General features: G+C 54.6%; 53 protein-coding genes and 1 tRNA gene. 32 read left to right on the forward strand and 22 right to left on the reverse strand.

From position 1 onward, the window contains the following. From TA5113_RS16720 to TA5113_RS15050, 4 genes are all read left to right on the forward strand, one after another. Positions 1–479 (forward strand): enolase C-terminal domain-like protein (locus tag TA5113_RS16720; protein ID WP_370736450.1); only part of this gene is annotated, 479 nt, incomplete at its 5' end. 65 nt (positions 480–544) lie between these two features. Then, positions 545–997 carry an MEKHLA domain-containing protein gene (locus TA5113_RS15040; protein WP_058316043.1) on the forward strand — a complete coding sequence of 151 codons (453 nt, stop codon included), beginning with the start codon at positions 545–547 and terminating at the stop codon, positions 995–997. A 31-nt stretch (positions 998–1028) separates the two neighbouring features. Beyond that, entirely contained in the window at positions 1029–1622 is a 594-nt protein-coding gene (locus TA5113_RS15045; protein WP_058316042.1) for a GNAT family N-acetyltransferase, read from the forward strand. 4 nt (positions 1623–1626) lie between these two features. Continuing rightward, the gene (locus TA5113_RS15050) at positions 1627–2061 is read left to right on the forward strand and encodes a cupin domain-containing protein (RefSeq protein WP_058316041.1); all 435 of its coding nucleotides are present in this window, start codon (positions 1627–1629) and stop codon (positions 2059–2061) included. A 59-nt stretch (positions 2062–2120) separates the two neighbouring features. On the opposite strand, the gene TA5113_RS15055 is transcribed toward TA5113_RS15050, so the two are convergent. After that, a complete protein-coding gene (locus TA5113_RS15055) occupies positions 2121–3236 on the reverse strand; it encodes an anhydro-N-acetylmuramic acid kinase (protein ID WP_058316164.1) in 1116 nt (371 codons plus the stop codon). 61 nt (positions 3237–3297) lie between these two features. Here TA5113_RS15055 and tyrS point away from each other — a divergent pair, with 61 nt between their 5' ends. Then, the gene (tyrS, locus tag TA5113_RS15060; RefSeq protein ID WP_058316040.1) at positions 3298–4548 is read left to right on the forward strand and encodes a tyrosine--tRNA ligase; all 1251 of its coding nucleotides are present in this window, start codon (positions 3298–3300) and stop codon (positions 4546–4548) included. Between the two features lie 150 nt (positions 4549–4698). Next, positions 4699–5454 carry an SDR family NAD(P)-dependent oxidoreductase gene (locus tag TA5113_RS15065; RefSeq protein ID WP_058316039.1) on the forward strand — a complete coding sequence of 252 codons (756 nt, stop codon included), beginning with the start codon at positions 4699–4701 and terminating at the stop codon, positions 5452–5454. A gap of 15 nt (positions 5455–5469) precedes the next feature. Here the strand turns inward: TA5113_RS15065 and TA5113_RS15070 are convergent, their stop codons facing one another. The 3 genes from TA5113_RS15070 to TA5113_RS15080 form a co-directional block, all read right to left on the reverse strand. Next, the gene (locus TA5113_RS15070) at positions 5470–7281 is read right to left on the reverse strand and encodes an ABC-F family ATP-binding cassette domain-containing protein (protein WP_058316038.1); all 1812 of its coding nucleotides are present in this window, start codon (positions 7279–7281) and stop codon (positions 5470–5472) included. A gap of 47 nt (positions 7282–7328) precedes the next feature. Beyond that, positions 7329–8060 carry a GNAT family N-acetyltransferase gene (locus tag TA5113_RS15075; protein ID WP_058316037.1) on the reverse strand — a complete coding sequence of 244 codons (732 nt, stop codon included), beginning with the start codon at positions 8058–8060 and terminating at the stop codon, positions 7329–7331. Between the two features lie 67 nt (positions 8061–8127). Beyond that, positions 8128–8580: an outer membrane protein assembly factor BamE gene (locus TA5113_RS15080; RefSeq protein ID WP_058316163.1), complete on the reverse strand. Its 453-nt coding sequence runs from the start codon at positions 8578–8580 to the stop codon at positions 8128–8130. 138 nt (positions 8581–8718) lie between these two features. On the opposite strand from TA5113_RS15080, the gene TA5113_RS15085 reads away from it, so the two are divergent. From TA5113_RS15085 to TA5113_RS15120, 8 genes are all read left to right on the forward strand, one after another. Continuing rightward, positions 8719–9273 carry a YceD family protein gene (locus tag TA5113_RS15085; protein WP_058316162.1) on the forward strand — a complete coding sequence of 185 codons (555 nt, stop codon included), beginning with the start codon at positions 8719–8721 and terminating at the stop codon, positions 9271–9273. A 139-nt stretch (positions 9274–9412) separates the two neighbouring features. Beyond that, positions 9413–9619 (forward strand): 50S ribosomal protein L32, encoded by a 207-nt coding sequence (gene rpmF / locus TA5113_RS15090; protein WP_058316036.1) that lies wholly within the window; start codon positions 9413–9415, stop codon positions 9617–9619. Positions 9620–9640: 21 nt separating this feature from the next. Beyond that, positions 9641–10789: a phosphate acyltransferase PlsX gene (gene plsX / locus TA5113_RS15095; RefSeq protein WP_058316035.1), complete on the forward strand. Its 1149-nt coding sequence runs from the start codon at positions 9641–9643 to the stop codon at positions 10787–10789. After that, a complete protein-coding gene (locus TA5113_RS15100; protein ID WP_058316034.1) occupies positions 10786–11760 on the forward strand; it encodes a beta-ketoacyl-ACP synthase III in 975 nt (324 codons plus the stop codon). The genes plsX and TA5113_RS15100 overlap by 4 nt, the downstream gene beginning before the upstream one ends. Before the next feature lie 113 nt (positions 11761–11873). Beyond that, positions 11874–12176, forward strand: coding sequence for an integration host factor subunit alpha (gene ihfA / locus TA5113_RS15105; RefSeq protein WP_058316033.1), 303 nt, complete (start codon positions 11874–11876; stop codon positions 12174–12176). 9 nt (positions 12177–12185) lie between these two features. Then, the gene (locus tag TA5113_RS16725) at positions 12186–12878 is read left to right on the forward strand and encodes a MerR family transcriptional regulator (protein WP_082625938.1); all 693 of its coding nucleotides are present in this window, start codon (positions 12186–12188) and stop codon (positions 12876–12878) included. 62 nt (positions 12879–12940) lie between these two features. After that, a tRNA-Pro gene (locus TA5113_RS15115) sits at positions 12941–13017 on the forward strand. 90 nt (positions 13018–13107) lie between these two features. Then, a complete protein-coding gene (locus tag TA5113_RS15120) occupies positions 13108–14184 on the forward strand; it encodes a 2'-deoxycytidine 5'-triphosphate deaminase (RefSeq protein ID WP_058316032.1) in 1077 nt (358 codons plus the stop codon). Here TA5113_RS15120 and TA5113_RS15125 read toward each other — a convergent pair whose 3' ends face one another. Next, positions 14185–14712 carry an Lrp/AsnC family transcriptional regulator gene (locus tag TA5113_RS15125; RefSeq protein WP_058316031.1) on the reverse strand — a complete coding sequence of 176 codons (528 nt, stop codon included), beginning with the start codon at positions 14710–14712 and terminating at the stop codon, positions 14185–14187. A gap of 79 nt (positions 14713–14791) precedes the next feature. On the opposite strand from TA5113_RS15125, the gene TA5113_RS15130 reads away from it, so the two are divergent. Beyond that, positions 14792–15937, forward strand: coding sequence for an MFS transporter (locus TA5113_RS15130; protein ID WP_058316030.1), 1146 nt, complete (start codon positions 14792–14794; stop codon positions 15935–15937). Between the two features lies 1 nt (position 15938). On the opposite strand, the gene TA5113_RS15135 is transcribed toward TA5113_RS15130, so the two are convergent. The 8 genes from TA5113_RS15135 to TA5113_RS15170 all read right to left on the reverse strand — a co-directional run bounded on the left by TA5113_RS15135 (position 15939) and on the right by TA5113_RS15170 (position 23395). Further along, complete coding sequence (locus tag TA5113_RS15135; RefSeq protein WP_058316802.1) at positions 15939–16136, reverse strand: hypothetical protein; 198 nt, start codon at positions 16134–16136, stop codon at positions 15939–15941. A gap of 87 nt (positions 16137–16223) precedes the next feature. After that, positions 16224–16892, reverse strand: coding sequence for an SMC-Scp complex subunit ScpB (gene scpB, locus TA5113_RS15140; RefSeq protein WP_058316161.1), 669 nt, complete (start codon positions 16890–16892; stop codon positions 16224–16226). A 16-nt stretch (positions 16893–16908) separates the two neighbouring features. Continuing rightward, complete coding sequence (locus TA5113_RS15145) at positions 16909–17706, reverse strand: segregation and condensation protein A (protein ID WP_058316028.1); 798 nt, start codon at positions 17704–17706, stop codon at positions 16909–16911. 3 nt (positions 17707–17709) lie between these two features. Next, complete coding sequence (locus TA5113_RS15150) at positions 17710–18702, reverse strand: glycoside hydrolase family 3 N-terminal domain-containing protein (protein ID WP_058316027.1); 993 nt, start codon at positions 18700–18702, stop codon at positions 17710–17712. Between the two features lie 7 nt (positions 18703–18709). Continuing rightward, positions 18710–19618, reverse strand: a complete 909-nt coding sequence (locus tag TA5113_RS15155) for an SPOR domain-containing protein (protein WP_082625937.1) — start codon at positions 19616–19618, stop codon at positions 18710–18712. 133 nt (positions 19619–19751) lie between these two features. Then, on the reverse strand, positions 19752–21497 hold the full coding sequence (gene argS, locus TA5113_RS15160) for an arginine--tRNA ligase (RefSeq protein ID WP_058316026.1): 1746 nt from the start codon (positions 21495–21497) through the stop codon (positions 19752–19754). Between the two features lie 74 nt (positions 21498–21571). After that, a complete protein-coding gene (locus tag TA5113_RS15165) occupies positions 21572–22174 on the reverse strand; it encodes an SDR family oxidoreductase (protein ID WP_058316025.1) in 603 nt (200 codons plus the stop codon). Positions 22175–22243: 69 nt separating this feature from the next. Then, entirely contained in the window at positions 22244–23395 is a 1152-nt protein-coding gene (locus TA5113_RS15170; RefSeq protein ID WP_058316024.1) for a deoxyguanosinetriphosphate triphosphohydrolase, read from the reverse strand. A gap of 141 nt (positions 23396–23536) precedes the next feature. On the opposite strand from TA5113_RS15170, the gene TA5113_RS15175 reads away from it, so the two are divergent. Continuing rightward, the gene (locus TA5113_RS15175) at positions 23537–23860 is read left to right on the forward strand and encodes a HesB/IscA family protein (protein WP_058316023.1); all 324 of its coding nucleotides are present in this window, start codon (positions 23537–23539) and stop codon (positions 23858–23860) included. 184 nt (positions 23861–24044) lie between these two features. Further along, positions 24045–26606: a GcvT family protein gene (locus TA5113_RS15180; protein ID WP_058316022.1), complete on the forward strand. Its 2562-nt coding sequence runs from the start codon at positions 24045–24047 to the stop codon at positions 26604–26606. On the opposite strand, the gene TA5113_RS15185 is transcribed toward TA5113_RS15180, so the two are convergent. After that, positions 26603–27034 (reverse strand): SRPBCC family protein, encoded by a 432-nt coding sequence (locus TA5113_RS15185; RefSeq protein ID WP_058316803.1) that lies wholly within the window; start codon positions 27032–27034, stop codon positions 26603–26605. The genes TA5113_RS15180 and TA5113_RS15185 overlap by 4 nt on opposite strands. Positions 27035–27089: 55 nt before the next feature. On the opposite strand from TA5113_RS15185, the gene xth reads away from it, so the two are divergent. Then, a complete protein-coding gene (gene xth / locus TA5113_RS15190) occupies positions 27090–27869 on the forward strand; it encodes an exodeoxyribonuclease III (protein WP_058316020.1) in 780 nt (259 codons plus the stop codon). 52 nt (positions 27870–27921) lie between these two features. Here the strand turns inward: xth and TA5113_RS15195 are convergent, their stop codons facing one another. Together TA5113_RS15195 and dksA are read right to left on the reverse strand one after the other, a co-directional pair. Beyond that, positions 27922–29097: an FAD-dependent monooxygenase gene (locus TA5113_RS15195; protein WP_058316019.1), complete on the reverse strand. Its 1176-nt coding sequence runs from the start codon at positions 29095–29097 to the stop codon at positions 27922–27924. A gap of 87 nt (positions 29098–29184) precedes the next feature. Then, entirely contained in the window at positions 29185–29607 is a 423-nt protein-coding gene (gene dksA / locus TA5113_RS15200) for an RNA polymerase-binding protein DksA (protein WP_058316159.1), read from the reverse strand. A 213-nt stretch (positions 29608–29820) separates the two neighbouring features. Here dksA and TA5113_RS15205 point away from each other — a divergent pair, with 213 nt between their 5' ends. Genes TA5113_RS15205 through TA5113_RS15220 form a run of 5 tightly spaced genes read left to right on the forward strand, consistent with a single transcriptional unit; the run spans position 29821 to position 34130 of the window. Next, positions 29821–30660, forward strand: coding sequence for an AAA family ATPase (locus tag TA5113_RS15205; RefSeq protein WP_058316018.1), 840 nt, complete (start codon positions 29821–29823; stop codon positions 30658–30660). Beyond that, positions 30657–32036 (forward strand): DUF2927 domain-containing protein, encoded by a 1380-nt coding sequence (locus TA5113_RS15210; protein ID WP_058316017.1) that lies wholly within the window; start codon positions 30657–30659, stop codon positions 32034–32036. Before TA5113_RS15205 ends, TA5113_RS15210 begins: the two co-directional genes overlap by 4 nt. A gap of 20 nt (positions 32037–32056) precedes the next feature. Next, a complete protein-coding gene (locus tag TA5113_RS17040; RefSeq protein WP_165589431.1) occupies positions 32057–32221 on the forward strand; it encodes a hypothetical protein in 165 nt (54 codons plus the stop codon). A gap of 5 nt (positions 32222–32226) precedes the next feature. Beyond that, positions 32227–33411 carry a vWA domain-containing protein gene (locus tag TA5113_RS15215; protein WP_058316016.1) on the forward strand — a complete coding sequence of 395 codons (1185 nt, stop codon included), beginning with the start codon at positions 32227–32229 and terminating at the stop codon, positions 33409–33411. Between the two features lie 32 nt (positions 33412–33443). Continuing rightward, the gene (locus TA5113_RS15220) at positions 33444–34130 is read left to right on the forward strand and encodes a M48 family metallopeptidase (RefSeq protein WP_058316015.1); all 687 of its coding nucleotides are present in this window, start codon (positions 33444–33446) and stop codon (positions 34128–34130) included. A 54-nt stretch (positions 34131–34184) separates the two neighbouring features. Here TA5113_RS15220 and TA5113_RS15225 read toward each other — a convergent pair whose 3' ends face one another. The 4 genes from TA5113_RS15225 to glnE are packed head-to-tail and all read right to left on the reverse strand — an operon-like array spanning position 34185 to position 39048. Beyond that, a complete protein-coding gene (locus TA5113_RS15225; RefSeq protein WP_058316014.1) occupies positions 34185–34724 on the reverse strand; it encodes an RSP_2648 family PIN domain-containing protein in 540 nt (179 codons plus the stop codon). Next, on the reverse strand, positions 34721–35911 hold the full coding sequence (locus tag TA5113_RS15230; protein ID WP_058316013.1) for an RSP_2647 family RNA methyltransferase: 1191 nt from the start codon (positions 35909–35911) through the stop codon (positions 34721–34723). The genes TA5113_RS15225 and TA5113_RS15230 overlap by 4 nt, the downstream gene beginning before the upstream one ends. 52 nt (positions 35912–35963) lie before the next feature. Further along, positions 35964–36251 (reverse strand): hypothetical protein, encoded by a 288-nt coding sequence (locus TA5113_RS15235; protein ID WP_058316012.1) that lies wholly within the window; start codon positions 36249–36251, stop codon positions 35964–35966. A 10-nt stretch (positions 36252–36261) separates the two neighbouring features. Next, positions 36262–39048 carry a bifunctional [glutamate--ammonia ligase]-adenylyl-L-tyrosine phosphorylase/[glutamate--ammonia-ligase] adenylyltransferase gene (gene glnE / locus TA5113_RS15240; protein WP_058316011.1) on the reverse strand — a complete coding sequence of 929 codons (2787 nt, stop codon included), beginning with the start codon at positions 39046–39048 and terminating at the stop codon, positions 36262–36264. Between the two features lie 167 nt (positions 39049–39215). Between glnE and TA5113_RS15245 the strand changes: the two genes are divergently transcribed. Then, positions 39216–39401, forward strand: coding sequence for a hypothetical protein (locus tag TA5113_RS15245; RefSeq protein ID WP_058316010.1), 186 nt, complete (start codon positions 39216–39218; stop codon positions 39399–39401). 71 nt (positions 39402–39472) lie between these two features. Here the strand turns inward: TA5113_RS15245 and lon are convergent, their stop codons facing one another. Together lon and tgt are read right to left on the reverse strand one after the other, a co-directional pair. Continuing rightward, positions 39473–41875, reverse strand: a complete 2403-nt coding sequence (lon, locus tag TA5113_RS15250; protein ID WP_058316009.1) for an endopeptidase La — start codon at positions 41873–41875, stop codon at positions 39473–39475. 254 nt (positions 41876–42129) lie between these two features. After that, positions 42130–43257, reverse strand: a complete 1128-nt coding sequence (gene tgt, locus TA5113_RS15255; RefSeq protein WP_058316158.1) for a tRNA guanosine(34) transglycosylase Tgt — start codon at positions 43255–43257, stop codon at positions 42130–42132. A 107-nt stretch (positions 43258–43364) separates the two neighbouring features. On the opposite strand from tgt, the gene TA5113_RS15260 reads away from it, so the two are divergent. From TA5113_RS15260 to tpiA, 8 genes are all read left to right on the forward strand, one after another. Continuing rightward, the gene (locus TA5113_RS15260; protein WP_058316008.1) at positions 43365–44243 is read left to right on the forward strand and encodes an SPFH domain-containing protein; all 879 of its coding nucleotides are present in this window, start codon (positions 43365–43367) and stop codon (positions 44241–44243) included. Beyond that, a complete protein-coding gene (locus tag TA5113_RS15265; protein WP_058316007.1) occupies positions 44243–44518 on the forward strand; it encodes an NfeD family protein in 276 nt (91 codons plus the stop codon). Before TA5113_RS15260 ends, TA5113_RS15265 begins: the two co-directional genes overlap by 1 nt. Positions 44519–44665: 147 nt before the next feature. Continuing rightward, the gene (locus TA5113_RS15270) at positions 44666–45028 is read left to right on the forward strand and encodes an SUF system Fe-S cluster assembly protein (protein WP_058316006.1); all 363 of its coding nucleotides are present in this window, start codon (positions 44666–44668) and stop codon (positions 45026–45028) included. A 106-nt stretch (positions 45029–45134) separates the two neighbouring features. Continuing rightward, positions 45135–46343 (forward strand): glycerophosphodiester phosphodiesterase family protein, encoded by a 1209-nt coding sequence (locus tag TA5113_RS15275; RefSeq protein ID WP_058316157.1) that lies wholly within the window; start codon positions 45135–45137, stop codon positions 46341–46343. Between the two features lie 148 nt (positions 46344–46491). Continuing rightward, the gene (locus tag TA5113_RS15280; protein WP_058316005.1) at positions 46492–47139 is read left to right on the forward strand and encodes a hypothetical protein; all 648 of its coding nucleotides are present in this window, start codon (positions 46492–46494) and stop codon (positions 47137–47139) included. After that, positions 47136–47891, forward strand: coding sequence for a DUF3307 domain-containing protein (locus TA5113_RS15285; protein WP_058316004.1), 756 nt, complete (start codon positions 47136–47138; stop codon positions 47889–47891). Before TA5113_RS15280 ends, TA5113_RS15285 begins: the two co-directional genes overlap by 4 nt. Positions 47892–47913: 22 nt before the next feature. After that, positions 47914–48264 (forward strand): HesB/IscA family protein, encoded by a 351-nt coding sequence (locus TA5113_RS15290; RefSeq protein ID WP_058316003.1) that lies wholly within the window; start codon positions 47914–47916, stop codon positions 48262–48264. Positions 48265–48385: 121 nt separating this feature from the next. Then, a partial coding sequence (gene tpiA, locus TA5113_RS15295; RefSeq protein WP_058316804.1) for a triose-phosphate isomerase occupies positions 48386–49007 on the forward strand: 622 nt, incomplete at its 3' end.

Below are 49007 nucleotides of genomic sequence, written 5' to 3' on the forward strand. Positions count from 1 at the left end.
AGGAAAACGTCGCTTACTTGGCGAAACTGGTGGAAGACTACCCGATCATTTCTATCGAAGATGGCTGTGACGAAGATGACTGGGACGGCTGGAAGCTGCTGACAGACACCATCGGCGACAAAGTACAGCTGGTTGGCGACGACCTCTTCGTGACCAACCCAGCGCGTCTGGCCTCTGGTATCGAAAAAGGTTCCGCAAACTCTATGCTGGTGAAAGTGAACCAGATCGGTTCCCTGTCTGAGACCCTGAAAGCCGTTGATATGGCCCACCGCGCGGGTTTCACCAACGTGATGTCCCACCGTTCTGGTGAGACAGAGGATGCAACCATCGCGGACCTCGCCGTGGCGACCAACTGTGGTCAGATCAAAACAGGTTCCCTGTCCCGCTCTGACCGTCTGGCGAAATATAACCAGTTGATCCGCATTGAAGAGATGCTGGGCGAAACCGCGGAATATGCAGGTCGCTCCATCCTGAAATAAGCGCTTCAGAAGAATTACCGAAAGCCCCGCTTCTCGCGGGGCTTTTTTCGTTTTATGGAAGGTCTATGCAAGAACCTTCCGTAGACAACCATTTCCAAGCGCAGCATGCTGAATTACTGCTGTCTTCTTTTCTCGGGTTTACCGGAATGCCACTGGTGCAAGAAGAGACTGCCGAAGCGGTCTACCAAGCGCCCTTTCCCATCCTATCGCACACGACCGACAACGATCCGATCTTGAATTACGGGAACCTTACGGCACAAAACCTGTTTGAAATGCCTTGGGCCAAATTCACGCAAATGCCGTCGCGCCTGACGGCAGAGCCCGGCCTGCGCGAGGAAAGGGCGTCGATGTTTGATTGCATGCGCAAAATCGGCTGGATTAACGACTACGAAGGCATTCGGATCAGCGCGTCTGGCAAACGGTTCCGCATGCGGGCTGGCATCATCTGGACAATCACGGACGCGAATGGCAATCGGGTTGGTGAAGCGGCAACATTCAAAGACATCACGCCACTCTGAAACGCTCTAAAACCATGGGTCGAGGTCACACATGCTAGAATCCGGATTTCACGCCATTCCCAAGGGCCATTTGGCGACCGTGGTCACGCATCTGCAAATGACCGCGCACCCTGCCCTTTCTGAAGTTGCCGCGCCAGCAGACCTGACTTTGGTTGAACACCAACGCTTTGCGTTAGAACCCTACCGCAAGCTCTTTCGGGCCGTTGGTGAAGACTATCTCTGGTTCTCCCGGTTGAACATGCCCGATGACGCATTGACGGCCATTCTGACAGATCCCAATTACAAGGTGTTCTCTCTCCAAAAAGACGGGGTCGACCTGGCGCTGCTGGAACTGGACTTCCGCCAACCAGACGAATGTGAACTTGCCTTCTTTGGACTGCACGCGGACCTCATCGGACAAGGTGCCGGGCGGTATCTGATGACGCGGGCCTGCGAAATAGCATGGTCACGCCCAATCAATCGTTTTCACGTGCACACCTGCACGCTGGATAGCGCACAAGCCTTGAACTTTTATATTCGCAGCGGGTTTGCGCCTCACAAGCAAGAGGTCGAGATCGCCCCCGACCCGCGCCTGACCGGCCAAATCCGTCCAGACGCAGCCCCTCAAATCCCTCTTATCGATTAGCCCCATGACCCAACTCACCGCAGAAGATATCATCGCAAAGTTTGACCTCACCCCGCACCCCGAGGGCGGCCATTACAAACAAACATGGATTGCCAAAGAAAACGGATCACGGCCCGCAGGCACTGCTATCTATTTTCTGCTACAAGAAGGCGAGACATCTCACTGGCACAAAGTCGATGCCACAGAGATCTGGCATTTTTATGCAGGTGCACCGCTCAAGCTCCACCTCAGTGAAACCGATACGGGGCCCGCAGAAACCCGCCTCCTCAGTCCTGACCTTTCCAAAGGCCACCAGCCACAAATCATTGTGCCCGAAGATCATTGGCAGGCGGCGGAGACCACCGGAGCATTTACACTTGTGGGCTGTACCGTTTCACCCGCTTTTCAGTTCAGTGGTTTCACACTCGCTGAACCGGGATTTGACATCCCAAAAGCCTAGTTTTCTTTTTGGTTTAAATATCCTGGGGTGAAAGCGCACAGCGCTGAGGGGCAAGGCCCCTAATCAGCGGACCCCGGATAACTCACCACCCCGCCGCCAACCAAAGCGCCCACGCCTGTTGTGCTTGGCCCGGAGGTCGGCAGGCCCAAGGCCACTCGCGCGGCAAGAAACGCAAAGGCTTGTGCTTCCAGCATATCACCGTCTAAGCCGACGGCTTCCACGGGTACCACAGGACAGGTCAGCGCAGCGCTCAGCATCTCCATCAACACCGGGTTTTTGCGCCCTCCACCCGTCACCAAAACCTGTACTGGCAGGCTTGGACAATGCTCAATGCCCTGCACCACCGCCGCCGCCGCCATGCCGGTCAGTGTTGCGGCCGCATCTGCGTCTGACAGCTCGTTGACCAAAGTTATCATCTCGGAAAAATCATTCCGATCCAGAGACTTCGGCGGCATACGCGCAAAGTAGCTCTCAGCCAAGAACAACTCCAGTGCCCCCGTCTCGACCGTGCCTTGTCGTGCCAATGCGCCGTCTTTGTCGTAAGACACGCCACAGCGCGCCCGCAAAAGATCATCAATCGGAGCGTTTGCAGGCCCCGTGTCAAAGGCCAATAAAGCCCCCTCTTCTTCCGGCGCGGATTTGCCTGGGTCGACCCAAGTCAAATTGCCCACACCACCTAGGTTCAAAAAGACGACCGGCGCCTCCGCCGCAATCCATTTGGCGCAGGCAAAATGAAAGAACGGCGCCAAGGGCGCACCCTCACCGCCCATCTGCACATCTGCGGACCGGAAATCCCAAGCCACTGGCACGTTAAGCGCCTCTGCGAGTTTCTGGCCATTGCCAACCTGCAAAGTGCCCCGCCCGCGAGGCTCATGAGCCAGGGTCTGACCGTGAAAGCCAACCAAGTCGCAATCCGTAAAATCTCGCAAAGCCTGTGTATGCGCTACCTGAACGGAAACCGATGCGCGGTCCACATCGGGACCATCCCACTGCCCCAGCGCTTGCAAAAGAACCCGCCGTTCGGCTACGCCATAAGGGCGATAGTCGCTCTCACCAAACCCAAAAATCTGCCGCCCATCAGTCTCAAGAACCGCCACATCAACCCCGTCTAAAGACGTGCCAGACATGGTGCCCGCCACGCGGATTGGGCCTTTGCTCAATTTGGCCTTCAACATGGCCTTTTCCTTTGCCGTTTGCCTGCTTATACAGCTTTCAACATCATATGAGACGGATACCATGACCTACCACCCCAAATCTGAGTTTATGCAGGTGATGATCGAACGCGGCTTCCTGGCGGACTGCACCGATTATCAAGGCCTTGATGACGCTTTGATCGCAGGTGTGGTGCCGACATATATCGGTTACGACGCAACTGCTAAGTCATTGCATGTTGGCCATTTGTTAAACATCATGATGCTGCGTTGGCTTCAAAAGACAGGCCACAAGCCGATTACTTTGATGGGCGGCGGCACAACCAAAGTGGGCGACCCTTCGTTTAAAGCGGACGAACGCCCCTTGTTGTCACAAGATGTGATTGATCAAAACATTTCAGGGATGCAGCAAGTATTTGCAAAATATCTGAAATATGGCGATGGGCCAACAGACGCGATCATGTTGAACAACGCCGAATGGCTGGACGGATTGAACTACCTTGAGTTTCTGCGCGACATCGGTCGCCACTTCTCGGTCAACCGGATGCTGTCTTTTGAAAGCGTGAAATCCCGTCTGGATCGTGAACAATCTCTGAGCTTCCTAGAGTTCAACTACATGATTTTGCAGGCTTACGATTTCCTTGAACTCAATCGGCGTTATGGCTGTTTGTTGCAAATGGGCGGCAGCGATCAGTGGGGCAATATCGTCAACGGAATCGACCTTACGCGTCGGGTAATTGACAATCAGATTTTCGGGCTCACGTCTCCTTTGTTGGCGACATCTGACGGCAAAAAGATGGGCAAATCTGAAGGCGGCGCTGTTTGGCTGAATGCGGAAATGCTGTCACCTTATGAATTCTGGCAATTCTGGCGCAACACGACCGATGCCGACGTTGGCCGTTTCCTCAAACTCTACACCGAGCTACCGGTTGAGGAATGTGATCGTCTGGGTGCCCTCGCGGGTTCTGAAATCAACGACGCCAAGATTGTTTTGGCAAATGAAGTGACCACTCTTTGTCACGGCGCCGAAGCCGCAGCAGCAGCCGAGGCGACTGCACGTGAAGTCTTTGAAAAAGGCGGTGTTGGAGCTGACCTACCAACACTTTCTTTGAGTAAAGAAGAGATTGGTGACGGAATTTCCGTGGTGCAGTTGATTGTGAAATCTGGCCTTGCGAAATCCGGCAAAGAAGCCAAGCGCTTGATTGCTGAAAACGGCGCGAAACTGGATGATCAGCCATTGACCGAAGTGAAGATCTTTGACGCCGCCGCTCTGGCTTCACCCATCAAACTAAGCGCTGGCAAAAAACGCCACGCTTTGGTTCAGTTGGCTGATTAAACACATCTAATAAGTTCGTTTGAGAGCGCCCATTGGGCGCTCTTTTCGTTTTGGGCAGTTAGGACGTGCCGTCATTATAGACACATGCGGTTCATTTCTCATATTTGAACATGTGTTCATAAAATCCGCCTAAACTAGGAATGCCAAACCATGCAGATCTCTGACACCAAAGCCGTCATCACCGGAGCCGCCTCTGGCCTCGGCGAAGCCACCGCACGCCACTTTGCGTCTCTTGGTGCACAGGTCACGCTCTTGGACCGCGATACCGAGCGCGGCAAGGTGGTTGCAGAGGGTATCAACGGCACCTTTGTTGAAACAGACGTCACGGATGAAGCGTCGGTGAAAGCAGCAATCGAAGCGGCGAAGAATGCTATGGGCGGTATCAACGCGGCGGTGAATTGCGCGGGGATCGCGCCTGCCTCAAAAACTGTCGGCCGTGATGGTGCGCATCCTCTGGGCCTTTTCCAAAAAACCATTGATATCAATCTTGTAGGTTCATTTAACGTGGCGCGATTGGCGGCTGAAGCCATGACGGAAAACGCGCCAGAAGCCGACGGTGCGCGCGGCGTGATCATCAACACCGCCTCAATCGCTGCCATGGACGGCCAAAAGGGCCAGGCAGCCTATGCAGCATCAAAAGGCGGCATTGTTGGACTGTCCCTGCCCATGGCACGGGATCTCGCGCGCTCTGGCATCCGAGTCATGGCGATTGCGCCGGGCATCTTTAAGACCCCGATGTTGATCGGCTTAGGCCAAGAGATCATGGATGGGCTTGCCAAAGACGTGACCTGCCCGCCGCGTTTGGGTGAGCCAACCGAATACGCGCGCCTCGCAGCGTTCATCGTTGAATGCGGTTATCTGAACGGTGAAGTGATCCGTTTAGATGGTGCGCTTAGAATGCAGTAATGGATGCAGAAGGGATTAGGCGGTTTCCGCCTTTTCCTCCAGCATTAACCATTCTTCTTCCGCATCCTGCAGCGCGGTTTGGCGTTCAACCAGCGCCTCGGTTGCCTTTTGGAACTTCACCGGCTCTTTGGTGAAGAGCTCTGGGTCCGACATAAACTCTTCCAGCTTCTCAATCTCTGCCTGAAGACGTTCCATCACGGCTGGCAAGGCGTCCAAACGCTTTTGTTCGGCAAAAGTTAGACCAACGGTTTCAACCTTTTCGGCCTTTGGCTTTTCTTTTTTCGCTTTCGGCTTGGACGCGATTTCAGTGTCTTCATCTGGCTGTCGTTGTGCGCGATAGTCGCTCCAACCACCCGCATAGACGACCGCCTCCCCATTGCCTTCCATCGCAATGGTTGTTGTGGCCACTCGGTCCAAGAAGTCTCGGTCGTGGCTCACCAGCAGAACCGTGCCGTCATAGTCATCCAGCAGCTCTTGCAGCAGGTCGAGCGTTTCTACGTCCAAGTCGTTGGTCGGCTCGTCGAGCACCAACAGGTTGCTTTCTTTTGCCATCAACTTGGCCAGCAGCAGGCGTGCCTTTTCACCACCCGACACGCTGCGCACCGGCGCGCGGGCTTGGCGTTCATCAAAAAGGAATTCTTTAAGGTATCCGACCACATGCTTGGGATTGCCGCGCACCATCACCTGATCCGCTTTGCCTGAAACACGCATGTCAGGATCACCCGTGAGGCTGTCCCAGAGAGACATTTCGGGATCGAGTTGTGACCGCGTCTGGTCAAAAATCGCTGGGATCAGGTTGGTGCCAAGCGACACGGTTCCTTCATCCGGCGTTTCTTGCCCCATCAGCATTTTGATCAATGTGGTTTTGCCAACACCGTTGGGGCCAACAAAGGCGATCCGGTCGCCCCGCTGAACCAATAGATCAAGCTTTCGAACGATGGTTTTGTCACCAAAAGCCTTGGCGAGTCCTTTGGCATCAATCACTTTACGCCCAGACTTCGGCCCCGCTTGGAAATCCATAGCCGCTGACCCCTGACGCTTGATCTGGCTTGCGCGTTCTTTGCGCAGTTCACCAAGTGCACGGACACGGCCCTGATTGCGTTTCCGGCGCGCAGAAATCCCTTCCACAGCCCATCGCGCCTCAGCTTTGATCTTACGATCAAGCTTGTGGCGAGCAGTATCTTCCTCGTCCCAAACCTTGTCACGCCAGGCCTCAAAGGCTTCAAAGCCTTTCTCTTGCCGACGCACCATTCCCCTGTCAATCCAGAGGGTTACGCGGGTAAGCTCACGCAAAAAGGCGCGGTCGTGGCTGATCAGAACATATCCCGCCCGGGTTTGTTTCAACTCGTTTTCAAGCCAGGCAATGGCTTCAATATCAAGGTGGTTGGTGGGTTCGTCCAAAAGCATCAATTCCGGCGCTTCCGCCATGAGTTTGGCCAAGGCAGCACGTCGTCGCTCACCACCGGACGCGGTTTCAACAGTGCGGGCTGGGTCAAATTTCAGCCCCTCACCGGCACGTTCAACTTTATAGAGCTCACCTGCGTCCAAACCAGAGGACGCAAAGTCGCCAAGTGTTGCATGGCCCGCCATATCCGGGTCCTGCTCCATATACCCCACGGAAATGCCCGGCGGCACAACGATGTCGCCTTTATCCGCTTCAACCAACCCGGCCATCACTTTCATCAAAGTGGATTTGCCAGAGCCGTTGCGCCCAACCAAGGCCACCCGGTCACCGGGCTGCACCACAAGGTCAAGCTGGTCAAAAACCGGATCCCCGCCGAACGTCAGCGAGATATCGTTCATTTGCAAAAGAGGTATACGTGCCATGGGGTTGGGCTACTGCGCCCTCCCCACAGGGTCAAGCAGGGAATGCGTCAGGACGACATCGCCCGCAGCAAACGTTTCCGCGCTGGCGGGATCGCGTTGATCTCTAGCCCCGTAAACACATGCATGGTGTTCATGTCATGATCAACCACAGCATGGTCAGACACCCAGCCACCCATCATCAAATAGGTACGTAGCAATGGAGGCATCTTCAGCTGCGCCCGCTTCAGATCCGGTTTGCGGCGCAGGCGCGCGGCGTATTGAAAGACCTTTGGTGCTTTGATGCGCGGCACCCAGCGTTTGGGGGCAAGGTGTTTGTCGCGCAGAACCGCAAAGCTATCGAGATATGGGTCAGCGTCAGTCCCCTTAAAGGAAGAACATCCAAAGAGCATTTCCACATTATTATCATCGACATAGCCGGTCATGGCCGCCCATGCGACACGCAAGATATCGGGATCGGTCCACTCTGGATGGATACAAAAGCGCCCCATCTCGACCATGGAGCCCTCAAAGTCCGCCAATGCGCTTAACTCATAAAACTGCGCCGAGTAGCTGCGCGAGATCTCATTGCCGGCCGCCAAGGGCAGCATTCGGAAGCAACTGACCAATGCTCCCGTTTTGCGTTCTTCTACAAAAATGTGACTACAGATGACGTCATATTCATCGGCGTCCAAACCCTCGGTGCCGTGAAACGCCAAATGGCGCAGCGCTTGTGCTGCTTGAATGTCTGCGTCAGTCTGGGCCAGTCGAGCGACGTATCGCCCCTTTTTCAAGCCGACCATTGTTCACCTCGTCTTGCTTGTGCTGACCTCGATATAGTGCAGCAAGCATGACATCTAAGTGACAGTTTTATTGCAAGATGCTCGATGGGTCAAAATTACCCAAGTTTCCAAGCAGTTGACGCAGGAATGAAATGTCGTTCAGACCATTGTCGGTGACACGGCGGGAAAGTCGAACCACCTGGCCATCCTCCAGACCAAACCGCTCTATATTTGCGACTGTCCCGTTTGATGTGAACGTCACGGCCAGCAACTCACGAGAGACCTCGTCAGGACGGAACGGACCGACAGTTTTGAATTGGCTTCGCACATAATAGAAACCACCGTCGTTCAAAACGCCGCCGGCGGTCGGACTTCCGAGCGTCTCCGCAACAGTCTCGCGCGTATCCACTCCGACAATGATGTTGGCGACATCCTCTTCTGAAGGCATATATCCGTGATTGCGATATTGGGCAGTACAAGCAGCCGCAAAAACACACAATGCCAGCACACTTGTTTTAAGTGGTTTTAGTTTAAGTTCCATCCCTGCCCTCTTGCCTTCGCACCGTTTGGCTTTTAACGGCTTACAGAATGATTGGACTTGGTTCAAGAAAGATGGGTTCAAGAAAAGCGGATCCAATAATGGGTTACACCGACGCACTATTAATCAATGGGCTGTTTCATGGCTGACAAGAATTCGACAAAACGCATCTTCCGCGTCGCGGACCTTGCCCAGAATCAGAAAACACCCTTTTTGATCGTGCCTGATGCTGATGAGCTTACGGAATTGACCAAAGAGATTGGCGTCAGTTCCCTTAAGAAGCTTCGTTTTGAGGGCTATATTGCTGCGCTAGGAAAACGTGACTGGCAGGTTCAAGCCGATCTTGGATTTACCGTGGTGCAACCCTGTGTCGTTTCTCTTGAACCAGTGACAAGCCGTGTCGACGTCCCTGTCGAGCGTCAATTCATTGCCGGTTACGAATCCCCGGATGAGGAAGAATTCGAGCTAACCGATGATGAGAATACGGAAAGCTTGGGAGCAGAAATCAATGTCGAAGATATCTTAAAAGAATCCCTCGCGCTTGCCTTGCCGCTCTATCCGCGAAAAGACAGCGCGTCGTTGTCCGAAAGCAACTTTACAGAACCGGGCAAAAAGCCCATGTCTGACGAAGATGCACGGCCTTTTGCTGGCCTTGAAAGCCTGCGCGACAAGCTTGCGCAAAAAGAGCAAAAATAGGGCTTGCGGAATTAAATTTTCTCACTATTTTCGCGCGCTCATCGGAATTTAGCGTTGGACTTGGCCGCGTAGACCGCGTAAAGCCTCGGAACGCTCTGTAAAACGGGCATATGGCCCCACAAATATTGAAGGTTGCGACATGGCTGTCCAGCAGAACAAAGTATCCAAATCGCGCCGCAACAACCGCCGCGCACATGACGCACTGGTTGCGGGCAACCCTAACGAATGCCCAAACTGCGGTGAGCTGAAGCGTCCACACCACGTTTGCGCGTCCTGCGGCCACTATGACGACCGTGAAGTCGTTGCGATGGCTGACGAGATCGACCTGGACGAAGACGCAGCATAAGACGGTTCGGATTGCGCGCGCATGTCCGCTTTAAGCGATAACGCCTCTGGTACAGAAACCACTAGCGATACCGCCAAAGCGGGTGCCGGGCGCACCATTATTTCCGTTGACGCCATGGGTGGCGATCGTGGGCCGGCAGCCGTAGTTGCCGGCATTTCGCGTTCTGCCAAGAAGAACCCTGACATCGGTTTTATTCTCCACGGCCCTCGTGAAGAACTAAAACGCCTTGTTGCACGCAAACGCCCGCTTGCCGGTCGCGTTGAGATTCGCAATGCCGAAGGCGTTGTCTCCATGGATGACAAACCGAGCCAGGTGATGCGCTCGGGCAAGTCGACCTCTATGTGGTCGGCGGTTGAATGCGTCCGCAACAAAGAAGCGGACGTGTGCGTCTCTTGCGGCAACACTGGCGCGTTGATGATGCTGTCCGTTGTGCGCCTGCGCAAACTTCCCGGTGTGAACCGCCCAGCTATTGCGATCCTCTGGCCCAGTCGGAACCCACAAGGTTTCAACATCATGCTGGACGTGGGCGCCGACATTCGTGCGGATGAACATGACCTTTTGCAATATGCCTTGATGGGTGCGTCCTACGCTCGCAACGGTATGGGGCTGGATCGCCCGCGCATTGGCCTGCTGAACGTGGGCACAGAAGAACATAAGGGTCGCGCCGAACTTAAAGCAGCGCATGACCTGATGGCCAAGAACGCAGAAAATTCGAACTTTGAATTTGTCGGCTTTGTCGAAGGCGGCGATATTCCAGGTGAGAAAGCGGACGTCATCGTGACTGATGGTTTTACAGGCAACGTTGCGCTGAAAACCGGTGAAGGCACTGCCAGCCTAATTGGTGAATTGCTGCGCGAAGCCTTTAAATTCACGCCACTTTCACGTTTAGCTGCTTTGCTTGCCTACACGTCACTGCGTCGTCTTAGCAAACGCATCGACCCCCGCCGCGTGAACGGCGGTGTATTCTTAGGCCTGAACGGCACCGTGGTGAAATCCCACGGCAGCTCTGACGCAACTGGCGTCTCTGCCGCGGTAAAACTGGCCTATACTTTATCTCAATCTGGCTTCTCAGAAAAACTGGCGGCTCGGGTTGCATCCGCTGTGCAAGTGCAGCAGGATGCCGAGACTTCCGGGGATGTTTCCGGCGAGAGGGACGGACCAAACACATGACAGTACGCGCTGTTGTCAAAGGCGTAGGCCATTACCTACCGGAACGTATTGTTCCAAATGCTGAATTCGAAAAGACGCTAGATACATCTGACGAATGGATTCGCACGCGCTCTGGTATCGAGCGCCGCCATTTTGCGGCGGATGGTGAGACCACGTCTGATTTGGCCGCAGCGGCGGCGAAAAATGCTCTGAAAAGCGCAGATCTCGAAGCAAACGACATCGACGCGGTCATTGTTGCAACTTCGACCCCTGACCTTACCTTCCCCTCTGTCGCCACGATGGTGCAAAACAAGTTGGGCATGACCCGTGGCTTTGGATTTGACGTGCAAGCGGTTTGCGCGGGCTTTGTCTTTGCCTTGGCAAACGCCAACTCTCAGATCCTGGGCGGTATGGCCAAACGGGTTCTGGTAATAGGCGCTGAGACCTTCAGCCGGATCATGGACTGGGACGACCGCGCAACCTGTGTTCTGTTTGGTGATGGTGCCGGTGCGCTGATCCTTGAAGCCGAAGAAGGCACCGGTGAGAACAGCGATCGCGGTGTTCTTTCTGCAGACCTGAACAGCGACGGCTCTTACAAAGAAATGCTCTTTGTGGACGGCGGCGTTTCCACCACTGGCACAAGCGGCAAGTTGCGGATGCAAGGTAATGCGCTGTTCCGTCAGGCGGTTGAGAAGCTGACCTCCACTGCCGATGCAGCTTTGCAGAAGGCTGGTCTTGCCCATGAGGACGTTAACTGGATCGTCCCGCATCAGGCAAATATCCGCATCATTCAAGGCACTGCTAAGAAACTTGGCGTGTCGATGGACCGTGTGATTGTGACCGTACAGGATCACGGCAATACCTCTGCCGCCTCAATTCCTTTGGCCCTGTCTGTAGGCGTGGAAAAAGGTCAAATTAAGCAAGGTGACGTGCTGGTCACTGAGGCGATCGGCGGTGGTTTGGCGTGGGGATCGGTGGTTCTGCGCTGGTAATTGGCGGATTTCACCCTCCAAACCACGCCTAAACCCTTGATTTCACATCATTGATGTTGACAGACAAATTTCGAACCCCCTATGTTTGACAAAACATTTCAATGGGGGACGTTATGGCTGGAAAAACTTTGACTCGGATGGATCTAAGCGAAGCGGTGTTTCGCGAGGTAGGACTGTCCCGCAATGACTCAGCCCAATTGGTCGAAAGCGTTCTTGATTATATGTCTGACTCCCTCGTGCAAGGTGAGCAGGTAAAGATCTCTTCCTTCGGTACGTTTAGCGTTCGTGACAAAGCAGCGCGCGTTGGCCGCAACCCGAAAACCGGCCAAGAAGTCCCAATCAACCCGCGCCGGGTTCTGACCTTCCGCCCATCACATTTGATGAAAGACCGCGTCGCGGCTGGCAACAAAAAGTAAGGCGCACCAATGCCCAAATCCAAAGACGCATTTCGCACGATCAGCGAAGTCGCCGATTGGCTTGAGGTCCAACCTCATGTGCTGCGGTTTTGGGAAAGCAAATTCTCTCAAGTACGCCCGGTAAAGCGCGCCGGTGGGCGACGGTATTACCGTCCGCAAGACATGTTGTTGATCGGTGGCATCAAGCAGCTTCTGCATGACGATGGCATGACCATCAAAGGCGTCCAGAAACTGTTGCGCGAAAAGGGTGTGAAAGAAATCAGCGCCCTCTCCCGTCCGATTGATGAAGAAGACGTCGTTCAAATGGAAGACCTGAAAGATCCGGCACCCGTGACGGAAGCGGATTTGATTGGCGACGTTAAAGAGGACGTGAAAGAGGACGTGGCTGAATCTGCGCCGACAGAGACACCGTCCGCAGCAGCACCCGCCGTTTCGGAAGAACCCGCACCGGTCGAGGCAGCTGTTGAAGAAACGCAGGAGGTTGACGCGCCTCCTGAACCGGCTTCCACTGAAGAGCCGGCCTCCAAGAAGCCCGTTAATCCGTTCAGCGACGATGCTCCTGGCTGGGAAGTGCGCCGCAAAGTCATCGCGCGGCTTACTGAAATGTCTGAAATTGACCCGTCTAAACGCGCGGCCATTGCTGCTGCGGTTTCTGATCTGGCGAAGGTGCAAGCCCGTCATCAATCCACCCCAAATGCTTGAGGCATAAAGTGGATTTAAGGACTTGCCCTTACCCACCAAACCGTTATGAAGATTTTTACCGTCGGGCTATAGCGCAGCCTGGTAGCGCGTCCGTCTGGGGGACGGAAGGTCGCAGGTTCAAGTCCTGCTAGCCCGACCAACAAAAACGCCCGGGGTTCGACCCTCGGGCGTTTTGTGTATCTGACGCACCGACCGGTTTTGAACACCGGGATATGAATTGGGGGATCATATGACAGGCGTTCTGCCAAGCCAAATCCTTGAAACCATGTTGAAAAATGGTGCTATCCGCGTGTCCGATCCCATTGTGGATGGTCAGGTGCAACCGGCAAGTCTTGATTTGCGTCTTGGCAAAGTTGCCTACCGCGTGCGCGCGTCATTCTTAGCTGGTGAAGGCAATTCCGTTGCCGATCGCCTGAACGAATTCGAAATGCATCAGGTTGATTTGAGCGATGGAGCAGTCCTTGAAAAAGGCTGCGTCTATGTCGTTCCTTTGATGGAGTCTCTTGATCTACCAAGCGACGTGAACGCGGTGGCAAATGCCAAAAGCTCGACCGGTCGTTTGGACCTTTTGACCCGCACGATCACGGATGGTGGCGTTGAATTTGACCGCATTCCAGCAGGTTATTCCGGCCCGCTTTACGCAGAAATCTGCCCGCGCTCCTTCTCGGTTCTCGTGCGTCCCGGCATGCGCCTGAACCAGATCCGTTTCCGCCAAGGTCAAAGCGTTCTGACGGATTCTGAATTGATCGCGGTCCACGCGGAAACCCCATTGGTCGATGGCGATGCGGTGATCGATGATGGTCTTGGGTTCTCAGTTGATCTAAAGCCTGAAGATGGAACATTGGTTGGCTACCGGGCCAAACCCCATACAGGCGTGATCGATCTGGAACGGATCGGCGAATACGACCCAGAAGAGTATTGGGAAGAAGTGCGCAGTGACAACGGCCAGATTATTCTCGATCCCGGCGCGTTTTACATTCTCGTCAGCCGCGAAGCGGTGACAATCCCACCACAATACGCCGCAGAAATGGCCCCTTACCTTGCCGTGGTCGGTGAATTCCGGGTTCACTACGCGGGGTTCTTTGACCCGGGCTTTGGCTTTGCTGATGCAGGCGGTGCGGGATCACGTGGTGTCCTCGAGGTACGCTGCCACGAGGCGCCATTTGTTCTAGAGCACGGCCAAGTGGTTGGCCGTTTGGTCTACGAGAAGATGGCTGCCCTGCCCGAGCAGCTTTATGGCGCGGGCATTGCGTCCAACTACCAAGGCCAGGGCCTTAAGCTCTCCAAACACTTCAAAATGAGCTGATCACTTCACGTGCTCACCTTCAGTGAGCTCATGGGTGATCTCTGCCTGCACGCCCCTCTCCATATGGGTGTTGAGCACCACATAGGTGTGCGTCCCACGCACCCCAGTCTTGTGATAGAGCCGCCAAAGAAAGCCCTCCATCGCTTGGGCGTTCTCGACACGCACTTTGAGAATCAGTGAGCTGTCTCCGGTGATCGAGTGAATCTCTTCAACCTCGGGCAATTCACCCAATTCAAACACCTCTTTGGTCTTTCCCCAGCCAGATGATTCCACGTGCACAAAGGCCAAGAAGTGCTTGCCGACGGCCGCGCCATTGAGCTGCGCCATGGTTTTCTCAATCGCGCCCGCTCTGCGCAAACGCTTCACACGTTCATGCACTGCAGGCGCCGAAAGACCCACGTCTTTGCCAAGCTCTGCGTAGCTCACGCTCGCATCCCGCGCCAAAGCGCCTAATATTTTTCGATCCAAAGCGTCCAAGGGCCGCTCACGCGGTGGGTTTTGCCGAAGATTATCTGTTTCTTTTACCATGTGTTTCTTTTCATTTGCCGAATGTTGTTCTGCATTTTTAATATCACGCTTAACAAACTTCTGAACATGTGAAAATTCGATGGTTTATCTTCTGATGATCGCGGTCGGCTTGATCGGCGCGAACTCTCTGATCCTTTCTCCAATAGCTGCTGAAGTGGCAGCTGGACTTGATGTGGCCAATCCTGCAGACGTCATGAGCGCCGCTGGCACGTATGGCGTCGGCGTCGCGGTCGCGGCTTTAGGACTAGCCCCGCTCGCCGATCGTTACGGGGCAGATAACACGCTGAAAGTTGCCCTCCTTCTCATAGCAGGCGCATTAGGTCTCAGCGCCCTTGCCCCAACACTGACCATCCTGATCCTTGGCCAGACGCTTACCGGCGTTGGCGTAGGGATTGCATTGCCCGCGGCTTACAGCATGGCCGCGCTGATCGCCGCGCCCGGAAAAGAAGCGCAGACCGTCGGTAAGGTCCTGACAGGTTGGATGCTCGCCATGGTCGGCGGCGTGACGCTGAGCGCTTATGGCGCGGAAATCTTCGGGTGGCGCACTGTCTTCGGGGTATTGGCGGTCGCCGTGTTCTTTGTTGTGCTGGTCATGCAGGTGATCAGCCTGCCCAAAGCACCGCGCACAGAGAAAGTCACGTCACCGATCAGTGCATTGCGCGTGCCCGGTATCCTTGGCGCTTTATTTTCCGTCGCAGCCTTCAGCTTTGCGTTCTATGGAATCTACAACTATCTCGGCACCCATATCACGGAACATCTTGGCCACCCGGTCTCTGATGCTGGCATCTACACGCTCATCTACGGTCTAGGTTTTGGATTCGGTATGTTCTTTGACCGCTTTTTCGAAGGCGTCGGCCCGCGCCGTGCCTTGGCAGCGATCTACGGAGCATTGGTGGTGTTTATGAGCGCAGCCTATCTAACCGTTGATTGGTTTCATGGTCTCGCCGCGTTGATGTTCGTATGGGGTGTGATCAACCATTTCGGCTTGAATATGACCGTAAACCGTTTGACGGCGCTCGATCCCGCTCAAAGAGGCGCGATCATGGGGCTGAATTCAGCAGTCATGTATCTAGGTGTTTTCGGCGCGACATTGGGGTTTGGTCCGCTGTTTGACACATGGGGCCTTCGCGCCTGTATCGTAACAGCCGCAATCATTGCGACCATCGGATGTCTGGAATCACTTTATGCTCGGCATCTCGACAATAGATTGAGACTAGCGTCGTAAATTAGAACCTAGAGGTCCGACGGATCATACGCATCGCTTGCTTAGCTTGTTTTGCGTTATGCTTTGGAGCTCCATTGCCTGCGCTGCGGCTTTCATCAGCATCACCGCGTTTGGACACCGCATCAAAGCCTGCATTGACGCCTTTGTTCACCAATTGGCGCATCACACGGCGCATGATCATATTGATAATTTGGTTCATTTTACTGCTCTTTTCCTGCGTTTCAGGGTCTTTTAGCTGCAAAATGGGGCGATTTAAGGGCAAATTAATGGACGGTTAATTGCTGATTTAATCCTCAAAAAGTTCGGACTGCCCTTCATTTGTTTCTTCAGCCAAATCCTCATCTTCCGGCGATGTGGGCAAAGTTCCCGGTGGCAGACGGTTGTCGAGCAGTCCTGCAGCCCGAAGTTCTTTCAGCCCCGGTAAGTCACGCGCGCTTTCAAGACCAAACTGATCCAGGAACTGTTGTGTCACAACAAAAGTCACCGGCCGCCCCGGAGTCATTTTGCGACGACCGAACCGAATCCATTCCATGTCTAAGAGCTGATCCACGGTGCCACGGCTCACGGAAACCCCACGAATTTCTTCGATCTCGGCACGGGTGACCGGCTGGTGGTAGGCGATGATTGCAAGTGTTTCGATCGCCGCGCGCGAGAGTTTGCGTGTCTCAACCTGTTCCTTTTGCATCAAAAACCCAAGGTCTGGCGCCGTGCGAATGGCATAGGCATCGCCAACTTTCACGACACGCACACCCCGTCCCTCGTAGCGTTTGCGCAGATGAACCAAAGCCTCCGCCGCATCCGCACCATGGGGCATACGCGCGTTCAGCTCTTTCACCGTGACCGGCTCGGCAGAGGCAAACAGGATCGCTTCGACCATACGTTCTTGTTCACCCATGGGTGGCGCTTCAAAGAGACTTTCTTCTTGTACGTCAGGCGTGTTGGTCTCTTCAGCCATATCGTCAGCCACTTCATCAACCATGGTCGTTTTCTTTCTGTCGTAACTCGATCCGCCCGAACGTGCCGTCTTGGCGCAGATGCACTTTGCCTTCCTTGGCAAGTTGCAAGGAGGCCGCAAAAGTGGCTGCCGTGGCAGAGCGGCGGCGTTTGGGGTCGGCTTCCCATCCTTCAGGCAAATAGCTTAAGATATCCGTCCAAGTCCCTGCAAAACCAATCAAATTCCGCATTCTGTCTAGGGCTTCTTCCAACGTGTAGACGCTGTCACGATCCATCACGAAGGGGCGGAATTCGTCTTTGGTTTTCAGCCGCGCATAGCCCTGCATCAGATCAAGCAAGGTCGCCGTATAGGTCACGATCTTGGTTTTGGTGACATCTTCAGGGATACCGCGGGCAAAGAAATCTCGGCCCAACCGGTCGCGCGCCATTAATTGGGCGGCAGCATTTCGCATGGCCTGCAAACGCTCCAACTGGAACGCGAGGTGAGCGGCGAGCTCCTCGCCACTCGGACCTTCTTCCTCTGGATCGGGTGGCAGCAAAAGCCGCGATTTTAAGAAGGCAAGCCAAGCGGCCATCACCAGATAGTCGGCGGCCAGTTCAATGCGCAGCTCTTTAGCTTTTTCAACGAAAGCAAGGTATTGGCGCGCCAGTTGCAGGATCGAAATCTTGCGCAGGTCGACCTTTTGCGTTCGCGACAAGGTGAGCAGCAAATCAAGCGGGCCTTCAAAGCCATCGACGTCAATAATCAGCGCTTCAGCCGCGAGTCGATCGGCTACCGCCTCTCGCTTTGCCTGTTCGATGAAATCGTCCGTCATGCCCTACTCACTTAAGTAAGTTTCAAGCTCCGCTGTCAGGGCGTCAATGTCAACAGATTTGGGGGCTTTGCGCGCGCTCAACGCCGCATTCGCGCGGCTTTGGGTCAGTTCAGTCATGGTGCCACTTGCAGTGGCCACAGCGACCATCTCGTCCATGTCGCCATTGCAGTGCAAAACCACGTCACAGCCTGCTTTGATAGACGCTGCGCTTCGGTCTGCGACAGAACCGCTGAGCGCTTCCATGGAAATATCATCGGTCATGATCAGCCCATCAAAGCCAATCTCATTGCGGATCAAACCCATCATGGTTGGGGAAATGGTGGCAGGTTGATCGTCAATCGCCTCGTAAACCAAATGGGCCGTCATCCCCATTGGCAGATCATTCAACGCTTTGAACGGCGCAAAATCTGTGGCGAGTTCTTCACGGCTAGCTGCGACAGTCGGCAGATCCAAATGGCTATCAACTTGGGACCGTCCATGGCCCGGAATATGCTTCAAAACCGGCAACACGCCACCATCCAAGTGACCATCACTGACGGCACGCCCGATCTCAGAAACACTATCCTTATCAAACCCATAGCAGCGGTTCTTCAGGAACGGATGCGTTGCCTCAACAGCCACATCGACCAGAGGCGCACAGTTGCTATCAATCCCGAGGTCTCGCAACTCATGAGCCTGAATGCGTGAGCGGATGTACATGGAGCGGGCGGCGTTCTCGCCTGCTTTCATGATCTGATCAAGCGGCGGCAACCAATCCCGCGCGATAGGTGATCGCAGGCGTTGAACCCGGCCACCTTCCTGGTCAATCAGGATGGGGGCATCGTAGCCAACGGAAGCGCGCAACTCAGCACACAACGCACGGATCTGGTCAGCAGTGTCGATGTTGCGGCTAAACAGGATGAAGGCGAATGGCTTTGCGTCGGCAAAAAACGCTTTTTCATTGGCTGTAAGTGAAAGCCCCTCACAGCCCAAGATGGTTGCGCCAAATTGGGTCATCGTGCCATCAGCGCGTTACGACTGGGATACAATCGGCGTTCTCTGCCTTCAAAGAAGAACACAAACGGCGCGCATCGCTTAGGTCTGCAAAGCCCATGGCGCGCAGGCGATAGAAGGTTCGCCCGCCGCTGGTGGCCTTTTGGACGACGCGTTGCTTGTCACCAAGGTAGTCACCGAATTTCGTCTGCAGTTTATCCCACTCTGCGCGGGCAATTTCTGGGCTCGCATATGCACCCAATTGAACAAGGCGCGTGCCTGCTGGCAGGCTTTCAGCGGCCACTTCAAGAGGTTTCGCTTCTGGCGTTGCGGCTGCAATCGGCTGAGACCGCTGTGCTGGGCGCAGTTTTGGACGCAAAGAGGTGCCAAGACCCTCTTTGGCAACAACTGGAGTAACTTCAGGCGCAGGCTCCGTAACGGGCGCAACTTCGCCCAAAGGTTCTGCATCGCCGACCAGCTGACCAATCACAGCATCCACATTGCTTGTATCGAGCGCAGCCGGCGCAGCAATTGGCGCGGGCGCTTCGATCGTTGGTTCTTCGGTTACGACGGGTGCCGCCGCGATTTGCGTCGCACCGGATGGCGCATCGTTTTCGTTTAATTCAATCGGCGCTGGCGCGAGCACCAGACGATCTGCAGGTGCAGCTGCGGTGCCCTCAGCGGCAACGCCATTCACAGAAAGACCTTGGTGGGCGGCTTGGGTTCCTCCGGGATCAATAGGCTGTTCACGCATGGGCCCTTCAATGGCACGTACGACTGGGACACCCGTCACATCGCGTACCAAAAGCTTGTATCCCCAAACGCCCGCGCCAATCAGAAGGCCAAGCGACACAATTGCGCCGGCCCAATTGGCTATGTTTCCTGCAATTTGCGGGGAGTCCACCTGAGGACCTGTTCCGTCCATCGGAATTTGTGCCATGCTCGCCTCTTGCTCTTATTCTGCCCCCCTTTTGCCGCCATTTATTGGCGATCTTTGTGGTGCAAAATGATTGTCCAGCGAGTGGAATCGCCGGGGTTTCTTGCCATTGCCTCAACCCCGACGATCTGGTGCTTTATCGCATCTCTTGTGCCGGAGTTACCCCCAAGATACCAAGTCCTGAGGAAATAACAATGGCGACGGCACGTGCGAGGGCGATTTTTGCCTGCGTGGCTTGAGCGTTGTCTTCTTGCACAAAACGCAGTTCCGGCTTGTCTTTGCCGGTGTGATACAGGCTGTGCAGATCGCTGGCCAATTCATAGAGATAGAACGCCACCCGGTGCGGTTCATTTGTGCGTCCCGCGATTTCCACAAGACGCGGCCATTCGGCGACCTTTTTCGCGACAGTGACTTCCGCTGGGTCTAGCAAACCAGACAGGTCAGCACCTGAAATCGTTGCGTCAGACACATCAACGCCTGCCTCCGCTGCTTTCTTCACCGCAGAGCACACACGCGCATGGGCGTATTGCACGTAAAAGACCGGGTTGTCTTTGGACTGCTCGAGCACTTTGTCAAAGTCAAAGTCCAACGGCGCGTCGTTTTTCCGGGTCAGCATCACAAACCGGGTCACATCAGAGCCAACTTGGTCCACCACATCGCGCAGAGTCACAAAGGTCCCTGCCCGTTTGGACATTTTGAATGGCTCGCCGTTCTTAAAGAGCTTCACCAGCTGGGTCAGCTTGATGTCGATGGGTGTTTGACCATCAGACAGCGCAGACACAGCCGCCTTCATCCGTTTGACATAGCCACCATGGTCAGCCCCAAAGATATCGATCAACAGATCAAAACCTCGGGTGACCTTATCGTAGTGATACGCGATGTCTGGCGCGAAATAGGTCCATGATCCATCAGACTTCTTCACCGGGCGGTCAACATCATCCCCATGATCCGTGGACCGGAACAGGGTTTGCTCCCGTGGTTCCCAATCTTCTGGCTTTTTGCCTTTAGGCGGCTCGAGCACGCCTTCATAGATCAGACCTTTGTCTTCCAAAGACTTCAACGCGTCTTCAATGCGGCCGGTGCCATAGAGCGCTTTTTCCGAGAAAAAGACATCCATTTCGATATTGAGCTGTTTCAGATCCGCGCGGATCAGATCCATCATCTGTTCCGTCGCGTATTCGCGCACCTCTGCAAGCCAGACACTTTCGTCTTGGCCCACGTAAGCATCACCGACCTTGTCTTTCAGCGCTTCCCCGACTGGGATCAGATAGTCACCCGGATAGGTGCCATCCTCAAACGCGACCTCTTGGCCGTGCGCTTCCAGGTACCGCAGGTAAACCGACCGCGCCAGCACATCGACCTGCGCGCCGCCGTCATTGATGTAATATTCACGGGTCACATTGTAGCCCGCGTAATCTAGCAGAGATGCCAAAGCATCGCCGAACACCGCGCCACGGGTGTGACCCACATGCAAAGGACCGGTTGGGTTCGCAGACACGTATTCCACGTTGACCTTTTTGCCCTGGCCCATGGCAGAGCGACCAAACCCATTGCCATTCTCCAATACGGCTTTGACCAGATCTTGCCACAGCACCGGCGCAAGACGCAGGTTCAAGAACCCCGGACCAGCCACTTCGGCTGTCTCAACCCGCGCATCCGCACCCAATTTAGCGGCCAATGCTTCCGCAATGTCTCGCGGTTTCATTTTCGCAGGTTTCGCCAGCACCATCGCGGCGTTGGCGGCCATATCTCCATGGGCCGCATCCCGTGGCGGCTCAACGGCGACATTGGTGAAATCCAGACCTTCTGGCAAAGCGCCTTCGCTTTGCATTGCGGTCAGTTGCTCGATCACCAGATCGCGGATTTCCGAAAACAGGTTCATGACAGATGTCCTTTTGCTTTGGACGGGGTTTATCACTGACAGCGGTGCCGTCAATTGCTGGATTGCGGCAAGCTTTATCGAGAAGCGGCGCGAACAGGAATATGGACGCCGGTGAAATTGTTCCAACCCGCGCGCGCGGCGATGTCCACCGCCTTCGCCAAGGCATTGGCTGAGGCACCGGGTGCAGGCCGAACCACATTAAAGGTGACTCGTTGCGGTCCCCATTTCTCAGCCAAAGTCGCGGCCATCTGCAGACACGCCGCTTCTACCATTTTTGCCGTGGCATCCATGGAGTGGAAAGGTTTCGGAACAATTGAAACAACACAGCCATCTGCCGTGCTCAAGGCGGGCTCAAAAGCAGACATCAGCGCTTTGGATGTAAACGGCACATCTGCTCCTTCGCAACACTCGGACAACGCCAGTGCATCGATCAGAACGTCGATCGGCTCATCGCCCCAAATCTTTCCGACAACTTTTACTGTCTCTGCTTCCATTTTCTCGACCGGCAAAGGCTCAAGCAACGTAGGCGCGCGACGTGCCATGGACATCAATTCGTCTTCATCTTCATCCAGCAGAATGACCCGTGCACGGGCGCTCTCTAGCTGTGGCAGCAACCGCCACACCAGATCCGTCGCTGCACCGGCGATTAAGACCGTTTTATCCGCAAAGATATCCATAAGCCGGGCCATATCTGATCAGGCCCAACAGGAACAGTGATAATTATGTAATCGCCCTTATAATATGGCTTAGAGGGGCAACTTCTCGCCCATCAGACGCTCATATTCCGTCAATGCGTATCGATCCGTCATTCCCGCGATGTAGTCGGAGACTTTGCGCGCCAACGTCGTCTCATCGGGGATTTGCTTGATGTCTTCTTGCCATGTGAGAGGCAGGAGATCCGTACGTTCCATAAAGAGCGGGAAAAGCTGCTCGACCACCTTGGTGACCTGAGCGCGTTTTTCCATGACCGATGGAGCGCGGTACATTTGGGAAAACAGAAACTTACGGATGACATTCAGATCGGCTTGGAACCCATCGGAAAACGCAATAACCGGAGCACCATAGGCACGGATATCTTCGACGCTTTTCGCACCACACTCAGCCAAGAGATCGCTTGATGTTTTGATAACATCCGCCACCATCACCCCGAACACCCGGCGCAAACCCTCATGTTTGCGACGGTTCTGGCTGAGCCCCGGATAAGCTTTATCGACCTCGGCGAACGCTTCACCAATGACCGGAAGTTCTTCGATATCTTTTTCCGAGAACAAGCCAGCGCGCAGACCATCCTGTAAATCATGGTTATTATAAGCCACGTCATCCGCCAAAGCCGCCACTTGGGCTTCGGCGCTGGCATGGGTGTGCAGTTCTAGGTCATGCAATGTGTTGTAGTCAGCCAGCGCGTAAGGAATGTCTCCAAGAACCGGACCATTGTGTTTGGCAATGCCCTCAAGGCATTCCCATGTCAGGTTCAGCCCATCAAATTCTGCATAGTGACGTTCCAGCGACGTGACGATCTTTACCGCCTGTGCGTTATGATCAAAGCCACCATAGGGGGCCATCAAGTCATGCAACGCGTCTTCGCCGGTATGTCCAAATGGCGTGTGGCCGAGGTCATGCGCCAATGCGACCGCCTCGGTGAGTTCTTGGTTAAGTCCCAAAGCGCCGGCAATGGTCCGTGCCACCTGTGCGACTTCAATAGAGTGCGTCAGACGGGTCCGAAAGTAATCCCCTTCATGTTCCACAAACACCTGGGTCTTATGTTTTAAACGTCGAAACGCGCTGGAATGAATGATGCGGTCCCGATCCCGTTGGAAACATGACCGAAACGCGCTTTCTTCTTCTGAAACACGTCGCCCCCGAACTCTGCCCGGATCGGATGCAAATGCTGCGATCATCACGATTGTCCCTCTCGCTGATACATGCCGCTTGTACTTGTCGCCTGTCCTATGGCACCTTATATACTCCACTCTACCCGGAACGCCATGCTTCATGATCCGCTCCAGTAAACTGTCTAACCATTTGTCAGGAGTGACAAAATGCAACTGCCACCAAAGGTAACAGATCGTGCTTTTGAACGTCTCGCTGAAATCGGCGCGGGCGATCAGGGCCAGGCATTGCGTGTTGCAGTAGAAGGCGGTGGCTGTTCTGGTTTTCAATATGAAATCAAACTGGACGAACCGGCAGAGGACGATCTTGTGCTGGAAGGCCAAGGGGAAAAGGTTGTGGTCGATAGTATCTCCCTCCCTTTCTTGGCCGATGCAGTGATTGATTTCACAGAAGAATTGATTGGCGCACGGTTTGTGATTGAAAACCCGAACGCGTCCAGTTCTTGCGGCTGCGGTACCAGCTTCTCCATGTAATCAGCCGGCACACTGAGCCTGCCGAAAACGACAATTTTTCCCGATAAATCGCCAAAAGGTCGTTTCTCTACCGGAATGGGCGCTTATGGACTTTTCTTGCCTTTAAGACTTGCAAAAGTCCTGCGTGACGCTGACGCGATCAGCTAGACTAAAGCCCAATAAAACTCAGTACCGGAGGCCCGCCATGTCCCAATTCCCAGAACGCGCAAGAGTCGTGATCGTTGGTTTGGGAGGGATCGTTGGCGCATCAGTCGCCCATCATTTGGTGGAACGGGGCTGGGATGACATTGTCGGGATCGACAAGTCTGGTGTGCCAACCGACGTGGGCTCCACCGCACACGCATCAGACTTCTGCTACTGCACCAGCCATGATCCATTGACCACGTGGTCCACCATGTACTCGGTCGATTTCTACGAGAACCTCGGTCACTACTCTCGGATCGGCGGTTTGGAAGTGGCGCGTGTTGGTGACGATGAGCGCATGCAAGAGCTGAAGCGCCGCTGTGATTCCGGCCGCGCTTTTGGCACCAATGTGAAGATGATCTCCGCCAAGGAAGCGAAGGAAAAATTCCCGCTTTTGGAAGAGGATCAAATCCAAGGCGCCATGTGGGATCCAGACGCAGGTCTTGTGGTACCGCGCTCTCAGACCGTAGCGGGCAAGCTTGTTGATATGGCGGAAAAGTCCGGCAAACTCAAAGTCTTCGCAAATACGGCTGCCCTTGAATTGATCCACGAAAATGGCCGTGTCACCGGGGTGAAGACCCATCGGGGCACTATCATGGCGGATCACGTTGTGGTCTGCGCCGGCATTTGGGGGCGCTTGGTGGCCGAGATGGCCGGAGAAGACCTACCGGTCATGCCCGTCGATCACCCGCTGACTTTCTTTGGTCCTTATAACGCATACGAAGGCACCGGGCTCGAAATCGGCCGGCCTCTTCTGCGTGACCAAGGCAATTCCGCATATATGCGTGACACCGGCGATCCCAACACCACCGAAGGTGGCCAGATCGAATGGGGTTACTACTACGAAAAAGACGTGCGGATGGTGCACCCATCGGGCATCCTTTCCAAAGAAGAAAGCCGCTTGTCCCCGTCCCAGCGCGATCTTGAACTAGAAGACGTCATCGAGCCGCTTGAGCGCGCCATGGAGCTGACGCCCATCCTTGCGGAGCTTGGTTATAACGAAAGCCACTCTTTCAATGGTCTGTTGCAAACAACTTCTGATGGCGGCCCCTCCATGGGCGAAAGCCGCAAACTGCGCGGGCTATGGTATGCGGTGGCGATCTGGGTGAAAGACGGACCGGGCATGGGCAAACTGATTGCTGATTGGATGACTGACGGGCGGACGCATATCGACCATCACGCCATCGATTACGCCCGTTTTGACGACTATGCGCTGGAGAAAGACTTCATCGCCGGTCGCTGTAGCGAAACGGCAGCCAAAATCTACAACCCACCAGTCCACCCACGCGAACCCTTTGCAACGGGTCGCGACGTGCGTCGTTCACCCTTCTATGAGCGCGAAGTGGAACTGGGCGGTCATTTCATGGAACTCGGTGGCTGGGAACGGGCCCACGGCTACGCCGCAAACGAACATCTGCTCGAGAAATACGCAGATCAAGTTCCGGTGCGCGAGGCAGAGTGGGACAACCGCCACTTCTGGCGTGTTTCTAACGCCGAACAGCTGGAAATGTCCGCGGATTGCGGCATGATCAATCTATCCCACTTCCATATGACAGAGATTTCAGGCCCAGATCATGTGGCGCTTCTGGAATGGTTGTCTGCGGCCAAAATCGGTGGTGAGCGCAATATCAATCGCGGCATCTATACCCATTTCTTGGACGAAGAAGGCATGGTCCGCGCGGATTTCACGATCCTGCGCTACGAGGACAAATGCCACCTGATCAACGGTGCCGATGCAGGCCCGCGGGACTTCCAATACATGAAGCGCGTGGCGCAGGACAAAGGCTTTGATGTCACCATCACCGATGTCACCACTGCCAACACGACGATTGGCGTTTGGGGTCCAAATGCACGCGAGAACCTCAGCAAACTTGTTGATAATCCGGAAGAATTGACCGCCGAGAACCACGCCTTTGCGACCCTAAAACCCATCACCATCGCGGGTAAATCCGTAACGGCTTTCCGCATTTCATATGTTGGCGAACAGGGCTGGGAATTGCATATGGCCTATGAAGACGGCCTCGCAGTCTGGGACGCACTCCGCGAGCTTGGGATCACCGCCGTGGGCGTGGAAACCTACGCCAACTCCCGTCGGATGGAGAAATCCCTGCGCCTGCAAAACGCGGATCTTTTGACCGAATACAACCTGTTTGAAGCCGATCTGGCGCGACCAAAGATCAAAAAAGCGGATTTTGTCGGCAAAGCCAAACACGTGGAATTCCACGCGCGTGAGGCGCAACCCGCGATGCTGTGCACCTTGGTGATGAAAGACAATCACGATGCCAATGGCGTGGCGCGCTACCCGGTTGGCACTCTACCCGTTCTGAACCCGGAAGACGGCAAACCGCTGATCGACAGCGAAGGCCGCCGATCTTATATCTCATCCATGGCTTTTGGGCCCACCGTGGGCAAAAACATTGGTCTGGCCTACTTGCCGCAAGAGGATTGCACGCTCGGCAAAGTCCTCCACACCACTTACATGGATGAGGTCTACGAGGTTGAAGTGGCGGGCGTCGGCTATGCGCCGCTGTATGATCCAGAGAACCTTAAGCCGCGCAGTTAACGCGCCGCGTAATCTGCAAATGCTTTCATCAACCCTTGGGTCTGCGCTTGAAAGGCCTGAGGGCGAAGCATTGCAATCAAGTTATTGAAACCTTTTAGTTTCATCTCCAGATCAACGCGCCACAAAGTGCCGCCCTCTGGGGTTTCATAGAAGGTATTGCGCGAAATGCTGGCGGATTGATCAGAGACATAGGACACGGCGTAGCTGTCCGGCAGATCCTTGGCCAAAATGGTTTCGATCATCTCAAACGGGCGGTCTCCGAATTTAAAATTCAGCAAGCTTGTCGCGCCTATGGTGCCCGGTTCTCCGTCGAGCGGCTCCATGCTTTGAAACCCCGGCTGCCAGTGACGACGCTGGCGATGATCGGTCAAAGTTTGCACAACCTGGTCCCGGTGCAGGTCAATGGTCTGTTCGGCAAAGTATTTCATATCTGACACCTGAATTCGGGTTGAGCGCGCCCCTTGATAGCGCCATAGTCGCCACATGAAAATCGCGACTTTCAATATCAACGGCATCAAAGCCCGGATCAACGCCCTACCCGATTGGCTCGACGAAGCGCAGCCAGATGTGGTTTTATTGCAAGAAATCAAATCCGTAGACGAAGCGTTCCCGCGCGAGATCTTTGAAGATCGCGGCTACCGGGTCGAAACCCATGGTCAAAAAAGTTTTAACGGTGTGGCGATCCTGTCGAAATTGCCATTGGAAGACGTGACCCGCGGTCTGCCCGGCGATGATGAAGACGAACAGGCCCGTTGGATCGAGGCGACAGTCATGGGCGAGGTTCCTGTGCGCGTCTGTGGTCTGTACCTGCCCAACGGCAACCCAACCCCAGGGCCGAAATACGACTATAAGCTTGCGTGGATGGAGCGCATGCAAGCCCATGCCGAGGCGTTGCTTGAGGCGGAAGAACCATTCTTGATGGCAGGCGATTACAACATCATCCCGCAAGATGAAGACGCCCGCCGCCCGGAAGCCTGGCAAGAAGATGCCCTCGCCCGCCCGGAAAGCCGCGCGGCCTACCGACGCCTGCTGAATTTGGGTTTCACCGAAGCCTTTCGCGCCCGCACGTTTGGGCCAGAGCATTATTCCTTCTGGGACTATCAGGCTGGCGCTTGGAACCGCGACGACGGCATTCGCATCGACCACTTCCTGCTGTCCCCACAATGCGCGGATATGTTGGTGGATTGTCAAATCGACAAAGAAGTGCGTGGCCGCGAGAAACCATCCGACCACGTGCCGGTTTGGGTGGAGTTGGCGGCGTAACAGAGGTCAGCGCCCTCCTGGAGGAGGTCGGGCGCAGCCCGGCGCGGCCGGGCTATGGGTTTTCGGTCACGTCAAACCGATATATCCAATCAAACTGCCCCAGCAATTTCTTAGGCGCAGACGCACCCAACGCGCTCAGACCGGTATGCGCTACCCAGCGCATCGGTGGGAATGACAGGTGATATTTGCGAGCACTACCAGTGGCTTGCGCGACAACTTTAACGCAACGATCATATCGCTTCGCCTGATACGCGGCCAATCCAACCTCGGTGCTTTCCGACATCGCCAAACAATCTGCCAAGACCCAAGCGTCTTCCATCGCCATCACCGCCCCTTGCGCCATGAATGGCAAAGTTGGATGCGCCGCGTCACCCAAAATCGCAACGTTTTCACCAAACCATTTCGGTGCAACCGGATGACGGAACAGACCCCATAACCCGGTCTCGGTCACCTGATCCAGAAGCGCAGGAATAGGCCCGCCGAAATCCGAAAAAGCCGCGCGTAGGTTGTTGGGATCGTCCTTGTGGCTCCAGCCTTCCTCCACCCAATCCATGCGCTCTTGCACGGCGACAATATTCACCAAATCACCACCCCGGATCGGATAGGTCACCATATGCCGCTTTGGGCCCATGGTGAGCCGCGTGAGTGGTGGGTGATCCATTGTGTTTGGAACCGTGGCACGCCATGCGGTTTGACGGGTGAAAAACGGCGCAGTGGTACCATTCAGAGCTTTGCGAACGACGGAATGCAGGCCGTCCGCGCCGATGATCAGATCGGCGGTGAATTGTGAACCATTGGCAAGGGTGACCTTTGGCACAGCGCCCGGCACCACGTTTTCTGCTTTCTGCAAGAGCCGGATTTGCACACCCGATTCGCGGCAAGCGGATACTAAAATATCAATTAAATCAGCGCGATGGGCGAAGAAGTATTCTTGATCGGCGTCCAAAAGGCCCAGATCAAGCCGCGTGACCACGCGACCCGCCTTATAATCCCGCAGCTCGACTGCTTCGCCTTTGACCGCCTTGGCGCGCAAAGCGTCCCCCAGCCCCAAAGCACGCAACACACAAAAGCCATTGGGGCTGACCTGAATGCCCGCCCCGACTTCTTTGATGGCCTCCGCCTGCTCCAGCACCGTGACCTGCGCCCCACGCTGGGCAAGTGCCAATGCTGCGGTCAATCCGCCAATCCCGCCACCGAGGACGCCAATTTTCAAACCGAGTAATGTCATGTCACGCCTTACAAAACAAAACCGCCGGTGTGTTTCAACACCGGCGGCCGTAAATTTCCGTGATCTTACTCAGATCAATCGTCGCATTTAGTCGTCACGATGAACCTTCTCGCGGCGCTCGTGGCGTTCCTGTGCTTCCAAAGACATGGTCGCAATCGGACGCGCATCCAGGCGCTTCAATGAAATTGGGTCCCCGGTCACTTCGCAATACCCGTATTCACCTTCGTCAATTCGGCGCAGGGCAGAATCGATTTTGGCAACCAGCTTGCGCTGACGATCCCGTGTACGCAGCTCTAGCGCACGGTCAGTCTCTTCGCTTGCGCGGTCCGCAATATCTGGAATGTTGCGTGTGTTGTCTTGCAGGCCTTCAATTGTATCCCGGCTACCCGCCAGAAGTTCTTCTTTCCAATCAATTAGCTTGCGACGAAAATATTCAATTTGACGATCGTTCATGAACGGTTCGTCATCTGCTGGAACATAATCCTCCGGCAGGAAAACTTCAGCTTTCATATCCGCTCCCTCATCGTGGCGCATGCCTGATGCCCTAGCCGTTCAGACATGAACCCGGATTTACTTGCCGTGATGTATCGCAGTGATAAAGGAATGTCACTACCAGAAGTGACGTGTCGGCGAGATGAACGCCATCGCATTGAAGTGAACGCTTAAGAAAGCTAGGTTGTGCAAAAGGGATAAGCCACTAAAACCATGAAGAGGCGCGAAAAAATGAAATTTGAAGGCACAAAGGATTACGTTGCGACAGCGGACCTGACGATGGCCGTGAACGCCTCTGTAACCTTAGAGCGCCCGCTTCTGGTGAAAGGCGAACCCGGCACAGGTAAAACCGAGCTTGCCAAGCAGGTTGCAGCTTCTTTGGGGCTGAAAATGATTGAGTGGAACGTGAAATCCACCACCAAAGCGCAGCAAGGTCTTTACGAATATGATGCGGTCAGCCGCTTGCGTGACAGCCAGCTTGGCGATGAGCGTGTGCATGATGTGGCCAACTACATCCGTAAAGGCAAACTCTGGGAAGCCTTTGAGGCGGGTGAAAAAGTTGTTTTGCTTATTGATGAAATCGACAAAGCCGATATCGAATTCCCGAACGATTTGCTGCAAGAGCTCGATAAGATGGAATTCCATGTCTACGAGACAGGTGAGACCGTCCGTGCAAAACAGCGCCCGATCATCATCATCACGTCAAATAACGAAAAAGAACTGCCAGATGCGTTTCTGCGCCGCTGTTTCTTCCATTACATCAATTTCCCAGATGGCGAGACGATGAAAGCCATCGTCAAAGTGCATCATCCGGGCATCAAGGATCAGCTTTTGACCGAAGCGCTGACCCAGTTCTATGAAATCCGCGAAACCCGTGGGCTTAAGAAGAAGCCTTCTACCTCTGAAGTGATTGATTGGCTAAAACTTTTGCTTGCTGAAGACCTATCACCAGAAGACCTGAAACGAGACGGCGCGAATGCCCTGCCAAAGCTGCACGGCGCGTTGCTCAAAAATGAACAGGACGTTCATCTGTTTGAACGTCTCGCGTTCATGGCGCGGTCTGAACGGTGAGTTTTTCCGCCCTCAAATGGCTTTCTTTAGGTGCTTTCGTTGCGCTGACCGCTTGTGCGACCACAGGGACACAAAGCGCGCACCCGACGCGCGCAAAATTGGCTGAGACCAGCTTGCCACCGCTTAAGAGCTTCCGAGCAAGGCAAGAAGCGTTGCCCAACCGCTCTAACGCCGATATCGCTCGCGACTTCTTGGACCTGACCTTTTCCTTGGAAAGCGGGCGATCTTTGCCGGTTATGACCCGGTTTGAAGGGCCCATCACGGTGAAACTGGAGGGGCGCACCACCGCAACGTTACGCTCTGATCTCTCGCAACTGATTGGTCGCCTGCGCAAGGAAGCGGATATCGACATTCGTCAAATTAGTGAAGGTCGCGCGAATGTGACGATCCAGGCGGTTTCGAAAAGTGACATCAAACGTGCCCTGCCCCATGCGGCCTGTTTTGTGGTGCCCAATGTCACAAGCATCAGCGAGTATCGTCGTGCCCGTGGCGCGGCACGTACCGATTGGGCGGGCCTGACCCGGCGCGATCAGCTGGCCATCTTCCTGCCTTATGACACCAGCCCACAAGACATGCGGGATTGCCTGCATGAAGAGCTGGCGCAAGCGATCGGGCCGCTGAACGATCTTTATCGGCTGGATGACAGTGTCTTTAACGATGACAATTTCCACGTAACCCTGACCGGGTTCGACATGTTGGTCCTGCGCGCCTACTACGATCCAAGCCTGCGCAATGGCATGACACAATTACAGGTCGCTGAAAGGCTACCCGGCATCCTCAACAGATTGAATCCAAAAGGAAACCACGGCCGGATAGCACCGCTGACCCGCACCCCTCGTGCTTGGATCGACGCGGTTCAGGACGCTTTGGGGCCGACTGGATCAGCTGGCAAACGCATCGCCGCAGCGAACGCTGCCTTGAATATCGCCAAGTCCCAAGGCTGGACGGACCACCGGCGCGCGTTCAGTCACTACATGAATGGACGGGTGCAACAATTCCGCGACCCGAGACTGGCGGATCAGCATTATCGACTGGCCGATCAGTACTTCCAAGCGGCAACGCCAAATGGCCCGCACCGTGCGGCTGTTGCTGGACCCCGTGCTGCTTTCGCATTGGCGTCTGGAGATCCAAAGACCGCGTTGAAGATCGTCGATCGCCATATCTCTTCGGCAGAACGCTTTCAGAATGCGATCCATCTTTCGAGCCTTTTGATGATCAAGGCAGAAGCCCATGACGCCTTGGGTGAAAACGCCGCGGCCCAAGCTGCGCGACTGGACAGCCTTGGGTGGGCGCGATACGGCTTTGGGCCGGAATGGATCGTGCGCGCAAAATTGCGTGAAGTTGCACTCCTTAATCCGACAAACAGAACGAACTAGACCTCCAAAAGGCTCAGAATATGTATCTCATCACAGGCATCATCGGTATCCTGATCGGCGCATTCACCGCAAAACGCCGCAATGGCAAAACGCTCGACATCCTGCATTACGCGGCAGGCTATGGCATCGCCTTCGCCGTCGCCGGCTTCATCATTACCTTGATCATTGAAAAGAACTTTCTCTAACCGCGATGTTTCAGCCGCTTTTTGATAACCTTCGCTCTGTCGGTGTCCCCGTTTCATTGCGGGAATATCTGAGCTTTCTGGCGGCGTTAAAAACCGGTCTGGCTACTTACGATCCCGAGGCATTCTATTACCTGGCGCGCACAGCCATGGTGAAGGACGAACGCAACCTAGATAAGTTTGATCGCGCCTTTGCGGCGACCTTTGAGGGGCTTGATCATATCAGTGAGCAAGACGTGCTCAACGCCGTCGATATCCCTGAGGATTGGCTTCGGAAAATAGCAGAGAAACACCTTAGCCCCGAAGAAATGGCCGAAATCGAAGCGCTTGGTGGTTTTGACAAGTTGATGGAGACCTTGAAAGAGCGTCTGAAAGAACAGGAAGGTCGCCACCAAGGGGGCAATAAATGGATTGGAACCGCGGGCACCAGCCCTTTTGGCGCTTACGGCTATAACCCCGAGGGCGTGCGTATTGGCCAAAAAGAAAGCCGTCATCAACGCGCCGTAAAGGTCTGGGACAAAAGAGAATTTCGTAATCTCGATGACAGCGTGGAACTCGGAACCCGCAACATCAAAGTCGCCTTAAAACGCCTGCGCCGTTGGGCGCGCGATGGGGCGGCGGATGAGTTGGATCTCAACGAAACCATCCGCGCAACCGCGGAACACGGCTATCTCGATGTAAAAACCCGGCCAGAGCGGCGCAACGCCGTGAAGGTTTTGTTGTTTCTTGATGTGGGCGGCTCGATGGATCCCCATATCAAGGTCGTGGAAGAGCTCTTCTCCGCCGCCCGCGCCGAATTCAAACATTTGGAATATTTCTACTTCCACAACTGCCTTTATGAAGGCGTGTGGCGCGATAATGTGCGCCGTTGGAACGACCAGACCCCGACATGGGAGGTGCTGCGCACCTATGGCCCTGACTACAAATGTATTTTTGTTGGGGATGCCTCTATGTCGCCCTACGAAATCGCCTATCCGGGTGGCGCGAACGAGCATTGGAACCAAGAGGCCGGGCAAACCTGGCTAGAACGCGCGCGCGAGCAATGGCCCGATCACCTTTGGATCAACCCCGTGGCCGAGCAGCGATGGGATTACACCCATTCGATCCAAATGATCCGCGAAATATTCGAAGACCGTATGGTGCCCATGACCTTGCGCGGGCTTGAAGACGGAATGCGCGAGCTGACGCGTTGACGGACACCCTTCGCCATCCCATATCGTAAGCTATGTTAAAGTTTACACCGATCCTTCTGGCCATCATCTACGCCGTCGTCATGTACCGTGTGTCCGCTTGGCGCACGAAACGCATGTTGGATGAGCAATCCACTGAATTGGCTGATCCGGGGCTGAAAAAGCTCATTGATCGTATGGCTGCGAGTTTGGAATTGCCACGCATTCGGGTTCATATCTATGAGATTGATCCAGTGAACGGCTTGGCAGCACCCGATGGGCGGATTTTCATCACGCGCGGCTTTTATCGCAAATACACCAATGGCGAAGTGACCGGCGAAGAAATCGCGAGCGTCATTGCGCACGAATTGGGTCACGTGGCCCTTGGGCATTCTCGCCGCCGCATGATTGATTTCTCGGGCCAAAATGCGCTGCGGACCGCTTTGGCGATGGTTCTCACGCGGTTTATCCCAGTTGTTGGCCCTTGGATTGCCAACATGCTGACAACCATGTTGGCAGCGCGCTTGTCTCGTGGGGATGAGTATGAAGCCGATGAATATGCCGCCGCGCTGTTGACAAAATCCGGGATTGGTACAGGACCGCAAAAGTCATTGTTTGAAAAGCTCGAAGCGCTGACGCAAAGCCGTTCTGGTGCGGTGCCAGCGTGGTTGATGAGCCATCCTAAGACCGGTGAACGGATCAAAGCGATTGAAGGCCTCGAGGCAAAATGGGGTACGGCGTAGGGTGGGGTTTTACCCCACCGATTGGGCACCGTCTTTGCCGGGCTGAAGCCCGGCCTACCCCAGAGCCTTTGCCAATCTCGGCAACCGCGCTTTCTTTAACAATCCGCGCATATCCCAGTCTTGCCCAGACAAACGACAGGCTTCTTGTCTGACAGTCTCTGCAACCCCTTCTACCAGATCTGGCTGACCTTCCCAAAGGCCGCGAAGGAAACCATCTGGTTCAAACCGCTGAAGCCCCTCTTCCGCGAGAATATGCTTTGGGAAATCTTTGGCATTCACGGTAACAATGGCATCCGCATGCCCATCAATCGCGGCAGCTAAAACATGCACATCCGCCGCGTCTGGCAAATAAAGCCGCGCTTCCGTGCCTTCACGATATTTCACAGATGCTTTTGGCCAAGCAGCTTGTGCCAAGGCGATCTCGCCCCGCGCCTGCGCTTCGCCTGTGGGGCCGATTTTACGCGCCGCGCGCGCCCATTCTTCTAAGATGCGCTCTGACCAAAGCGGCTCAAACGCACCCTCTTTGGCGACACCCAGCAGCACTTCCCGCATCACGGTTGGGTAGATCACGCAGGTGTCGAGCAACAGTTTCATAGGCGGAAGAACAGCGCTTTCAGGTATCCGCTTTCAGCCAACTGCGGCATCAACGGATGGTCCGGGCCTGCAAAGCCCGTATGGATCAACTGTGGCCGCCGCCCTGCCCGGCCAATGCCGCGTGCTGACGCGTTGCGGAACAGGGACAGCTCTGCTGCGTGGGAACAAGAGCACAGCCCCAGATAGCCACCGTCAGCCACCAGAGGAGCCGCCATACGCGCGACCCGTTCATAGGCCCGAAGGCCTTTTTCCAAAGCAGGCTTGTTTGGAGCGAAAGCGGGTGGATCGCAGATGACCACATCAAAGGTTTCGCCTTCTTGCGCCAGCGCTTCGAGCACGTCAAACGCGTCGCCTTTACGCGTTGTGAACCGATCTTCAAATCCCGCAGCCGCAGCACCTTTTTCCGCCAATCCAAGCGCCGCAGCAGACCCGTCAACTGCCATAGCCGAGGTCGCACCACCTGCCAAAGCGGCGAGAGAGAACCCTCCCACGTGAGAGAATACATCAAGCACCCGCGCGCCATTGCTGAGCTTGGCTGCAAAGCCATGGTTGGCGCGCTGGTCAAAGAACAGACCGGTCTTCTGACCACCCGTCAGATCCGCCATATAGGTGGCAGCGTTCATTACGACTGGAACCGGCTCACTGGGTGCAGCACCTAGCAGAACGGTGTTTTCTTCGTCCAAACCTTCCAAAACCCGCGCGCGTCCAGATGCGTTTTTCAGGATGTTTTGAACACCAATAACCGAGGCCAAAGCGGCGGTCATTGGTTCAATCAAACGATCCGCCCAAGCCGCATTTGGTTGCACCACGCACGTGTCGCCAAAGCGATCAATCACCACCCCCGGCAGGCCATCCGCTTCTGCATGCACAAGGCGGTAAAACGGGGTGTCGTACAACCGTGCGCGCATGTCTAAGGCTTTTGCAAACCGCGCTTCAAACCACGCTTGATCGATTGATGCATCCATATTGCGATCAAGCATGCGGCAGAAGATTTTGCTGTTCGGATTGACCGCAACCAATCCCATTGGGCGACGCTCTGCATCTTCCAAAACAGCCAAAGACCCCGCTTCGATCTTTTTCGTGCGGCGATCGGTCACCAATTCATTTTCATAAACCCACGGAAACCCGTGACGAATGGCACGAGCGTTGGCTTTGGGTTTGAGGCGGACAGTAGGAAGATCAGTCATAAGGCCCTCCTACGCTCTCTGGCAGGCGGTGAAAAGACCTTTAGGGATCGCCCTACTCGCTTTCCGCATCCCAGCGCGGACGGCGGCCGGTGCGACGACGGCCATCGGCTTTGCCTTTGGTGCCATCAACCCCTTCGCGCAAGACTGCAGTCATCGGGTGATCTGGATTGTTAGGACCGTAATGGTCAAGCAGGATCTGAATATGATCACGCGCAGTCTCAAGATTGCCACCCAATGCCCAATCCATAAAGATCGAGCGGCATTGCCCCATATCAATACCTTCGATCAGATAGGCATCTTTGAATAAATTCCGAGGGTCTACGGCTTTCAGATCAGTCATTGATCGGTCCTTACTGTGTCGCGGGCCGCTCTAGCACCGCTTGAATTATTGCGCCAGCGTCAGCCGCGGCCTGCACCAGAGCCTCTTGCAGCGCGTCAAAAGAACTCGTCTGTGTTTCACGTAAGATGAAACCCACGCCTCCAGCGCCAATTGCATCCGGGTCCAGTGCTTTTTCACCCAAGAGACGTGTTGCCACCTGTAGCGTCCGATGCAGATCATAGCTTTGTTGCAAAGCTAACCGCTCCTGCTCTGTGATCCACCCCATGGAAACGCCGGATTTCAAACTGTCACCGACATCACGGTGCGCCGAGCCAGCAAGAAGGACCGCCGCTTGTGAGACCAGCTCGATGTCCTGCATGCGACCGGAGCCAATTTTGGCGTCCCAAAGCCCTTCGGGCGACTTTGCATCTGCGATCCGGACACGCATGTCGGCCACGTCTTGGCGCACTTTTACACTATCTGAGGGTTGCGCGAGCACTGATTGCCGGAATCGTTCGACCTCTTCCATCAATCCGGCCTCACCGGCCACCGGACGCGCACGTGTCAAAGCGAGATGCTCCCAGGTCCAAGCTTGGGTCTGCTGATAGTCTTTGAACGATGCCAAAGCCGTTGCCACAGGGCCTTGGTTTCCAGATGGGCGAAGGCGCATGTCTACTTCATAAAGCCGCCCTTCTGCCATGGGCGCTGTTAGTGCGGTTACCAGCGCTTGGGTCAGCTTGGCATAGTAAGCCCGCGCCGCAAGCGGTCGCCTTCCTTCTGAGAACTCCACCCCGTCCGCATCATAGATGACAATGAGGTCAAGGTCCGAACTGCCGTTCAGGCGTTGCGCGCCAAGGGAGCCCATCCCGAGAACCATGGCCCCACGTCCCGGCATCGGACCATGTTTGGTGGCAAATTGTTCGGTGACGACTGGCCATAGTCCTGACAACACCGCCTCAGCCAAGTCCGAATATTGTGCACCAGCTTGACCAGCGTCAATCAACCCCCGCAGATGATGCACACCAATGCGGAAATGGTATTCCTTCATCCAACGCCGCGCGGTGTCGAGCCTCGTTTCGTAATCGCTCTCTTTCATCAGCGCCGCCGAGAGCTCTGATTTTAAGTCCTCAACACCTGGCCAATCTGCAAAGAAAGAACCCGCGATCACTGCGTCCAAAACCGAAGAATTACGCGACAGGTAACGCGCAAGCGCTGGCGAGGTTCCGAAAATATCGACAATTAAATCAACAAGTTGTGGATTTGCTTCAAAGAGAGAGAAAACCTGAACGCCCGCAGGAAGTCCTGCAAGAAACCCATCCATTGCCGCCAGTGCTTCGCTTGGTTTCGCGGCTTCGGACAAACGCCGAAGAAGCTCTGGGCGAAGGCGGTTGAATATCTCAACCGCACGAGAAGACCGAAGTGCTGGGTAGGTCTGCCAGCGTGCCAAAATCTCTTCATCAAAGGTGTGATCCACAGGTGCAGGTGTCGCAGTAACCAGATCTGGCGCAAAGAAATCTTCGGTTAAGGCATGAACCTCTTCAATGCGCTCTGACCACTCTTGCTTCAATTCCGTCAGATCCTGCCCCATTAAACAAGCAATGCGTTCTAGTCCCTCGTCGGTTTTGGGGAGATCATGGGTTTGGGCATCGTTCAGCATCTGAATGCGATGCTCTAGTTCCCGATGAGCGCGGTAATGATCCGTCAGTTTCTCTGCGATTTCGGTTTCTATCCAACCTTTTTCAGCCAGTTTCGCCAGCGCGGGCACCGTTTCTCGCATCCGCAGTTCAGGGTCTCTACCTCCTGCAATGAGCTGGCGGGTTTGGGTGAAGAATTCGATTTCTCGAATGCCACCACGCCCCAGTTTCACGTTGTGCCCTTTTAGGTCAACTTTTCCACCCAAGCCTTTGTGTTCGCGTATCTTTAGACGCATCCCATGCGCTTCATGTATGGTTGCAAAGTCCAAATGCTTGCGCCACACGAACGGGCTCAAAGTTTCCAGAAATCGCGTGCCGGACTCCAAATCCCCGGCGGCCGGACGCGCCTTAATATAGGCTGCGCGCTCCCAAGTTCGCCCTAAGCTTTCGTAATATCGTTCTGCCGCTTCCATTGCCAGACAGACCGGCGTCACAGCAGGATCGGGCCGCAAACGCAGATCCGTTCGGAATACATACCCTTCGCCAGTGATGTCACTGAGCAAGCCCATCGCACGGCGAGTCGCGCGCACCAGTGACGAACGCGCGTCGTAAAAATCACTGGGATCAAACCGCGTTTCATCAAAAAGACAGATCAGATCAATATCGCTGGAATAATTAAGCTCATGCGCACCCATTTTCCCCATCGCCAGCGCAACCAGCCCACCACAGCTTTCGGTGTCATCCTCAGTCGCTCCGGGGAGCTTCCCGCGAGAGATCTCTTTGCCAACCATCGCCTGTAGCGCCAGATGCGTACTTAGATCGGCAAAATCTGTAAGGGTCCCCGTCACCTTTTCAAGCGGCCAGACCCCTGCGATATCTGCCAACGCAGTCAGTAGAGCGACCCTTCGTTTGGCCTGCCTAAGGTCATGGGATAATGCATCAGGCGACGCTGTTCGCAGATCCTTGAAAAGCTCAGTAATTGAATTGTCTGGCGCATCCAACGCAGCTTGAAGCCAATCCTGTTCCTTCTGAATCAGCCCACGCAAATATGGGCTCGTCGCCCCAACCCCAACCAAGAGCTGTGCCGACTCTGCTGAAAAACCTTGTAGTTGAGTTGATAAATCTGACCCAATTTCCCGGTCAAAAGCTCGGGGTAAACGCTTTATGTCATTGGCAAAATTCATAAGTCAAAGATGCGACGGCGTGAAACGAGGGTCAATCACAGATCGCCTAATTTGCGCTCATTTAGCAACATATTCATAGCGACACCCCACATCTTGTGGGTGCTGATTGACTTTAACCTGACAATAATCGGAGGCTCACCGGCAATTGACCAACCGTGGGGGACATTATGAAGAACACAATCGCAGCGCTAGCGCTGATCGCAACCTCTGTACCTGCCTTGGCCGGCGGCGTGGCAGATCCAGTTATCGAAGCACCCGTTATTGAAGCCGCAGCTGAATCAAGCACGCTGACTGCTTCTGCGGTTATGGCGATCCTAACGATCTCTATCCTTTGGGCAGCGCTCGACGACTAAAGCGAAGCCTGCTTAAAACGAAAAAGGCGCTCTGTTGAGAGCGCCTTTTCTATTTGTCGTGAACAATGCGCTTAGTGCGCGACTGCACCGGGATTATCAGCAGCTTTCAAAGCCGCAGCCGCCGCCTCTTCTGCTGCTTCATCCCATTCAATCGCTTCCGGCTCTGACACCAATGCGTGCTTCAGAACCTCAGAGGCGTGCGTGACAGAGATAATATCCAAGCCCTCTTTCACATTGTCCGGGATCTCAGCGAGATCTTTTTCATTTTCTTCCGGGATCAGGACGGTTTTGATGCCGCCCCGAAGCGCTGCCAGTAGTTTTTCTTTCAAACCACCGATCGGCATTGCATTGCCGCGCAAGGAAACCTCACCCGTCATCGCGATGTCTTTGCGGATCGGAATACCGGTCAGCACAGACACAATCGATGTCACCATCGCAAGACCCGCAGATGGGCCATCCTTTGGTGTCGCGCCATCGGGCACGTGCACGTGGATGTCCAGCTTATCAAACACCGTTGGCTTCACGCCCACACTTGGTGCGATGGAACGCACGTAAGAGCTGGCCGCATCGATGGATTCTTTCATCACATCGCCAAGCTTACCGGTTGTCTTCATGCGGCCCTTACCGGGCAGTTTCAGAGCTTCGATATGCAGCAGATCACCACCGACGCTGGTATAGGCCAGCCCGGTCACAACCCCGATTTGGTCTTTGCTTTCAGCCAAACCATAGCGGAACTTCTTAACGCCCAGGAACTCATCCAAGTTCTCAGGTGTCACGGTCACGCTTTCCGCCTGATTGCGCACAATCTTGGTTACGGCCTTACGGGCCAGTTTGCCAATTTCGCGCTCAAGGTTCCGCACGCCCGCTTCACGGGTGTAGGTGCGCACAACTTCTTGCAGCGCTTCCGGCTCCAGAGTGAACTCATTCGCCTTCAGACCGTGGTTCTTTACCTGTTTCGGAATCAGATGGCGATGCGCGATCTCCGCCTTTTCTTCTTCGGTGTAGCCAGCCAATGGAATGATCTCCATCCGGTCAAGCAACGGCCCCGGCATGTTGTAGCTGTTTGATGTGGTCAGGAACATCACGTTGGACAGGTCGTATTCCACCTCAAGATAGTGGTCCACGAAGGTCCCGTTCTGTTCAGGATCAAGCACTTCAAGCATCGCAGAGGCTGGGTCGCCACGGAAATCCTGACCCATCTTGTCGATTTCATCGAGCAAGATCAGAGGGTTGGTGGTCTTCGCCTTTTTCAGCGCCTGAATGATCTTACCCGGCATAGAGCCGATGTAAGTCCGGCGGTGACCGCGGATCTCGGATTCATCACGCACGCCACCAAGCGAGATCCGAATGAACTCACGCCCTGTGGCTTTTGCTACGGATTTACCCAGAGAGGTTTTACCCACACCCGGAGGGCCCACAAGGCACATGATTGGGCCTTTGAGCTTTTTAGAGCGCTGCTGAACCGCGAGATATTCGACGATACGTTCTTTGACTTTATCAAGCCCGTAGTGATCCTGATCCAGGATCTCTTGCGCCTTGTTTAGGTCTTTCTTAACGCGAGACTTGGTGCCCCAAGGAATGGACAACATCCAATCCAGATAGTTGCGCACCACGGTCGCTTCCGCAGACATCGGCGACATGTTCTTGAGCTTCTTCAGCTCGGCATCCGCCTTCTCTTTCGCTTCTTTAGAAAGCTTGGTCGCGGCGATCTTTTCTTCCAGCTCCTGGATTTCACCAGAGCCGTCCTCGCCATCACCCAATTCCTTCTGAATGGCTTTCATTTGCTCATTCAGATAGTACTCGCGCTGGGTTTTCTCCATCTGAGATTTGACGCGGGTTTTGATCTTTTTCTCAACCTGCAGCACAGACATTTCGCCCTGCATCAGGCCAAAAACCTTCTCCAGACGTTCAGACACAGACAGGGTTTCTAGCAGCTCTTGCTTCTGGTCGACTTCCACACCCAAATGGCCTGCAACCAAGTCCGCCAGACGCGCTGGTTCCTCGGTTTCAGATACAGCGCTCAGCGCTTCTTCCGGAATGTTTTTCTTGACCTTGGCGTAGCGCTCAAACTCGTCACCCACAGAGCGCAGCAGCGCCTCGATGGTGGTCGCGTCACCCGGCATTTCGGTCAAGTATTCTGCGGTCGCCTCGAAATAATTGTCGTTTTCGAGGAAATCATTGATCTGCACCCGTGCTTGGCCTTCAACCAGCACTTTCACGGTGCCATCTGGCAGCTTCAGCAGCTGCAGGACATTCGCCAGCACACCGGTGCGGTAAATGCCTTCTGCCTCTGGATCGTCCTCAGCTGGGTCGATCTGGCTCGCCAGAAGAATTTGTTTGTCATCCTGCATGACCTCCTCGAGGGCACGCACAGATTTTTCCCGGCCCACGAACAGCGGCACGATCATATGTGGGAACACCACAATGTCGCGCAGCGGCAGTACGGGGTAGGAAGCGTTGAGTGGCTCTTGCATACTCGGTCCTTATCGTTGGCAAGACAGTCTGGCCCCGCTTGGCGGCAACACTGGCTGTCTCCTCTTTCGAGTTGTCTATCTGGTACGGCTCGGCATGGGTTTCAAGCATCCGCTCTACCCGCGCACCTCTTTTGTTGCTATGCAGCATGCCTTTTGCGCAGAGGGGACACAAGGGTGGAAATGGCGGAATTCACCGCAATTTAAGGTTTGTTATAGAGCGTTAACCAGAAAGCCAATTTAGCGGCAGTTTTCCGCTAAATCGGCTCAATATCACCAAGCGCCCGCATGGCATGGAACTCTTCTTCCCAAGCGTCAAAGGTCCCAGCCGCAATCGCGTGACGCATTTCATTCATGATATCCTGAAAATACCGCAAGTTATGCCACGTCAATAGCATGCCAGCGATCATCTCATTGCTGCGGAACACATGGTGCAGGTAGGCCCGCGAATAATTGCGTGCAGGCGAGTCCACGGATTCATCCAGAGGCCGAGGGTCATCCGCATGGCGGGCGTTTTTGATATTGACCACACCACGCTTGGTAAACACCTGCCCGGTACGGCCGGATCGTGACGGCAAAACGCAGTCCATCATATCCACGCCACGCTTGACCGCGCCAACGATGTCATCGGGCTTACCGACCCCCATCAGGTAACGCGGCTTGTTCACAGGTAGCTGATCAGGGGCGAAATCAAGCACTTTGAACATCGCCTCCTGCCCCTCACCCACGGCAAGGCCACCAATCGCGTAGCCATCAAACTCAATATCCCGCAGCGCTTTGGCACTTTCCTCGCGGAAGTCCTGCTCTAGGCCACCCTGCTGAATGCCAAACAGCGCATGACCCGGGCGATCGCCAAACGCATCTTTTGACCGCTGTGCCCATCGCATGGACATGCGCATGGACTCGACGATCCGATCCCGATCCGCTGGCAGCGCTGGGCACTCGTCAAAACACATAACGATGTCAGACCCCAGAAGCTTCTGGATTTCCATGGACCGTTCTGGTGTCAGCTCGTGCTTAGATCCATCGATATGGCTCTGAAACGTCACGCCCTTCTCGGTCAGCTTGCGCAATCCGGCGAGTGACATGACTTGAAAGCCACCGGAATCCGTGAGAATGGGTCGCTCCCAATTCATGAACTTGTGCAGACCGCCCAGACGATCAATCCGTTCTGCCGTTGGGCGCAGCATCAGGTGATAGGTATTTCCCAGCAGAATATCCGCCCCCGTCGCGCGCACGCTTTCAGGCATCATCGCTTTTACCGTGGCAGCGGTCCCAACCGGCATGAAGGCAGGCGTGCGGATCTCTCCACGGGGTGTGGAAATCACGCCCGTGCGGGCCTTGCCATCGGTGGCTTTCAATTCAAACGAAAAACGGCTGGTCATGGTCACCCTTTTTATCTTTGCGCTCTCCTTACGCTGACTTATCTTCATTGTAAAATAAGTCGTTCGCGCCCATTTAGAGGGCGTGTGATAATTAAAAAGGGACTTTTATGATCGAAGATATTCTGTCGGAAAACATCGTGCTGCTGGTTGCTGCGCTGTTTGTGATTATCGTTATTTTCAAAGGCGTTCGGATTGTCTCGCAGTCTGAAAAACACGTTGTCGAACGGTTTGGCCGGCTCCATTCCGTGCTTGGACCGGGCATTAACTTTGTGGTGCCTTTTTTGGATGTGGTGCGTCACAAGATATCGATTCTTGAACGTCAATTGCCCACAGCAAGCCAAGACGCCATCACCAAAGACAACGTTTTGGTGCAAGTGGACACGTCGGTGTTCTACCGCATTACCGAACCTGAGAAGACTGTTTACCGGATCCGCGATGTGGATGGTGCGATCACGACAACGGTGGCCGGTATCGTCCGCGCCCAGATCGGCAAAATGGATCTTGATGAGGTTCAAGCCAATCGCGCGCATCTGATTGAAACCATCAAAAACTCGGTCGAAGACGCCGTGGATGATTGGGGCATTGAAGTGACCCGCGCCGAAATCCTCGACGTAAACCTTGACCAGCAAACCCGCCAAGCCATGTTGCAGCAGCTCAACGCCGAACGCGCGCGGCGCGCGCAGGTGACCGAAGCAGAAGGCCAAAAACGCGCCGTGGAATTGCATGCCGACGCAGAACTGTATGAGGCGGAACAACAAGCCAAGGCACGCCGCATTTCGGCAGATGCCGAAGCCTACGCAACTCAAGTTGTGGCCCAAGCCATCAAAGAAAACGGCATTGAGGCCGCTCAATACCAAGTGGCGCTTAAACAAGTCGAAGCGCTGAACGCGCTGGGCAATGGCGATGGCAAGCAGACCATTGTGTTGCCTGCCTCCGCGCTGGAAGCCTTTGGTGATGCCTTTAAACTGCTGAAAGGTGGCTCATAATGGAGGCGCTCCTGACAACTTGGTGGGTCTGGCTCGCCGCCGCACTGGTGCTGGGCATTGTTGAGATGCTGATCCCGGGTTTCATTTTCTTAGGGTTCGCAATTGGCGCCGCCGTGGTGGGCATCGCCCTTCTCGGCCCGCTCGGCCTGCTATCGATCCCCGCAATCCTTCTCATCTTCGCGGTGATCTCTTTGATTGCTTGGCTGGCCTTGCGCAGACATTTCGCGCTGCCTAAAGGCCAGGTCAAAACATTTGACCACGATATCAACGACTAAACCAAAGACCCTTTCATTCACCTTTGCAAAAATACTCCCGCCGGAGGCTTCCGAACTCTCCTCCGGCGGGACGATCATTTTGACGCGCCTCTGGACGCCCCCAACCTTATTCCCTATATCAACACTCAGGAATAAATAGGTAAGCAAATGTCTCAGGAACAAACCCCGGCGGAAGGCACGCCTTTGATCCCTCCATCAAGCATTGAACATCCATTGTTTGATCAATCGATTGAGGCTCTGCGCAGCGTCTATGACCCGGAAATTCCGGTGAATATCTATGACCTTGGGCTGATTTACCACGTCGGTATCAATGACGAAAATGAGGTTAATGTCCTGATGACTCTCACCGCTCCGGGCTGCCCGGTTGCTGGCGAAATGCCGGGATGGGTCCAGGAAGCCATTTCTGGTGTTCCAGGCATCAAGACCGTTGATGTCGAGCTTGTTTGGGAACCTCCATGGGGCATGGAAAACATGAGCGACGAGGCCCGCCTCGAACTGGGCTTCATGTAACCGTCATTTCATCGCAATCCATTTGCAACAAATTTGTCAAATCCCTGTCGCAGGGATTTGACAGTCTCCGACCATCTTAACTTGACGGAGACACATCATGTTTCGCATGACCACCAAAGCAGCCATCAGCGCTGCTCTTTTTGTGCCTGCAATGGCCACCGCCGCAGAGGTAGAACTCGGCCCGCGCCCTTACTACCTGATTGACCAAATGGCTGATGGTGAGCTGAAAAGCAAACTGCAAGCCTGCGAGAATATGGCGTTCAAACAGCACCCATTCTCTATCGGTCACCGTGGCGCGCCAATGATGTTTCCTGAACACACCGTTGAATCCAACGTTGCTGCCGCGCGTATGGGCGCAGGCATTCTGGAATGCGACGTGACCTTCACCAAAGACAAACAACTGGTTTGCCGTCACGCCCAAAACGACCTGCACACCACAACAAACATTCTGGCCTCTGAGTTGGCAGGCACCTGCGTTAAAGGTTTCTCTCCTGCCAAAGACGGCGAAAAAGCCGTTGCGGAATGCCGTACGTCTGAAATCACGCTGTCTGAGTTCAAAACGCTGAACGCAAAAATGGACGCGGCGAATTCAAAAGCGACCACCGTCGAAGAATATCTGGACGGCACAGCAGGCTGGCGCACCGATCTGTATGCCACCAACGGCACTGTGATGACCCACGCAGAGTCCATCGCTCTGTTCAAAGATCTGGGCGCGAAGTTCACTCCAGAACTTAAATCTCCTTCCGTGGAAATGCCATTTGATGGCTACACACAGGAAGATTACGCTCAAGCGCTGATCGACGAATACAAAGCAGCGGGTATCCCAGCTTCTGACGTGTTCGCGCAGTCCTTCAATCTGGATGACGTTCTTTACTGGATCAAAGCCGAGCCAGAATTCGGCAAACAAGCGGTCTTCTTGGACGACAGCTACAATGAGGAAGGTTTTGACCACAACGACCCATCCACCTTCCGTCGTCCAATGGCAGAGCTGAAAGCGCAAGGCGTGAACTACATCGCCCCGCCAATGTGGATGCTCGTCACCACTGAGAACGGCAAAATCGTTCCGTCTGCTTACACCAAAGAAGCGAAAGCGGCTGGCCTGAAACTGATCACATGGACACTGGAACGTTCCGGCCCATTGGCAAATGGCGGCGGCTGGTACTTCCAGTCTGTGAAAGACGTCACCAACAACGACGCAATGTATTTCGAGCTGTTGGACGTTCTGGCGCAAGACGTTGGTGTTGAAGGTGTCTTCTCTGACTGGCCAGCAACCACTACTTACTATGCGAACTGCATGATGGGCCAAGGCTCTTAAGTTAAGCGCATTTGGTTACGAATTTGGCACGGCCCTGAAATTTCGGGGCCGTTTCGCTGTTCAACACGCAACCTAATTTGGTTGCACCTAACGTATAGCAACTAAAAAAGGTTGCAAAATAGGAATAGCAACCTAAATTGGTTGCGTTATGAGCGAAGACACACAGCAAATAGCCGTTTTGACCGGCGACATCGTTGGATCAACCCAACAGAGCAGCGAAGATCTTGCCGATATCTTCCAAGATCTGCACGAATGCGCCCTTGTGATTGAAACACTGTGCGGTGGGCCAATACACCTAACGCGTCACCGGGGTGATGGCTGGCAAATCGCACTGCCTCAAAAACGCTTTGCAATTCGATCCGCGCTTCTTATTCGAGCCAAACTCAAATCAAGAGAAGCCGGTCTTGATAGCTATATCGGTATCGCGTTTGGCGAGACCAATACCGAACTTCAGTCAGACCTTAATCTAGAAACGAGCGAAACATTTCAGCGTTCAGGCTGGGCGTTAGAAGACGTTAAATCAAGCAAGTGGGCAACGCGCATGATTACACAAGAGTCCCCTTCACACGATGCGATCTTAGCACTTCTGGATCATATGATACGCAGCTGGACACAGACCCAATCAGCCGAAATATATGAAAAGTTTACGCTTATCCCGACCAAATCTGACACGGACATTGCAAAGGCGCTGGGCAAATCACGTCAAGCGGTCTCAAAGTCATTGAAATCAACAGGTGCAGATCGGATCGAACTCGCACTTGGGGCATTGGAATTCAACGAAAGTCAGCGCCGATGATTGAAACCCTGATCGCCCTATTCGCGGCGCATGTCCTTGCAGATTACGTGTTTCAATCGAGCAAAGTTGCTGCCAACAAGCATCGCATTGGGTATCTCGCGATACACGGGTTTATTGTCTTTGGTGCAGCCGCTCTTCTGACCGGGTCGTTTACAACACCCATCTACGTCCTCACCGCCCTGCACATCACAACTGACTTCTTCAAGGCAAGTTACGAACGCAACGCCCTTAATCGGAACAAACCAAAGATCAACGCCCATGTTGCGGACCAGTTGATCCACATTGGAACTCTGACAGCCGTAGCCTATTTCGCGCCGACCCTATGGGGCACCGGATTGTGGGCGCAATCCCCAGACTGGTTGCCCCACCTCCTATTGCTTCTCGCAGGCGCGATCTACGCCACACGCGCGGGCGGCTTCGCCGTCGGGATATTGATGCACAGCTATGGGTCAGAGTTTTCCAAAGATAGCCTTCCCGGTGGCGGTCAGATGATTGGATTTCTCGAGCGCGGGTTAATCTACATCCTTATCCTTGCTGGTCTGCCGATCGGTATTGGCTTTCTTGTGGCCGCCAAATCCGTGTTAAGGTTTGAGACCGCAAAAGAGGGCGACGCCCATGAAAACCGGCGCAGATCAGAATATGTTATCATCGGCACCCTTGCCTCATTCGGGTGGGCTATTTTGGTCAGCCTCGCCATTTTGTTTCTTTTTGCACAGCTGCCAGACCTTGGCATCCCTATGCCTTCGCCCTAAATAGGATCCAAAGGAGCAACACATGTTCGGTATTCCCGGCAAACAAGCGGTCACTTTGACCCCCGCTGCGGTAAAGCAGATTGTACGACTGATGGAGCGTAAGGGCCATCAGGGGCTACGCCTTGGGGTGAAGAAAGGCGGCTGCGCGGGTATGGAATACACCATGGAATATGTGGATAACGTGAACCCAATGGACGAAGTCATCGAACAAGATGGCGCGCGGGTTATGATCGCTCCGATGGCGCAGATGTTTCTGTTTGGCACAGAGATCGATTACGAGACCTCGCTGCTGGAATCGAGCTTTAAGTTCAACAACCCAAATGTCACCGAGGCTTGTGGTTGCGGCGAAAGTATCAAATTCGCCGAAAGCTAAGACATTCTTAAGCGCCAAACGCCCTTCTATTCTAAAATCGTTATCGCTAACGGGTTGACCCCTGCCTGCTGATCGCTCACAAGATGCGCAACGTTTTTTCGTTTAATGCATAGGAGCTCGCATGCGCCGCAAACTCGCCGCTGGAAACTGGAAAATGAATGGCACCAAGGCCAATTTGGCCGAACTGGACGCCATGAAATCCACCGCTGAAACGGATCAAACCGATGTGTTGATCTGTACCCCGGCAACCTTGCTAAGCCGCGCTGCAGACGCCGTTTCTGGCAGCCCTATTGCCGTAGGCGGCCAAGATTGCCATGCGAATGCGTCCGGCGCGCATACCGGTGACATCTCTGCTGCGATGATCAAAGATGCTGGCGGCAGCCACGTGATTACCGGTCACTCAGAACGCCGTGTTGACCATGGCGAAACAGATGCTGTGGTTGCAGCGAAATCTGAAGCAGCTTACGCAAACGATCTTGTTGCCGTCATCTGCATTGGCGAAAGCTTGGAAGAGCGCGAAAGCGGGAAAACCTTGGATGTGGTTGGCACCCAGCTCGCTGGATCGACCCCCGATGCGGCCACAGGCGCAAACACGGTGATTGCTTATGAACCGGTGTGGGCGATTGGGACAGGCAAAGTTCCGACGCTTGAACAGATTGGTGAAGTTCATGATTTCATTCGTGAAACGCTTGTTGAGCGGTTCGGTGACGCGGGCAATGATTTCCGTGTCCTTTATGGCGGTT

This window comes from Cognatishimia activa, from assembly GCF_001458335.1.
GTDB lineage: Bacteria > Pseudomonadota > Alphaproteobacteria > Rhodobacterales > Rhodobacteraceae > Cognatishimia > Cognatishimia activa.

Excerpts from the sequence above, each read along its gene's own strand:
- TA5113_RS15040 (WP_058316043.1), top strand. The coding sequence starts at position 545 with ATGCAAGAACCTTCCGTAGACAACCATTTCCAAGCGCAGCATGCTGAA.
- TA5113_RS15045 (WP_058316042.1), top strand. The coding sequence starts at position 1,029 with ATGCTAGAATCCGGATTTCACGCCATTCCCAAGGGCCATTTGGCGACC.
- TA5113_RS15050 (WP_058316041.1), top strand. The coding sequence starts at position 1,627 with ATGACCCAACTCACCGCAGAAGATATCATCGCAAAGTTTGACCTCACC.
- TA5113_RS15055 (WP_058316164.1), bottom strand. The coding sequence starts at position 3,236 with ATGTTGAAGGCCAAATTGAGCAAAGGCCCAATCCGCGTGGCGGGCACC.
- tyrS (WP_058316040.1), top strand. The coding sequence starts at position 3,298 with ATGACCTACCACCCCAAATCTGAGTTTATGCAGGTGATGATCGAACGC.
- TA5113_RS15065 (WP_058316039.1), top strand. The coding sequence starts at position 4,699 with ATGCAGATCTCTGACACCAAAGCCGTCATCACCGGAGCCGCCTCTGGC.
- TA5113_RS15070 (WP_058316038.1), bottom strand. The coding sequence starts at position 7,281 with ATGGCACGTATACCTCTTTTGCAAATGAACGATATCTCGCTGACGTTC.
- TA5113_RS15075 (WP_058316037.1), bottom strand. The coding sequence starts at position 8,060 with ATGGTCGGCTTGAAAAAGGGGCGATACGTCGCTCGACTGGCCCAGACT.
- TA5113_RS15080 (WP_058316163.1), bottom strand. The coding sequence starts at position 8,580 with ATGGAACTTAAACTAAAACCACTTAAAACAAGTGTGCTGGCATTGTGT.
- TA5113_RS15085 (WP_058316162.1), top strand. The coding sequence starts at position 8,719 with ATGGCTGACAAGAATTCGACAAAACGCATCTTCCGCGTCGCGGACCTT.
- rpmF (WP_058316036.1), top strand. The coding sequence starts at position 9,413 with ATGGCTGTCCAGCAGAACAAAGTATCCAAATCGCGCCGCAACAACCGC.
- plsX (WP_058316035.1), top strand. The coding sequence starts at position 9,641 with ATGTCCGCTTTAAGCGATAACGCCTCTGGTACAGAAACCACTAGCGAT.
- TA5113_RS15100 (WP_058316034.1), top strand. The coding sequence starts at position 10,786 with ATGACAGTACGCGCTGTTGTCAAAGGCGTAGGCCATTACCTACCGGAA.
- ihfA (WP_058316033.1), top strand. The coding sequence starts at position 11,874 with ATGGCTGGAAAAACTTTGACTCGGATGGATCTAAGCGAAGCGGTGTTT.
- TA5113_RS16725 (WP_082625938.1), top strand. The coding sequence starts at position 12,186 with ATGCCCAAATCCAAAGACGCATTTCGCACGATCAGCGAAGTCGCCGAT.
- TA5113_RS15120 (WP_058316032.1), top strand. The coding sequence starts at position 13,108 with ATGACAGGCGTTCTGCCAAGCCAAATCCTTGAAACCATGTTGAAAAAT.
- TA5113_RS15125 (WP_058316031.1), bottom strand. The coding sequence starts at position 14,712 with ATGGTAAAAGAAACAGATAATCTTCGGCAAAACCCACCGCGTGAGCGG.
- TA5113_RS15130 (WP_058316030.1), top strand. The coding sequence starts at position 14,792 with ATGGTTTATCTTCTGATGATCGCGGTCGGCTTGATCGGCGCGAACTCT.
- TA5113_RS15135 (WP_058316802.1), bottom strand. The coding sequence starts at position 16,136 with ATGAACCAAATTATCAATATGATCATGCGCCGTGTGATGCGCCAATTG.
- scpB (WP_058316161.1), bottom strand. The coding sequence starts at position 16,892 with ATGGCTGAAGAGACCAACACGCCTGACGTACAAGAAGAAAGTCTCTTT.
- TA5113_RS15145 (WP_058316028.1), bottom strand. The coding sequence starts at position 17,706 with ATGACGGACGATTTCATCGAACAGGCAAAGCGAGAGGCGGTAGCCGAT.
- TA5113_RS15150 (WP_058316027.1), bottom strand. The coding sequence starts at position 18,702 with ATGACCCAATTTGGCGCAACCATCTTGGGCTGTGAGGGGCTTTCACTT.
- TA5113_RS15155 (WP_082625937.1), bottom strand. The coding sequence starts at position 19,618 with ATGGCACAAATTCCGATGGACGGAACAGGTCCTCAGGTGGACTCCCCG.
- argS (WP_058316026.1), bottom strand. The coding sequence starts at position 21,497 with ATGAACCTGTTTTCGGAAATCCGCGATCTGGTGATCGAGCAACTGACC.
- TA5113_RS15165 (WP_058316025.1), bottom strand. The coding sequence starts at position 22,174 with ATGGATATCTTTGCGGATAAAACGGTCTTAATCGCCGGTGCAGCGACG.
- TA5113_RS15170 (WP_058316024.1), bottom strand. The coding sequence starts at position 23,395 with ATGATCGCAGCATTTGCATCCGATCCGGGCAGAGTTCGGGGGCGACGT.
- TA5113_RS15175 (WP_058316023.1), top strand. The coding sequence starts at position 23,537 with ATGCAACTGCCACCAAAGGTAACAGATCGTGCTTTTGAACGTCTCGCT.
- TA5113_RS15180 (WP_058316022.1), top strand. The coding sequence starts at position 24,045 with ATGTCCCAATTCCCAGAACGCGCAAGAGTCGTGATCGTTGGTTTGGGA.
- TA5113_RS15185 (WP_058316803.1), bottom strand. The coding sequence starts at position 27,034 with ATGAAATACTTTGCCGAACAGACCATTGACCTGCACCGGGACCAGGTT.
- xth (WP_058316020.1), top strand. The coding sequence starts at position 27,090 with ATGAAAATCGCGACTTTCAATATCAACGGCATCAAAGCCCGGATCAAC.
- TA5113_RS15195 (WP_058316019.1), bottom strand. The coding sequence starts at position 29,097 with ATGACATTACTCGGTTTGAAAATTGGCGTCCTCGGTGGCGGGATTGGC.
- dksA (WP_058316159.1), bottom strand. The coding sequence starts at position 29,607 with ATGAAAGCTGAAGTTTTCCTGCCGGAGGATTATGTTCCAGCAGATGAC.
- TA5113_RS15205 (WP_058316018.1), top strand. The coding sequence starts at position 29,821 with ATGAAATTTGAAGGCACAAAGGATTACGTTGCGACAGCGGACCTGACG.
- TA5113_RS17040 (WP_165589431.1), top strand. The coding sequence starts at position 32,057 with ATGTATCTCATCACAGGCATCATCGGTATCCTGATCGGCGCATTCACC.
- TA5113_RS15215 (WP_058316016.1), top strand. The coding sequence starts at position 32,227 with ATGTTTCAGCCGCTTTTTGATAACCTTCGCTCTGTCGGTGTCCCCGTT.
- TA5113_RS15220 (WP_058316015.1), top strand. The coding sequence starts at position 33,444 with ATGTTAAAGTTTACACCGATCCTTCTGGCCATCATCTACGCCGTCGTC.
- TA5113_RS15225 (WP_058316014.1), bottom strand. The coding sequence starts at position 34,724 with ATGAAACTGTTGCTCGACACCTGCGTGATCTACCCAACCGTGATGCGG.
- TA5113_RS15230 (WP_058316013.1), bottom strand. The coding sequence starts at position 35,911 with ATGACTGATCTTCCTACTGTCCGCCTCAAACCCAAAGCCAACGCTCGT.
- TA5113_RS15235 (WP_058316012.1), bottom strand. The coding sequence starts at position 36,251 with ATGACTGATCTGAAAGCCGTAGACCCTCGGAATTTATTCAAAGATGCC.
- glnE (WP_058316011.1), bottom strand. The coding sequence starts at position 39,048 with ATGAATTTTGCCAATGACATAAAGCGTTTACCCCGAGCTTTTGACCGG.
- TA5113_RS15245 (WP_058316010.1), top strand. The coding sequence starts at position 39,216 with ATGAAGAACACAATCGCAGCGCTAGCGCTGATCGCAACCTCTGTACCT.
- lon (WP_058316009.1), bottom strand. The coding sequence starts at position 41,875 with ATGCAAGAGCCACTCAACGCTTCCTACCCCGTACTGCCGCTGCGCGAC.
- tgt (WP_058316158.1), bottom strand. The coding sequence starts at position 43,257 with ATGACCAGCCGTTTTTCGTTTGAATTGAAAGCCACCGATGGCAAGGCC.
- TA5113_RS15260 (WP_058316008.1), top strand. The coding sequence starts at position 43,365 with ATGATCGAAGATATTCTGTCGGAAAACATCGTGCTGCTGGTTGCTGCG.
- TA5113_RS15265 (WP_058316007.1), top strand. The coding sequence starts at position 44,243 with ATGGAGGCGCTCCTGACAACTTGGTGGGTCTGGCTCGCCGCCGCACTG.
- TA5113_RS15270 (WP_058316006.1), top strand. The coding sequence starts at position 44,666 with ATGTCTCAGGAACAAACCCCGGCGGAAGGCACGCCTTTGATCCCTCCA.
- TA5113_RS15275 (WP_058316157.1), top strand. The coding sequence starts at position 45,135 with ATGACCACCAAAGCAGCCATCAGCGCTGCTCTTTTTGTGCCTGCAATG.
- TA5113_RS15280 (WP_058316005.1), top strand. The coding sequence starts at position 46,492 with ATGAGCGAAGACACACAGCAAATAGCCGTTTTGACCGGCGACATCGTT.
- TA5113_RS15285 (WP_058316004.1), top strand. The coding sequence starts at position 47,136 with ATGATTGAAACCCTGATCGCCCTATTCGCGGCGCATGTCCTTGCAGAT.
- TA5113_RS15290 (WP_058316003.1), top strand. The coding sequence starts at position 47,914 with ATGTTCGGTATTCCCGGCAAACAAGCGGTCACTTTGACCCCCGCTGCG.